Genomic DNA, 55,251 nt, shown 5'->3' with positions numbered 1-55,251 from the left:
GCTACCTCGACCGGCCCCGCCACGTCGAGACGCAGTGCCTGGCCGACCGCGACGGCAACGTGGTCGTGGTGAGCACCCGCGACTGCTCGCTCCAGCGCCGCCACCAGAAGCTGGTGGAGGAGGCGCCGGCGCCGTTCCTGACCGGCGAGCAGGTCGAGATCCTCTACGCCAGTTCCAAGGCCATCCTCAAGGAGGCCGGCTACGTCGGGGCCGGGACGTGCGAGTTCCTCGTCGGGCAGGACGGGACGGTGTCCTTCCTGGAGGTCAACACCCGACTGCAGGTCGAGCACCCGGTCAGCGAGGAGGTCTCGGGGATCGACCTCGTACGCGAGATGTTCCGGATCGCCGACGGCGAGCCGCTCGGCTACGGCGACCCGGTGCTGCGCGGGCACTCGATCGAGTTCCGGATCAACGCCGAGGACGCCGGGCGCGACTTCCTGCCCGCCCCCGGCACGCTGACCACGATGCGCCCGCCCTCGGGGCCGGGGGTGCGGCTCGACGCCGGCTACGAGGCCGGGATGACGGTGCCGGGGACGTTCGACTCGCTGGTGGCCAAGCTGATCGTGACCGGGCGCACGCGCCGGGAGGCGCTGGAGCGGTCGCGGCGGGCGCTGGCGGAGTTCGAGATCGGCGGGATGCCCACCGTGCTGCCGTTCCACCGGGCGGTGGTCGCGGATCCGGCGTTCACGTCGGAGCCGTTCTCCGTGCACACGCGGTGGATCGAGACGGAGTGGGACAACCCGGTGCCGCCGTACGAGGGGGAGGTGGCCGCCGACGAGCCCGCCGCCGCCCGGGAGACGGTCACGGTGGAGGTCGGGGGCAAGCGGCTGGAGGTCGTCCTGCCCGCGGGGCTGGGCACGTCCGCCGCTACGCCCGTCGCGAACAAGGCTCCCCGGCGCGGGGCCGGCGGGGCCAGGAAGTCCGCGGCCGGCGGGGACGCGCTCGTCAGCCCGATGCAGGGCACGATCGTCAAGGTCGTGGCCGCCGACGGGGACGCGGTGAGCGAGGGCGACACGGTGGTGGTGCTGGAGGCCATGAAGATGGAGCAGCCGCTGGCCGCCCACAAGTCCGGCACGATCACCGGGCTGGCGGCGGCGATCGGGCAGACGGTGACATCCGGCGCAACGATCTGCGAGATCAAGGACGCCTGAGCGGTTCTCGTAAAGAACTCTTGACCGCCGATCGACCGGACCCGCGTAGAACCAGTGCCCGCTCTTCGTCCACGATGTGCACCTGCGAGTCCCCGGACGGGTAGCGTGCGGAGTGAGGAACTTTGCCGACCGCCCGTTCGTCCTGAAGGGCGAAGGAGGCTTGCTGCCAATGACCCATTCGCTGCGCCGAGCAGGGGCCGCGATCGCGGCTCTGATCGCCGGTCTGATCGTCGTTCTTGCGCTGTCCCCTGCCGCCAACGCGGCGGCTCCCCCTGACGCGAAGTCAGTGGTGTCCAACTGGAAGAGCGCTCCGCTCTACGCGGTGTCCGGCTCCGCTCTGTCGTCGGATCAGCAGAGTGAGATCAATGACGCGCTGAAGGGCGCGGACACCAAGATCTACGCCGTGGCGCTCCCGGATGGCACGGTGGACAACTCCAGCATTGAGCCCTACATGTCCCAGCTCAGCACGGAGCTGACGGCCGCGGGCCGCAACCGGGCGACGATCGCCGTCATCGACGGCACGACGCTCTTCGCGGGCTCGAGCGCCCTTCGCACGGCGGGCCTGGCGGGCGAGCTGGCCAACCGCGCGGTGACCGCCAACTCCGGCGACCTCGTCGCCGGCATGAAGGACTTCGCCAACCGTGTGGACATGGCCGCGCGGGGTGACCGTTCGGCTCTCGACTCCGGCAGCCAGGCCAACCCGGGTGCCGGCGGCACGGCCGCGCTGATCGCCCTGGGCGCCCTGGTCGTGGTCGGCGGTGGCGGCTACTTCCTCTACTCCAGCAACAAGAAGAAGAAGCGGGCCATCCAGGAGGCCAAGGACCTGGCCGCGGTCAAGCAGACCGTGGACGAGGACGTCACCAAGCTGGGCGAGGAGATCACCGCCCTCGACACCGACGTGTCGCTGTCCGGCGAGAGCGGCAAGCACATCGACGAGTGGCAGACGGCACTCGACTCCTACGAGAAGGCCAAGACGCAGCTCGCCACCGTGCAGCGGCCCGACCAGGTCCGCGAGGTCACCCAGACCCTCGAGGACGGCCGCTACGCGCTAGCCGTGGTGAAGGCCAAGGTCAACGACGACCCGGTGCCCGAGCGGCGCGCGCCCTGCTTCTTCAACCCGCAGCACGGCCCGTCCCTCCGCGACGTCCGCTGGGCCCCGCCCGGTGGCGCGGTGCGCGACGTGCCCGCCTGCAAGATGGACGCCGAGGCCGTGGAGCGCGGCTTCGACCCGCAGATGCGCGAGGTCATGGTCGACGGCCAGCGCCGGCCCTACTACGACGCCGGCCCGGCGTACCAGCCGTACGCGTACGGCTACTACGGCGGCTTCGGTGACGTCATGACCGGCATGTTCATCGGCACCATGATGGGCAGCATGCTCAGCGGCGGCTTCGGTTACGGCGGCTACGGCTACGCGGACGGCGGCGGCGGTGACGTCGGAGGCGGTGACTTCGGCGGCGGCGACGGCGGCGGCGGCGGCTGGGGCGACTTCGGCGGCGGCGGCGACTTCGGCGGCGGAGACTTCGGCGGCGGCGACTGGTAACAGGCCCTTGGAAGCCCCGGATCGTGAGGTGATCACGGTCCGGGGCTTCTTGCTGTTCGTCCCCGGCCACCTGGCCCAACCGGGTGCGGCTCGTTACCATCGCGCAATGGACAGCGACGAATGGACTGTGGAGCGCCATCTGAGCGGCAGGCCCGCCGGGGTCGTCTCCCTCTATCAGCGCTTCATCGAGCTGGCCGAGGGCTGCGGGCCGTTCACCTACTCGGTGACCAAGTCGGCGATCGTCCTGAAGGGCGAGCGTCGCGGGTTCGCCGGCGCGGTCCCGAAGGACGGGGAGCTCAGGGGATACATGGACCTGCGGCGTACGTTCACGGATCGGCGGATCGTCAGTTCTTCCCCGTACACGAAGCGCCTCTACGTGCTCCACTGGCGGGTGAGCTCGCTCGATGACCTGGACGACGAGTTCGCCGGGTGGCTGGCGGAGGCTTACCAGGTGGGCCAGGGGGCGCATCTGTCCGGGCCGCCGCTCCGGTGACCCGTGTGGGCGGCACGACAAGAGGCATGCTCATCGTCATCGGCGGCCTGCCTGCCACGGGGAAGACGACGCTGGCCCGGCTCCTGGCCGGGCGGCTGGGGGCGGTTCACGTCCGGGTCGACACCATCGAGCAGGCGATCGTCCGCTCCGGCCTGGCCCGTCAGCCGCTCGGGCCCGTCGGCTACGTCGTCGGCCATGCGCTGGCCGAGGATCATCTGCGCCAAGGGTTCACCGTGATCGCGGAATCGGTGAACCCCCTGCGGATCACGCGTGATGCGTGGCGGGACGTGGGGGCGCGGGCCGGGGTGGCGGTCGCGGAGGTGGAGGTGGTCTGCTCCGATCCGGAGGAGCATCGGGAGCGGGTGGCGTCGCGTTCGGTGGACATTCCCGATCTGCGGTTGCCTGACTGGCAGGAGGTCGTCGAGCGCGAGTACGAGCCGTGGGACCGGGAGCACGTCACCGTCGACACGGCCGGGCGGTCACCGGAGGAGTGCCTCGATGGCCTTCTCGTGGAGATCGATCGGCTCGGGCGGCGGCGACCGGCCGAGGGCTGAGGCCGTCTCCAGGTTCTCCGTTGATTTCGTCGGGTCCGGCTGTAAACCGGACGGGCTTGCCAGGCGGTAGTCATCGCTGGAAGCGACGAGACGGAGATGCTGGATGAACGACGGGTTCGCGGAGTACGTGGCGCATCGGCACTTACGGCTGTGCCGGATGGCCTACCTCCTTACCCGGGACTGGGGCGCGGCCGAGGATCTGGTGCAGACCGCGCTGGCCAAGGCCTGGGTGGCGTGGCAGCGGATCGAGGGTGATCCCGATCGCTACGTCTATCGCATCATCGTGAACACCCACGCGTCGTGGTGGCGCAGGCGGTGGCGCGGGGAGGTGCCGACCGAGAGCCTGCCCGAGACGGCCGATCCGCGCGATCCCGCCACCGTGGTGGACGACCAGGCCGCGCTCTGGGGCGCGATCGGGGCGCTGTCACCGCGCCAGCGGGCGGTGATCGTCCTGCACTACTTCGAGGGGCGGACGCTCGCCCAGATCGCCGACATCGTCGGTTGCTCGATCGGGGCGGTGAAGAGCCAGCTCAGCCGGGCGCTCACCCGTCTGCGGGTCGATCCGGACATTCAGACCATGAACTTGGAGGGGGTCCAGCGATGAGGCACACCGAGAGCGGGCTGGGACGACTTCTGGACGAGCGGAGCCGGGAACGTGCCGGCGGCGAACCGGCCGCCGACCTCGACGCGATCGTACGGCGGGGGCGCCGCATACGTCGTACGCGGCGGGCGGTGACGGCCGGGGCGGCGCTGGCCCTCGCCGTCTCCGCCGCCGGGCTGGCGAACACCCTGCTGGTCGGACCGCGGGCGGCGGACCAGGCGATGGTCGCCCAGCGTTCTGCGGACTCCGCCCAGGTCGAGCCCGAGCTGAGGATCCCCGAGGAGTTCAAGGTGGTGCTGGGGGCCACGAAGTTCGACCTCTCCCTCATCCACTCCGAGCGGTTCGGCACCATGGGCGCCGCCCGGACGGTGACCTACACTCCGACCAGCCACTTCACTGGATACAAGGTGGTCTGCGACGACCCTCGGGCGTGGGTGGTCACGAAGCAGCGGCTCAAGGGCGGCGAAATGGGGGGTGGGGCCGCACGCTGCGGGAGTTCGCCGGCCGGGCATCACGACGAGCGCTCGACGCCCGACGGCTGGCTGGAGCGGCCGCAGTCCCTGCAGGTGTGGGTGTTTCCGGCGGATGCCCGTGTTCTGGAGATGGCGCAGGCGGCCGACATCACGTGCCCGTCGTTCGTGAAGTCGCGGGAAGAGTGCGATGAGCGGGCCGCTCTTGTCGCGCTGAGGCGTGCCGGAGTGCTCGAACGGCTGTCGGCCCAGGTGGGTGAACGGCCGGGCAGGTGGGCCGTCGGGATCTACGACCGCGCAGCCGCAGCTCCCGACGATGGTCCCGCCGGAGCCGACCCCACACCGAGCGGTGGAAGCTCGGAGGGCTCGGATCCCGTGCCGGATGGCACCCGGTAGGCCCCTGCGGATCCTGCGGGGCGGTGACGTTTCGGCGGGGGCGCCTGTCTCGTAGGGTTCCGGGCATGGGTGATCACGCTCGTCCCGCGGAGATCATCGCGGGCGCGTTGCAGGGGCGTGGTGCTGGTTCCGGAGCTGGTGGAGATCGGGCTCGGGCGGTTCGAGGGCGCGATGGACGCGGCGGTGCGCAAGCGTACGGCCGAGGTCCTGCGCTCGTGGGTCGTGGACGGGGAGCTGGGCGAGGCGGTGGGCGACGGCGAGGACGGGCATGCCGTCACCGCCCGCGTCGTCGCCGCCCTGACCTCGATCGTCGCGGCCCATCCGGGTGGGACGGTGGCCGTCGTGGGGCATGTCGGGAGCCTGACCATCGGGCTCACCGAGCTGTGCGGGCGCGACGGGCCGGCTGGGCGGGTGTGGGGGGCGCCGTTGCCGCATGCCGTGCCGTTTCCTGTCGCGTGGGACGGGCGAGCGTGGCACTGCGACGCCTGGCCGCAGAATGTCTGATGTGCTCTATCTTGCCCAAGGGCCACGAGTGGCCATCCGTTACGTCTGCCTGCAGGACTTCGAGGAGCTGTCGGCCCTGCACACGGAGAGCGCGAAGATGCTCGCCCGATGGATGCCCGGCCCGCCCATCGTCACGTTCGAGGACTTCGAGAGCTACCTGACCAGGTTCGACGGCCCCCTCCACGAGGGGTTCCTCATCTGCCGGAGCGACACCGGCGAGATCGTCGGGCGGGTCAACGTCAACAACATCATCCGGGGAACCCACCAGAGCGCGACCATCGGCTACTCCGCCTACGCCTCCACGACCGGCCGCGGGTACATGACCGAGGGCCTCGGGCTACTCGTCCGGCACGCGTTCGGCGAGATGGAGCTGCACCGCCTGGAGGCCAACATCCAGCCGTCGAACACCGCCTCCCTGAGCCTGATCAAGCGCGTCGGTTTCCACCGCGAGGGCTACTCGCCCAACTTCCAGTACATCGACGGCGCCTGGCGGGACCACGAGCGCTGGGCCATCACCGTGGAGATGACCGAATGAGCGAAGTGATCGCGCGGGCGACGGCACGCGTGCTGCTGCTCGACCCCGCCGACCGGATCCTGCTCTACCGGGGCCGGCTGCTGCAGGTGGAGGATCCGCCGTACGCGTGGTTCACGCCGGGAGGGGGTCTCGATCCCGGGGAGAGCGCGCGGCAGGCCGCGGCGAGGGAGCTGCGGGAGGAGCTCGGGCACGTGGTGGACCCCGAGGCGCTCGGGCCGGTGGTGGCGACCAGCGAGGGCGGCTGGTCGGTGGCCGGGCAGCGGTTCCACTCCCGCGACTCCTACTTCCTGCTGCGGGTGAACGGGCTGGAGGTGGACACCTCCGGCATGGACGAGGAGGAGCGGGCGGCGACCGACCGTTTCCACTGGTGGACCCCCGCCGAGCTGGACCGGCTGGCCGACGGCGACGAGCCCGTGGTGCCGAACGGGCTCGGGCCGCTGGTGGCGCGGCTCGCCGCCGGGGAGCTTCCGGCCGCGCCGGTCGTCCTGCCGTGGCACCTCCCGGGCAGCCGGGCTCGCCGTGCGGGGCGTGGCAGGATCGGTACGTGACGTTCGCACCCCTGCCCGAGACCGCGGCCTGGCGGCATCTCGACGCGCGCACCGGCTTCGAGGTCGTGCGCTTCCACGGGCGGCGGATCGAGGGCTGCACGACGGCGGTCGAGGACGGGCTGGCCTGGATCGTGGACTACGTCATCGACGTGGACGCCACCTGGGCCACCCGCCGCGCCCGGATCACCGGCCGCACGGCCTCCCGGACCCGCCGCACGCTCGTGGAGGCCGACGGCGCGGGCCGCTGGCGGGTGGACGGCGCGCCGGCGCCGCACCTGGACGGCTGCCTGGACATCGACCTGGAGTCGTCGGCGATGACGAACACGTTCCCCGTGCACCGGCTCGGCCTGGCGGAAGGGGCCGGATCGGCCGCGCCGGCGGCCTTCGTCCGGGCGCTCGACCTCGGGATCGAGCGGCTCGACCAGCACTACGCACGCGTGCCCGATGAGGGCGGGCGCCGGTGCTACGACTACGCGGCGCCGGTCTTCGGCGTCACGTGCCGGCTGGTCTTCGACGCGTCGGGGCTGGTCCTCGACTATCCCGGCCTGGCGGTACGCGAGAGGTGAGAAGCCCTTGACCTCGACCTTGGTTGAGGTAGCAACCTGGGTCCCAGGACACAGGTAATCAAGGAGTGAGGTCATGGCACACGACAGAGTGATCATTTACGAGGAGGCCGGGGCGGATCCGCAGGCCGACGTGATGGTGGTCGAGAACGGCCGGGGACGCACCCGGGTACGCGCCGTCGCCGAGCCCGCCCAGATGGTGGACCTGGTGGCGGGGCTGGTGGGCGAGGGGGCCGACCAGGTCGAGCTGTGCGGCGGGTTCGGCGCGGTCTGGCACGCCGAGGCCCGCCGGGTCGCGGCCGGGAAGGCGACGGTCGGCGCGATCTACTACGGGTTCGAGTCGCTGACGAACGTGGCCGCGTACAAGGCGCGGTTCGAGGCCGGGGAGGCGCTGTCCGAGGCGTTCGTCATCGTGCACGAGGACGCCGATCCCGAGGTGGACCGGGTCGTGCACGAGAGGGAGGCGGGCGGCAGGACCACCTTCGTGGCGGTGCCCGACGAGGCGGCCGCGGCCGCCGTGGCCGCGAAGATGGCCGGCGAGCTGCAGCTCATCGAGCTGTACGGCGCGGCAGGGCCCGGGTCGGCCGCGCCCGTCATCGTGGCCGTGGACGCGAGCGTGCCCGTGGGCGTGAGCGGCTACGGGCGCTGACGGTCAGTTCGTCGGCAGGAGAGTGCCCAGCGGGCCGAGGTCGAGGTTGAGGTCCTCCGGGGTGAGGTCGAAGCGCGCGCAGAGGTCGCCCATCGCCTCCTCCAGGCGCATCAGGGTGACGCCGAGCACCTCGATCTGCTCGTCGGTCAGGTTGCCCTGGTCCATGCGGCGTACGCACTGGCGCTCCACGAGCTGGCGTACCAGCTCGACGAGGGTGAGGACGAGGCGGGTCAGGTCGCGCTCGACCGTGTCCGAGTCCGCGGCGATGCGCCAGCGGGGCGTCTCCATGGCGGCTCACGAGCTCCCTTCGAGTTCGTCCACCGACACGATCAGGGTGCGCAGCGAGATGTGCACCAGGTCGATGTCGGCGATGGACAGCACCAGGTCGCCGGTCAGCACGACGCCCCCGGCCAGCAGCCGGTCCAGCAGGTCCACGAGGGCCACGCGCTCGGGCGGCAGCCGGTCGTCGACCAGCACGTCCCGCCTCACGTCGCCTCCAGGACCGTGAACGAGTAGGGCGCCCAGGGGCCGGTCATGCGGATCTCCACGCCGTCGCCGCCCAGGGTGCCCGCCAGTTCGGCGAACTCGGCGTCGCGGGCCTCGTCCACCAGGTAGGCGCCGTTCAGCAACATCACGTCGTCGCGGCCGGACAGGCGCGGGTCCTGGGTGCGGTGGCGGCAACCGGCGGCGGCGAGGGCGCACAGGGCCTGGTGGATGTGGTCGGCGCGGCGCAGCGCCTGCCGGCGCGCCTGCTCCCGGCCGCGCAGGCTGGCGCGCCGCCGCTGCAGGTACGCCGTCCCCGGCCGCCCCGCCTGCCCGTCGCCCGGTCCCGGACGTCCGGCATGTCCCTCACCCGTCCCCAGACGTCCGGCATGTCCCTCGCCCGGCCCCGGACGTCCGGCATGCCCGTCGCCCGTCCCCTCACGACCGGCGTGCCCGTCGCCCGTCGCCTGGCGGCCGGCGTGGCCGGCGTCGGCGGTGGGGTCCGGGGTGCGGGAGTCGGCGGCCGGGACGGCGTAGGCCTTGACGCCCCATTCCCTGCGGCCGGTGACCTGGTCGAGCAGCTCCAGGAAGTCGTCCCCGCGCCGGTCCAGCAGGTCGCCCACCTGGCCGTCGTCCTCGTACACCGTGACGAGCCGCACCGGCGCCGTCGTCGTGGCCGCCGCGACGGCGTCGACGACCCGGTGGTGGGCGCGCGCCGTCTCCGCCAGCCAGTCCAGGTCCTCCAGGGACCGCCGCAGCGGCTCCTCCCCGAACTGGTCGAGCGGCACCGTGCTCACGTAGGCGACGAGCCCGTTGCGGCTGAGCGCGCGTACGGAGGCGCCCGCCACACCGGGCGGGCACTCGGAGTACGAGTCGCGGGCCACCGCGTAGAGGTACGTGCCCTGGCCCTCCTCAGCCACCGGCCCTCCCCTCGACCGCGTGCCCGGCGACCCCGTGCCCCTGCACCCCGTGCCCCTCGGCGTCGTATCCCTCGACGGCCGACAGGCGGCGGCGCAGGCGGCGGTTCTCCTCCACCAGCTCGCGGTCGCGTCCCGACAGCCACGGGTCGTGCTCCCACCAGTCGATGCCGAGCTCCCTGGCGGTGTCCACGGAGGCGATCAGCAGCCGCAGCTTGATCGTCAGCAGCTCGATGTCCAGCAGGTTCACCCGGATGTCTCCGGCGATCACCACACCCCGGTCGAGCACGCGCTCCAGGATGTCGCCGAGGTTGGCCGGCTCGCGGCTCCCCGGCCCCGAGCCGTACGTCGGACGGACCACAGGACCCGACTGTGAAACTCTGTCCATCTCAGACCGCCTCACCGTAGTCGGCGTTGGACCGCCGGTATCTGCGGATCCTCCGATATGACAGCAAGCTGCCCTCCCCGTCGATCTCGGCCTGGTAGACCGCGAGCATGTCCCCCGATGACGGGATGCGGCGGTCCTCGACGACCTCGACGTTGATCAGCCAGCCGCCTTCCGTGCGTTGCACCGAGGTGATGCCCTCGGCCTGCTTCGTGGTCAGGTCCTCGATGTGGCGCATGCCGACCCCGCCGGCCGTCACCGCGGTCAGCTGCGGCTTCGGCTTCGGCTCTGCCCTCGCCTCCGGCTCCGGCTCCGGCTCCGGCTTCGGCGGAGCCGGTCGCGGCGTCTGCGTTCTCGGCTTCCCGGCGGTCGGCCGCCTGGTGGTCGTCGTCTTCTCGGCGGTCGGCCGCCTGATGGTCATCGGTTCATCTCCGCATCGCTCCCTGCAGGACCTGCTCGACGGCCCGGCGCTCCTCCTCCTCGGTGATCTCCCCGGCCTCCCTGGCCGCCTCGATCTCCTCCAGCTTCCTGCGTACGGCGGCCGGGTTGTGCAGCTCCCGGTCGGCCTGTTCCTGGATCAGCTCGGCGAGCCGGACCAACCCGCGAACCGGCGCCAGCGGCCACGTGAAGATGGTGCTCACCAGACCCACGAGTCGCGCCCCCCCTACGCCTGCGCGGTGACGAAGTCGTACGGCGCCATGGGCCCCAGCAGCCGCATGGTCACGCGGCCCTCCCAGCGCTCCCCGAAGTCCCGCACGGCCTTCTCCAGCGCCTTCTGGTCGCTGGACTTCGCGAGCAGCGCCACGTGCACGGCGTCCTGCTCGTGCGTGGGCTCCCGGATGACCCCCTGGACGTAGTGGCCGGTCAGGGCGTCGAGGAGCAGGCGGGTGTCCAGGTCGCGCTTGGCCTCGATCGAGGCCGTGATGATCTCGCCGAGCCGGATCCGCTCGTTCCTGGTCGCGTCCTCCGACCTGCCGCGGATGGCCTCGCGCAGGCCGGCCGCCTCCGGGCTCTCGGCGAGGATCTCGGTGAGCAGGGCCTGCTCGACGTAGCGGCCCTTGATGACGTACTCGGCCTGTCCCTTGAGCTCGTCCAGCGCGGCGAGGAAGTCGTCCTCGTGCGGCGCGAGCAGCTCTTCCACGACGGCGTCGGCACTGGCCAGCACCGCCCCGAACCGGAACGGGAGCACCGGGCCCTTGGCCGCCATGGCGTCCAGCAATCCTTCGTGCGCGAAGAAGTCTCCCGGCCGGCCCAGGGGCTCCTCGACGTTGACGTCGCTGACGAGGGCCGCGATGTCGCCGTGTTTGACGAGCTTGACCTTGCCCGCCGGGTCGCCCAGGCCGCGCTCGTCCGACGCCACCTTGGCGTTGGCGAGCACGATCCCGTAGACGTACGTGCCGATGTTCTGGCTGCGGCGGGTGGCCTGCTTGGGCACGGAGGCTCCGGAGACCTTCGTAGAACGTCCCATTGTGCTTACTCTTCCTCTCGCTTCGGCCGCGGTTTCCTACGGGGGGCAGCCTTGGGTTCCCGCTCCACGGTGACCTCCGCCTCTGGCTCGGCCGCCGCGGCCGCGGGGTCGCGTTTTGGCTCGGTGAGCTCTCGGAGTGTGTCGCCCGCCGCCTCCACCACGCCCTGGACCACTTCCTTGGTCTTGTCCTGGCTCGGCACGCCCTTCGCCCGCTCGATGACCTCGGGCAGTCCCTTCTCGCTCTGGGTCATGTCCAGCCTGTTCGCGGCCTCCGCGAAGCGCAGGTAGGTGTCGACACTGGCCACGACGACGCGCGCGTCGATGGTCAGGATCTCGATGCCGACGAGTGACACCCTGACGTAGGCGTCGATCACGAGACCTCGGTCGAGGATCGTGTCAATGACGTCGGCAAGACCGGTCGGGCCCCGCCCGCCGACCTGACCGGCTGCCGCCGGTTGCACAGACGTACTCATGTGTTCCCCCTTCGCCTTCGCCAGCCTGCCCAGCAAATACGACAGGGAACCACATACAGCTAAAAACCCGGCAGATTTGACACACGCGGAGTTCGCCGATGATTACCTTCCGCAAACTTGGGGTGCGGAGGTGTTTGCCTCAGCTGCTGGCGCGGATGGCCAGGAGAGGCGTGAGGAGGGTGGAGTCGGGGACCGTACGCCCCTCCAGCTTGTCCATGACGAGGCGGACCGCCTCCCGGCCCACCTCCTCGGCCGGGATCAGCACGGAGGTGAGCGGCGGGCTCGCCCGTTCGGCCACGTCGTCGGGGCAGATCGCCACCACGGCCACGTCGTGCGGCACCCGCCGGTCGAGCTGGCGCAGCGCGGCCAGCACGTGGCTCACCGCGGCCTCGTTGTGCACGACCAGCCCGGACAGGCCCGGCCGGTCGAGGAGGAGGTCGCGGACGGTCTCGTACACCTCGTCGAACGTCTCCTCGCACGGCAGCGCGACGCCCTTGAGCCCGTGGTCGTCCAGCGCCGCCACGAAGCCCTCGCGGGTGCGGGTGGCGAAGCCGGTGCCCCGGTCGTACACCACCGACGGCGCCCCGAGCAGCGCGATCTCCTCGTGCCCGCGCTCGGCCAGGTGCTCCACGCAGCGCGCCCCCGCCGCGGCGAAGTCGAGGTCCACGCACGTCAGCCCGGCCGGCTCGGCGGGAAAGCCGATGAGGACGCTCGGCTCGGGCAGCTCCCGCAGCAGCGGCACCCGGCGGTCGTCCAGCTCCACGTCCATGAGCACCAGCGCGTCCACCAGCGCGCTCGCGGCCACCCGCCGGATGCCCGCGGTGCCCTCGTCGGCGGTCAGCAGCAGCACGTCGTGGTCGAACCGGCGGGCGGCCGTGACGACGGCGCTGGCGAAGCGCATCAGCACGGGCACGTGCATGCCCGCCCGCAGCGGCAGCACCAGCGCGATCACGTTGGAGCGCTTGCTGGCCAGCGCGCGGGCGCCGGCGTTGGGGTGGTAACCGAGCGCGCTGATGCTGTCGAGCACCCGCCGCCTGGTGTCGGCCGAGATCGTCCGCTTGCCGCTGAGCACGTACGAGACCGTGCTCACGGCCACACCCGCGTGCTTGGCGACCTGGGCGATCGTGACCGTACGCCCGCTCAAGCCCCTGCTCCGAAGTCGATCCGGGCCAGCGTCACGCCCTCGTTCTCGAATACCACATAGAGATCGTGCACCCCCTCGGCGCCCGAGAGCGAGGCCGTGACGGAGTGATAGCCGTACCGGTCGGTCCTGGGCACCGGGAACGCGGCCAGCGCCTGGCCGTAGAGGGGGTCGCCGCGGCGGATGGTGATCATGCCGCCTTCCGTGCTGCCCGCCTCCGCCACGCAGGTCGCGGCGCCGGTCAGGTCCACCTGCCGGAACAGGATCCAGGCGCCCTCCACGTCGGACCGCACGGCGTCGCCGTCCACCCTGGTCTCGTCCACGAACGTGATCGCGTCGTACTCGTCGTGGTCCGCCGCGCGCAGCGTGCCCGACCGGGGCGGGACGGTCTCGCCCTCGACCTCGAAGCGGGCGCTCAACCGCAGGTCGGTGGCGCTGCGTCCGACCATGAGCTGGTGCGGCGCGCTCTCCACGACGAACCTGCTCCTGGTGACGTCCCAGAAGGCCAGCTCCAACACCGGCAGGCGCAGCTCCACGGCCCGGCTCTCACCGGGCTCCAGGCGTACCTTCTCGAACCCGCGCAGGCGGCGCAGCGGCTGCTTGACGCGCGAGCGCTGCTGGTGGGTGTAGAACTGGACGACCTCGACGCCGGGGCGGGATCCCGTGTTCGTGACCGTGGCCCGGGCCGCCAGGACGCCGTCGGCGATCCGCACGCGCAGGTCCCCGTATTCGAACGTGGTGTAGCTCAGGCCGTGGCCGAAGGGGTGCAGGGGGACGCCGCGGAAATACTGGTAGGTGGCGTCGGAGGCGATGATGTCGTAGTCGAGCAGGTCGGGCAGCTCCTGCTCGGAGCGGTACCACGTCTGGGTGAGGCGGCCCTCGGGGTCGGCGTCGCCGAACAGCACCTCGGCCAGCGCGTGGCCGTACTCCTGGCCGCCGTGCGCCGACCAGAGCACCGCGGGCAGCTCGCCCTCGGTCCAGGTGAGCGGGTAGCCGCTGCTGATGACCATGACGGTACGCGGGTTCGCCTTGCGCACGGCGCGGACCACGGCGTCCTGTCCGGGGGCGAGGGCCAGGGTCATGCGGTCCTCGGTCTCGCGGCCGTTCACCAGGGGGTGGTCGCCGACCACCACGATCGCCACGTCGGCGCCGGCGGCCACGCGGGCGGCCGCGTCGGTGCCGCTGCCGACCACCTCCATGGCCAGCCACGCGGCCTGGTCGGCGTCGTCCACCAGGCGCAGCACGCCGTCCTCGCCCGCGCCGACGTAGCAGCCGGTCGAGATGTGGCGCAGGGCGAGCGTGCCGCGCGGGCGCTCCTCCGTGCGGAACGTCTGGCGCACCTCCCACCCGTTCGGCCCCGGCTGGTCGTTGACCAGCGCCCCGCCGTCCACGGCCGGGTCCACCGAGACGAACCGGCCGGTCGTCACCGAGCGCAGCGCGTACGCGCCGCCGCCCCAGTCGAACAGGTCGAACAGGCCCGGCTCGGCGGCGCCCGCGCGCAGCGGCCCGCCCGCCGGATCGGCGGTGACCGGTCCCGCCTCCGCGGTCAGCGTGACCCGGTCCACGGCCTCGCAGAACACGGTCTCGCACCGCTCGGCCAGCCCGGCCCGGGCGGTGACGGCGTAGGGCAGGGTGCCGCTGTACCAGTCCTCCATGAGCGCGTCGCCGAGCTGCCCGATCACGGCGACCCTCCGCACGTCGCGGAGCGGCAGCAGGCCGTCGTTCTCCAGCAGCACGAACGAGCGCCGCGCCGCCTCCCTGGCCAGCGCCTGGTGCTCGGGGCAGTTGACCACGTTGTCGTTGATGTCGTCGTACGGCGTCGCCGGGTCGAACTCGCCCAGCCGGAACCGGATCGACAGCGCGTGCCGCACGGCCGAGTCGACGTCCTCCTCGCTCAGCAGCCCCTGGGCCAGGGCGTCACGCAGGTGCCCGAGGGTGGCCTCCGAGCGGTCGTCGTCCTGGGTGAAGCTGTCGAGCCCGGCCTTGACCGCGTGCGCGTACGCCTCGGGCAGCGTGTCGTGGTAGCCCTGGAGCGCGGTGAGGTTGCCCGGCGCGTACGCGTCGCTGACAACCAGCAGGTCGTCCGGCGCCCACGCCCGCAACGCCTGCCCGATCAGCGGGCTGAGGTGCGCGGGACGCCCGTTGACCAGGTTGTACGACGGCATCACGGCCACCGCCGCGCCGGCCTCGATCGGCCCCCTGAAGGCCGGCAGCTCGTACTCGTGCAGCACCCGTGGCGGCAGGTTGCTGGAGGTCGTGCACCGCTCGGTCTCGTTGTTGTAGGCCAGGAAGTGCTTCAGCGTCGGGGCGGTCTTGAGCATTCCGGGAGCGCTCCCACGAAGCCCAAGCGCATAGGCCGTGGCCATCACCGAGGTCAGCCACGGATCCTCGGAGTACCCCTCCTCGTTCCGCCCCCACCTGGGATCGCGCAGCGGGTTGACCACCGGCGCCCACACGTTGAGGCCCGCCCCGGCGGGGTCCTTGTGGTGGAAGGCCAGCACCTCGTCGCTGGTGGCCTCGCCGACCCTGCGCAGGAGGTCGCGGTCCCAGGTCGAGGCCAGGCCGATGGCCTGCGGGAAGACGGTGGCCGGACCCAGCCAGGCCAGGCCGTGCAGCGCCTCGGTGCCCGTGCGGAACGCGCCGAGCCCGAGCCGCTCGACCGGGGCCTGGTACTGGTGCAGCAGGCCCACCTTCTCGTCGAGGGTGAGCCGGTGCAGCAGGTCGTCGATCCGGTCGCGAAGCGGGACCTCCGGGTCGCGGAAGGGGGGTACGTGCATGGTCATCCCTCTGAGAGTGTCGAAGCGCTTCGACGACCGGCCTGGGGAAGTTACGCGGACGTTTCGATGGGTTGACTGAAGGGTGCACGCCCCCGTGACCAAGGTCAAGGGATTCGCGACAATCCTCCCGGCAATCTTCCCGAATCGACGGAGTCGAGCACCCTCGCCGCGCCCCCCAGCGCGGCCGCGTCGTGCCCCAGGGTCGAGGCCACGACCTGGCATCCCCCGGCTTCGGCGGCGATCACGCGGTGGCCCAGCTCCCCGTGGACGGCGGGCAGCAGCCACGGCGCCAGCGGGACGTAGTAGCCGCCGAGGATCACCACTTCGGGGTTGAGCAGGTTCGCCAGGATCGACACGCCCTGGCCCAGGCTCCTGCCCACGGATTCGAGCGTGGCCAGGGTCGCCGGGTCGGCCGCGCTGGCCAGGCGTACGACCTCCTCGATCTCGACCTGGATCTCCGCCGGGGACAGGTCTCTGCGCAGCACGGCACCGATGCCGGCCATGGCCTCCAGGCAGCCGCGCCGGCCGCAGTGGCAGGCGGGGCCTTCGGGGTCGAGCTGGACGTGGCCGATCTCGCCGCTGTAGCCGCGCCCGCCCCGGCGCAGCCGCCCGTCGAGGATGACGCCGGCGCCGACGCCGATCTCGCCGGTGAGGTAGACCAGGTCGGAGGCGCCCGCGTGCGCGCCGAAGCGCTGCTCGGCCAGGGCCGCGAGGTTGGCGTCGTTGTCGACCTGGATGGGGAAGCCGGGATCGCGCAGCGCCTTGGCCAGGTCGCCCCCGAGGTCGGCGTCGTGCCAGCCGAGGTTGGGCGCGATGCGTACGGTGCCCTGCACGTCGACCAGCCCCGGCACGGCCACGGCCAGGCCGAGCACCTGGCGCTCCTCCTTGGCCATCCGGCTGACCACGCGCCTGATGATCGCCCCGACGCCGGCCACGCCCTGGTTGACGGACTCGCCCCCCGAGAACGAGCGCCGCCACGTCAGCAGCCGCTCCCCCGCCAGGTCGGTGGCCACGGCCGAGACGGTGTCGACGTTGATCTCGACCCCGATGGCGGCATACGGCGAGCCGTCGAGGACGAGCATCGTGGCCGGCCTGCCGACGCGGTTTTCCGTCAGCCCGGTCTCGCGGACGAGCCGGCGGTCGATGAGGTCGGCGACCAGGCTGCTGACGGTCGCCTTGTTCAGCCCGGTGGAGGCGGCGATGTCAGCGCGCGAGCACGGTGCGTGCTCGCGCACGAACCGCAGGACGACCGCGAGGTTGGTGGCCCGTACGTCGGCGAAGTCGGCCGGCTGAGGGCCGGTCGTAGAAGTGATCAATATCAGCCCCGTTCCCGCCAAGAGATGACCCCAGCATGCCGCATCGCGGGCTCCCTTCACCAACCTGTGACCGTCGCGATCCCTTGTGGCTGCTGACACAGTCTACTAATTTGTTTGGTCGTAATACCAACTAATACTAAGAGGCCATCCCCACTCGGAGAAAGGGAGCGAGCCATGGCGATCTCCACGAACCGCCGCGGGTTCCTCGGCCTGGTCGGCGCGAGCGTGCTCGTAGCGGGCTGCGCCGAGAAGAAGGAAGTGTCCAGGGGCACGGCCGTGGCGGCCGACAAGCTCAAGAGCCTGGTGCCCACCAGGGTCCCGTTCGAGATTCCCGGGCTCAAGCCCGACCTGCCCGGCAGCGAGTTCGTCCAGCCCGGCTTCCTGTCGCGTCCCGCGCAGATGGTGCAGGCGGTCACCGCCAAGCCGCTCACCAGCGGCAAGGAAGTGACCGCGATGACGCCGCTGTGGGGGACGGTGCCGCCGGGCCTGGGCAGCAACTCCTACTACGACACGGTGAACAAGCGCCTCGGCGGTACGGTCCGCTTCAACATCTCGGACGGCAACACCTACGGGCAGAAGCTGAGCACCGTCCTGGCCAGCGGCGACGTGCCGGAGATAGTCATGGTCCCGGAGTGGGAGCTCATCAAGATCGGCCACTTCACCGAGGCGGCCAACAAGCTCTTCGCCGACCTGTCCCCCTACCTGGCCGGGGACAAGGCCAAGGAGTTCCCGCTGCTGGCCAACTACGACACCGCCGCCTGGCAGTACGGCGTCTTCGGCGGCGTCCTGCAGGGCATCCCCTGGCAGAACGACCCGTTCCCGTTCGCCACGTTCGTCCGCCAGGACATCATGGAGGAGCTCGGCCTGGAGCACCCCAAGACCGCCCAGGACCTGCTCACGCTCGGCAAGGAGATCACCGACGCCAAGAAGAAGCGCTGGGCGTTCGGCGGCGGCATGGAGCAGGAGCTCCAGCGGGCCTTCGGCGCGCCGCGCGAGTGGCGCAAGAAGAGCGACGGCACCCTCGAGTACAAGTACGAGACCGCCGAGTGGGCCGCGAGCATCGAGTTCCTGGCCAAGATCTTCGAGGCCGGCTACGTGCACCCGGACATCGTGGCCAACAAGGACGCCGACAACAAGGGCATCTTCGGCAGCGGCCAGATGATCATCTACCGGGACGGCCTCGGCTCCTGGCACGAGAACATGGGCCGGTTCGGGGCGGACAACCCGAAGTTCCGCCAGATGATCGTCGACCCGTACCCGGCGCAGGCGGGCGGGAAGCTCCTCATGTGGCGCAACGAGCCCGCCAGCATGTTCGTCTTCATCAAGAAGGGCCTCGGCGACGCCCGCACCCGCGAGCTGCTCGCGCTGTCCAACTGGGCCTCCGGGCCGTTCGGCACCCAGGAGTACGAGCTCGTCACCAACGGCGTCGAGGGCAAGCACTACACCGTCGAGGGCGGCAAGGTGAAGCAGACCGCGCTCGGGCGCAAGGAGGTCGCGCCCACGTACCTGTTCCTGTCGGGCCGGCCGAACGCCAACTCGATGAGCCAGTACGAGGGCCTCGTCCAGGGCCTGTGGGACTGGTCGACCAAGGCGGCGGCGATCCTGGACAACGACCCGTTCGTGGGGATCCGCGTGGAGCGGCCGTCCAAGATGGCCGGGCTGACCGTGCCCACCGAGGACAAGGTGCAGGAGATCGTCCGGGGCAAGCGGCCCGTCTCCGAGTGGCCCAAGATCGTCAAGGAGTGGCAGGACCAGGGCGGGAACGAGGCGCGCGAGTTCTACATGAAGGTCGCGCGTGAGAACGGCCGGCTCTGAGGCCGTGAGGAGCACTCCATGGACACGATGACGTCGGGGGACGTCTCCATGCCCGGGAACGGCCGATCATGGGTGCGGTGACCGCCAAGCGGCCCGTCCGGAGCGGCGCGCCCTCCGGCGGCCCGGTCGCCTCGCCGCCCGGCCTGACCTGGCGGGCCAAGCTGCGCAGGGACTGGCCGCTGGTGGTGATGAACCTGCCGATGCTGCTGGTGGTGCTCGCCTTCTGGTGGGTCCCGGCGCTCGGCAACGTGATCGCCTTCCAGGACTACAACCCGTACACCGGCGGCATCGCCGGCAGCCCGATCATCGGCTTCACGAACTTCGCGCTGCTCTTCGAGGATCCGCAGTTCCTGCGCGCGATCGGCAACACCCTGTCGATCACCGCCTTCCAGCTCATCTTCTACTTCCCCGTGCCGATCATGCTGGCGCTGCTGCTCAACAGCATCGCCTCGGCCAAGCTGAGGGCGTTCGTGCAGGGCGTGGTCTACATGCCGTTCTTCTTCTCCTGGGTGCTGGTCGTGGCCATCTTCCAGCAGATGTTCGGCGGGGCGGGCCTGCTGGCGCAGATCCTGCGGGAGAACGGCCGCGAGGCCGTGGACTGGATGACGAACTCCGACACGTTCATCCTGCTCATCACGTCCCAGACCATCTGGAAGGACGCCGGCTGGGGCGCGATCATCTTCCTGGCCGCGCTCAGCACCATCGACCCGAACCTCTACGAGGCCGCGGCCGTGGACGGGGCCCGCCGGTGGCGGCGCATGTGGCACATCACGCTGCCCGGCCTGCGCCCGGTGATCATCCTGCTGCTGATCCTGCGGCTCGGCGACGCGCTGAACGTCGGGTTCGAGCAGTTCATGCTGCAGCGCAGCGCCGTGGGCAGCGAGGCGTCCGAGGTGTTCGACACGTTCGTGTACTGGTCGGGCATGCGTACCGGCGATCTCGGCTACGGAGCGGCGGCCGGGCTGTTCAAGGGCCTGGTGGGGCTGCTGCTCATCGTGGCGGCCAACCGGGTGGCGCACGCGTTCGGCGAGCGAGGGGTGTATTCCAAGTCATGACCGCACTGACGACCAGGCCCCGCCCCCGCAAGCCCGCCAGGCTGGCGCCCTGGGAGGAGCGGCCCTCGCCGGTCGGCCGGCTCGGCAAGGGCACGCTGGTGACCCTGATCGTGCTGATCGTGCTCGGCCCGCTCTACACGATCGTCCTGACCAGCCTGAGCTCCACGGCCACCGTGAACCGGGCGGGCGGGCTCGTGCTGGTGCCCGACGAGATCACGTTCGAGGCGTACCGGCAGATCTTCTCCGACACCGTCGTCAGCCGGGCGGTGCTGGTCAGCACCGGTGTGACCGTCGTGGGCACGCTGCTCAGCGTCGGGGTGAGCGTGCTGGGGGCCTATTCGCTGTCGCGGCCCGGCTCGTTCCTGCACCGGCCGCTGCTGTTCAGCGTGCTGCTGATGTTCGTGTTCTTCCCCGGCATCATCCCCGTCTACCTGATGGTGAGCGGGCTGGGGCTGAAGGACAGCTACTGGTCGCTGATCCTGCCGACGGCCGTGTCGGCGTTCAACGTGGTGGTGCTGCGCTCGTTCTTCATGAGCATCCCGGGCGAGGTCCTGGACAGCGCGCGCATCGACGGGGCCGGGGAGTTCCGGATCCTGTTCCGGATCGTGCTGCCCATGTCGAAGGCGGTCACGGCGGTCGTGGCGATGTTCTACGCGGTCGGCTACTGGAACGCGTGGTTCAACGCGATGCTCTACATCGACGACACCCGCAAGTGGCCGCTGGCGCTGATCCTGCGGCAGTACGTGGTGGACTCCAACCCGCTGCCCGCCGCCACCGCCGGGGTGACGGGCGACGCCCCGCCCACCCTGGCGATCAAGATGGCCATCGTGGTGATCGCGGTGATCCCCGCCCTGATCATCTACCCGCTCGTGCAGCGCCACTTCACCAAGGGCGTGATCGTCGGCGCGATCAAGGGCTGATCGGCGGGGGCGCCCCGCCGGGAAGCCCCCGTCACGCGACTCCCGGCCGCCCGCCTGGCGCGCCGTCAGGAGTAGAAGTGCATGACGATGCCCAGGCCCACGAAGTGCACGAGCACGAGGATCACGATCAGCGAGACGAACACGAACTTGGCCGGACCGTGCTCGAAGTGCTTGCCCTCCTTGAGGGGAGGCAGCTTGGCCTGGCGCTCGGCGATGCGTTCCTCCAGCGGCTTGCGGTGAAACACGGGGCGACCTCCAGGTCGGGGGGCGTAAGATTTGCGTGGCATCTTTTTGTACACTATTAGTTTGTACACAAAGTAATTTACCAGAAGCATCCGGAGGTTCGCACAGATGGAGCCTGTGACAGAGGCAACAGATCTCCTGGCCCTGGACCGGCAGGTGTGCTTCGCCCTCAGCATCGCCTCGCGCAGCGTGATCGGCCTCTACCGGCCGCTGCTGCAGCCCATGGGGCTCACCCACCCGCAATACCTGGCCATGCTCGCGCTCTGGGAGCACGAGCCCCTGTCGGTCAAGGAGCTGGGCGAGCTCCTCCGGCTCGACCCGGGCACCCTGTCCCCGCTCCTCAAGCGGCTCCAGGCCCTGGGCTACATCCATCGCGAGCGCAACAGCAAGGACGAGCGCGCCCTCGCCGTGACGCTCACGCCGGAGGGCCGGCAGCTGAGGGCGGAGGCGGAGAAGATCCCGCCCGCCATCGTGGCCCGCCTCGGCATGAGCCTCGAAGAGCTCCAGGACCTGCACACGTCCCTGATGCGGGTGATCGCGGCCACCCACGCGGACGAGGACTGACGGTCAGCCGGTGAAGATGTCCTCCGGCAGGAACGCCGAGACCAGGAAGCTGGGCACGTCCACGAGCTGGCTGACCTTGAGGTCCACCGCGACGCTGCAGATCGCGTACGCCTGCTGGGCGCTCCACCCCCGATCCCCGAGGTGGTCGATCATCTCCAGCAGCGCGTTGCGGGCGGCCAGCGTCGCGTCCTCCGCCACCACCTGCCCGTCCCGGCTGACCGACATCCCGGTCGTGGCGTAGAACCTCCGGGGCGCCGCGAACGGCGCCGCCACCCAATAGTCCGACCGCGAGAACCGCGGCCCCCTGATCCCCTTCTCCGCGGCCTCCCCCGGGTGCACGGCGAAGCGCACCCGCAGCGTGGCCCGCATCTCGATCGCCGTCCCGCACGCCTCGCAGTCGCCCTGCGCGAAGTGCGCGTCCCCGGCCGAGAACAGCGCCCCCGGCGTGTCCACCGGCACGAACAGCCGCGTCCCGGCCCCGAGCTGCTTGATGTCCACGTTCCCCGCCTGCTCCCTGGGCGGGATCGTCCTCAGCCCGGCCGCCCCGGCCGTGGCGGGCACCGCGCCGTCGGGCGACGGCGGCAGCACGAACCCGCCGCGCTCCAGCGCCGCCTGCTCGCGCGCCGTGATCCTGGCCAGCGAGCCGTGCCCGGGCGACAGCCCGATCGTCCCCATGAACGGCGCCGCCGGGATCCGCACGCCCGGAAGGTCGTCCGACACCGCCCAGCCGTCGGCGAGCTGCCAGCGCACGATGAACGGCTCGGGGAACACGTCACGCAGGAACCCGAAACCGGGCACCTGCACGGTGTAGCCGTAGCCGTCCGGCACGACCTCCAGGATCTCGATCTCCAGCAGGTCCCCCGGCTGGGCGCCCTCGACGTGGACGGGGCCGGTGAGCGGGTGCACGACGTCGAGATCCGGCGCCTCGACGGTCTTCAGCGTGGCGTTCGGGCCCATCTGGCCGTCGAAGGCGTCCCTGGTCTCCATGACCACCTCGTCGCCGGGCGCGCAGCGCACGACGGGCGGGATGTCCGGGTGCCAGCGGTTGTGGCCGGTGCCGGGCTCGTCGCGAAGAGGGAGGGCGGGATTGATGCGGATCTCGTGTACGGCCATGGCGGCCCCCTCGGGTGCGGCGTGTGAGGGCCACGCTTCGCCCGCCCGTCCCACCTGTCAAGACCTCAGCAGCTCGTACGCCGCGTACGCGGTGATCCCGTACGCCAGGTGCGGCAGGACGTCCGACACCCACGCCGAGGCCGTCCACTCGCGCGGATCCGTGGCGCCCAGCGCGGTCAGCGGGGCGTTCGAGCCGAGCATGGCGAGCGCCGTCAGCCCCAGCACCCCGACCGCGCACGGCGGCCGCCGCCCCGACGCGAGCAGGCCGTAGCAGACGGCCGCACCCGCGCCCGTGCCGTAGCCCAGCAGCGAGCCGAGCGCCTCCTTGCGATGCTCGCCCCGCTCGCCGTCCCCGAGGTCCACCTCCGCCAGGCCGGCCAGCCGCTCCACGGCCTGCCCCGGGGTGCTGCTGGCCCCGCGCGCCCGGATCACCATGTCGAGATACGAAGCGACGTTGAGCGCGCTGGTGCCCGCCGCGCCCGCGATCAAGCCTTTGACGAGTGTGTGCATGTGCCACCAGCTACCCGAGACACTCCGTTCGACGCCGGCCACCCAGGGCCGCGGCGCCCCTCACGCGAACAACCGCAGCGCCAGATGCAGCAACCGCGCGTTCTCCGAGCTGAGGACGCCCTCCGCCGCGCGGGCCAGCTCCTCCACCTCGGCGCGCCACCCGGCCGGGAGCCGCGCGGGCGGGGCCGTCGAGCTCCGGCACCACCGGACCAGGTCGTCGCGGGCCCGCCCCCTCAGCTTCTCGTCCGGGTCCCGTACCAGCAGGAGGTCCGCCCTGACCCGGCTCCAGGGGTCCCGGTGGACGAGCAGGCGGTACGCGGCCCGGCGGACGTGCAGGGGGTGGCCGGTGCCGAGCAGTGCCCACAGGCGCTCGGCGGCCACGCCGGGACCCGAGGCCTGCACGGCGGCCACGACGTTCCTGACCACCACCGGGGCCGGGTCCTCCAGCAGGGCCGTCACGTCGGCACGCGACCCCAGGCGGCGCAGCGTGCGTACCGCCTCCGCGCGCACGCGCGACCGCGGATCCCGCAGGTACGGCAGGACGAGGGCGTCGTCGGCCCGCGTGCCGCAGTCGCCGAGCCCGGCCAGCAGCCCGCGCGTCGCCCCGCCCGCCTTGATGCGTTGGCGGTAGAGCTCGGCGGGTTCGCCACCGGCCCGCCGCACGGCCCACTGCGCGGTCAGCCGCATCATGCCGGCGTTGTCGCCCAGGAACCGCGGCCCGTGCTCCGGGTGGCCGAGCTGTACGAGAGCGGTCAGCGCCGCGATGCGGCCCTGCGCGGTGGCGTCGTCCAGGATCTCCACCGCGTGCTCGGGCCGTTCCTCCGCGACCGCCCGCGCGGCCAGGGCCTGGGCGCACCGCGTGCGTGAGACCTGGTCGGGCTCGTGCAGCGCCGCCGCGACCAGCCGCTCGTGATCCAGTCGGCCGGCCTGGACCAACACGTCGTACGCGAACCGCCGCGCGCGGGAGTCCGGGCTCCCGAGCACGAGGTCGAGGGTCTCCTGGCCGGCCCGCATGAGGGCGTCACGGACCTGCTCCAGGGCCGGACGGCCGCGGACACGCTCGCCCATGCGAACGGCCACCGGCACCGCGATCGGCAGCGCGACCGGTAGCGCAGCCGCGTCCGCGAGCACCTCGCCCAGGACGCGCAGCGCCCTGTCACGTACCGGATCGACCCAGTCGGTGGTCCTGACCAGCAGCAGGGGCAGCAGCCCGGCCTCGGAGCGCATGGCGGGATGCGCCATCGCCCGTGCCCGCTCGCGCCCGTTCCAGCCGCAGGCCGCCAGCGCGACGGCAAGCGGGGTGGCCGGTTCCGGCGCGACGGCGGCCGGTGCCGCGTGGGACCGGCAGTCGAGCGGGGGCGGCGGGGACTGCCGGCGCACCGCCAGGTCCAGATCGATCCAGGCCAGTGGATCGACCGCCGCCAGCACGTCCATGGCCCGCGCGGCCGGCTCCGCGTCCGCGGCGAGGGCGTACAGGCCGATGGCCAGCTGGTCCAGGCCACTGTGCCGCCCACGACCGGTCGCGGTGACCAGCCGATGGATGGAGTCCACGATCTGCTCCACGGGCGGATCCACGGGCTGATCCACGGGCGGCTCGCCGTGCCGCAGGAAGTGCTCCTTGATCCATGTCACGCCGACATCGTCGCACCCGAAAGGGTGATGTTTCCTGCCAATATCCGCGGCGGGGACCCCCGATGCCGAGGGTCCCCGCCGTCTCGTCCTACGCCGGAGTGCAGGTAAGAGTGGTGGGTGAGGTGTGGGTGCCGGTGTAGCTGCCGTTGAAGCCGAACGACGCCGTGGCGCCGACCGCCAGGTTGCCGTTGTAGCCGGCGTTCGCGGCCGTCACGTCGGCCCCCGTCTGGGTCTGGGTGGCGCTCCAGATCTGGCTGATCTTCTGGTCACCCGCCCAGCTCCACGTCACCTTCCAGCCGGTGATCGCGGACGTGCCGGTGTTCCTGACCGACACCTCCGCCTGGAAGCCGCCCGGCCAGGTGTTGCCCGCCTTGTACGTCGCCGTGCAACCGGTGCCCGTGGTGGGCGTGACCGTGGGCGTGACCGTGGGGGTCACGGTGGGGGTGACCGTGGGGGTCACGGTCGGGGTCACGGTCGGGGTCACGGTGACGGGCGGGCCGGTGCGGTCGCCGTAGATGATGCCGCGGCCGTTGGTGCCCAGGTAGACGCGGCCGTACACGCGCGGGTCGCCCGTCAGGGCCTCGCCCATGTTGCCCCACTGGTGCTTGTCGTCGTTGATGCGCGACCAGCTCGACCCGCCGTCGTCGGAGCGGTACAGGCCCGTGACGCCGTCGATCGTGGCGACCGCGAAGACCGCCATGTACGTCCCGCCGGGCGCCGCCTTGCCGAAGCCGACGTTGACCGCGTTCGTGACGGCCGCCAGCTTCGTGAACGAGGTGCCGCTGTTCGTCGAGTGCCACATGCCGCCCTCGCCCGCGACCCAGAGGTCACCCTCGACGCCGGGCACGGCCTTGACCTTGCCGTTCGCGGGCAGGCCGGTCGCCGCGGCGGCGGTGAACGTGGCCCCGCCGTTCGTGCTGACGTACAGGCGGCCGCCGCTGAGGCCGTAGAACTTCATCGGGTTGACCCGGTCCGACTCCACGATCGCCCCCGTCGGCAGGCCCGACGCCTGCTGCCAGGAGTTGCCGTAGCCGATCGAGTAGACCGGGGCGACGCCCTTGGGGGCCCAGACGAAGCGGGAGCCGTCGGCCGCCGCCGCTACCGTGCCGCCCTCGTTGACGCCGCCCGGCTCCGTGCCCTGGAACCAGTTGGCGCCGCCGTCCGTGGAGAAGGCCACGTGGCTGTCGTTGGGGCGGTCGGCGTCGGTGAAGTTGCCCGCCCTGACCATGATCGAGGGTGCCTTCTCCGCGTAGTCCAGGCTGGTGGTGGAGGTGAAGACAGGCGCCGTGAACATCATCGGCGGTACGGCGTCCAGGTTCGTGTGCCGGAACCCGGCGATGTCACCCAGGCCGCTGACCAGGGGCGCGCCGCTCGGCGGGCTGATCAGGTCGAGGACCGCCGTCTCCTCAAGGCCCTTGGCCATCGGCTTGATGGTGAACTGCCCGCCCGAGTCCCAGAGCGCCAGGTTCTCGGTGCCGTAGATCGTGGCTCCGGTGCCGTACATCATCCTGTTGGAGTCGAACGGGTCGATCTCCAGGGACTCGGTCATCCAGCCCAGCTTGGGCGTGACCTCGGGCGGCTGCGGGTTGGTGCCGAAGGTCAGCCAGGGGTTCTCGGCGATGTCCATCTTGTAGCGGAACGAGCGGTTGGGGTACGACGTCCAGTCCCACACGCGGGTCCACGTGGCGCCGGAGTCGGTGGAGCGGAAGAAGATGACGTCCGGCCACCACGAGATCTGCGTGGCCACCATGATCGTGCCCGGGTTCTGCCGGTCGATGGTCAGGCCGCTGTAGCCGAAGTAGTCGTCGGCGCTGGAGGACGGGACTGGGCTGATCTGGGTCCAGACGCCGGTCGCGGTGGCGTAGCGCCACACGTCGCCCTTGGCCCCGTCGTACGGCCCGCCGGTGTCGCTCGTGGCGAGGTAGAGGTAGCCGTTGACGGTGTCGAGCACGCCCTTGTGGGCGAGGTAACCGGTGGGCTGGCCGGCCAGCCGCGACCAGGTGGCGCCCCCGTCCGTGGTGCGGTAGACGGTGTTCTCCTTGTCGGCGACGCCCACGTAGATGGTCCTGGTGGCGGTGCCCGCGGTGGACGAGCGCTTGTCGTAGGTCACCCAGACCACGCCCGGCCGGTGGCTCAGGTAGCCGTTGGGGTCGCTGGGGTCCTGGGCGTAGTTCCCGGCGTTGGGGAACGCGGTCACCTTCGACCAGGTCGCGCCGTAGTCGGTGCTGCGCCACAGGCCGTTGCCGTTGGGGGCGCCGAAGTACAGGACGCGGTTGTCGTTCGGGTCCACCGAGAGGGCCTCGCCCATGCCGCGGCCGGGCATGTTGCCGCCCAGCTTGAACGGCAGCGCCGTGACCTGCCAGGTGTCGCCCTTGTCCGTCGAGCGCAGGATGGCGCCGTTGTTGGGGTCCCAGCTGTTGGTGTACATGCCGACGGCGGCGTACACGCGGTTGGTCTGCACGGGGTCGGTGGCCAGGCTGATCACGCCGTTGTAGCCCCACTTGTCCCAGCCGACCCAGTCGAGCAGCGGGGTCCAGGACCTGGTGGACTGGTTCCACCGGTACGCGCCGCCGATGTCGGTGCGGGCGTAGACGAGGTTGCGTTCCGTCGGGTTGAAGATGATGCCGGGTACGAAGCCCCCGCCGTCGATCCGGACGTTCTTGTACGCGTACGGATCCGAGGCGACCGCCGCTACCGGCGACATCCGCACGACGGCCGCCACCAGCAGGACGGCGGCGGTCGTGAGCATGACGAATAATCTTCTTCGCATGCGCGGCTCTTCCTTTCCAGGCACGCCGAGAGGCGCCCCAAAGGCGTCAGATGACCGCCATGCACGAGCAGAATGCAGGACCCTGACCGTCGCCGCGCCTTCGCGCATGAGCTTTCCACCAGAAGGCTCACACACGTGCGCGGCGGAGGTCAATAGTTTGGATAGACAACGAATTAACCAGGCCCAGGAGGCACGATGACGACATTCCCCGACTACCGCGTCGACGGGAAGATCGCGCTGGTCACAGGCGCTGCGCGGGGTCTCGGGCGGGCGATCTCGCTGGCGCTGGCCAACGCCGGAGCGGACGTCGCGCTGGGCCTTCGGGACGCCGGGGCGGACGGCGGGCCGGCGGACGAGATCCGGGCGCTGGGCCGCGTGGCGCTGCCCCTGCAGATGGACATGACCGCCCCCGGGCAGATCGCCGAGGCGGTCCGGCAGGTCGTGGACCGGTTCGGCCGGATCGACCTCCTGGTCAACAACGCGGGCATCGCCCCCGGCAACCCGGCCGAGGACGTGACCGAGGACGACTTCGACCGGACCCTGCAGGTGAACCTGAAGGGCACCTTCCTGGCCAGCCAGGCGGCGGGCCGGGTCATGATCGGCCAGGGGTACGGCCGGATCGTGAACGTCGGCTCGCAGGCCGGCGAGGTGGCCCTGCCCGGCGAGTCCATCTATTGCATGACAAAGGCCGCCATCGCGCACCTCACCCGCTGCCTCGCCGTCGAATGGGGCCCCCACGGCATCACCGTGAACAACGTGGCCCCCACCTTCATCCGCACCCCGGGCACCGCGCCGGCCCTGTCCGACCCGGCGTTCGAGGCGGACGTGATCGAGCGGATCGCGGCGCTGCACCGCATCGGCGAGCCCATGGACGTCGCGGGCGCCGTGCTCTTCCTGGCCTCGCCGGCCGCTTCGCTGGTCACGGGGCACACGCTCGTCATCGACGGCGGCTGGACGGTCCGATGACGAGGGAGCTGGTGTTCGAGGACACCTTCGACGGCGACCGGATCGACGAGTCGAAGTGGATCGCCCGCTACCTGCCGCAGTGGACCACCCGCGACCGCTCGGCCGCCCGCCACCGGCTCGGCGACGGCCTGCTCCGGCTGCGCATCGAGGAGAACCAGCCGCCGTGGTGCCCGGACCTGGAGGGCGAACTGCGGGTCTCCTCCCTGCAGACGGGCGTGTACGCCGGCCCGGTCGGCAGCCGCGTCGGCCAGCACGGTCGCGGCCCGGACGCCGTCGTCCGCGAGGCCCAGACGCCCGCCAGGCTCTACACCCCCCGGTACGGCCTGATCGAGATGCGGGCCAGGGCGACCGACGACCCGCACAGCATGGTCGCGCTCTGGATGATCGGCTACGAGGACGTGCCCGAGCGGTCGGCGGAGATCTGCATCGCGGAGATCTTCGGCCGCGACGTCCGGCCCGGCTCCGCGCGGATCGGCATGGGCGTGCACCCCTTCGCCGACCCGCGCATCACCGACGACTTCACGGTGGAGACGCTGCCCATCGACGCCCGGGAGTTCCACGTGTACGCCGCCGACTGGACCCCGGACCACGTCTCCTTCTTCGTGGACGGCGACCTCGTCAGGACGGTCCACCAGTCGCCGGACTATCCGATGCAGCTCATGCTCAACATCTACGAGTTCGAACCGCACGGCCCGTACCCCAAGGAGTTCACCGTCGACTACGTGCGCGGTTACCGATAGCCGCCCAGAGCGCGACCCCGATGTAGAGCGCCTGCTCGGGGATCCGCTGCCACAGCGGTGAGGCGAGCTCGGAACCGGCCGCGACGGCGTGGACGTTCGCCGGCAGCAGGAGCACGAACAACACCGCCAGGGCCACCCCCGCCGCCCTGCGGGTGCTTTCGAGCACGAGCCCCGCGGCCCCGGCCAGCTCCAGCACGCCGGACGCGTACACCATGAAGGCCGGGAACGGCACGAACGGCGGCACTATCGCCACCATGTCGGCGTGGTTCGGCATGAACGTCACGCCGGCCGGGACGAAGTGGGCGCTGGCGGTCACGACGAGCATGACCGCCAGCCCGTGGGCCGCGCTCACCCGCCACGTGCCGAACCGGCCGACACCGAGCACCCCCAGCAGCCGGAACGCCACCGTGGCGACCAGCAACACGATTACCACCATGAGACCCTCCATCGATAGCGTCACTATCCAACAACATTAGATACCACTGCTATCCAAAAAGGGCAAGCGAACGGCGGCCACGAGATCGTGGCCGCCGTCCGTCAGGGTGAGCTCACCGGGCGAGCGCGAAGTCCCTGATCCGCAGGTCGCCCTTGAACACCAGGTAGAGGCCGCCGGTGCCGGCCTTCACCGTCGCGCTCGCGGTGCCGTACTGGTAGATCCCGCCGGTGGCGGGCACCGGCACGGTCGCGAGCAGCGTGCCGGTCGGCGAGCCGCGGCGCACCTCGAACGAACCGCCGCTCACCGAGGACACCGCGGCCGTCAGGCGCGAGCCCCAGGAGGCGCCGGTGTACGACACCCAGTCGCCGGCCGAGCCCTCGACGACCTCGCCGCCCGCCTTGCTCTCGTCGGCGAAGGCGACGCCCGAGTAGCCGTCGAAGTCCATCGCCCGGGTCGTCCTGGCCAGGTCGCGCACGGGGATGGTCTCGCCGGGCACGCGCAGGGTCGTGGCCTGGCGGATCCGGTCGGAGGCGGAGCCGACGAGGACGTCGTGGGTGGCGTTCTCGACCGCCCACTTGTTCCGGGTGTGGTCCCAGACGGCCAGGTCCGGCTTCTTCAGGGTGAACGTCACCGTGCGCGTCTCGCCCGGGTTCAGCGTCACCCGCTGGAAGCCGCGCAACTGCTTGACCGGCTGCGTGAAACGGGACTCGCGCTGGTGGGTGTAGAGCTGGACCACCTCGTCGCCCCTGGCCCTGCCGGTGTTGGTGACCTTCACGCTCACCTTGTCGCCCTGGACCCTGAGCCCCTGGTAACCGAAGGAGGTGTAGCTCAGCCCGTGCCCGAAGGCGTAGAGCGGCTTGTCCTCGCCGTACAGGTACGTCATCCCGGTCCTGGTCAGGTCGTAGTCCAGGATGCTGGGCAGTTCGTCGGTCGCCGGCCAGGTCTGGGTGAGCCGGCCGCCCGGGTTGACGTCGCCGAAGAGCACGTCGGCGACGGCGTGCCCGGTCTCGGCGCCCGCGTGCGTGGTCCACAGCAGCGTCGGCGCGTCCACGATGACCGGGTAGCTGGTCTCCAGGACGACGACCGTCTTCGGGTTGGCCTTGCGCACGGCCTCGATCAGCCGCCGCTGGCCCTCGCCGAGCCGCAGGTTCTCGCGGTCGTGGAACTCGCGCCCGGCCACGAACGGGTGGCTGCCCACCACCACGACCGCGACCTCGGCCTTGGCGGCCTGCGCGGCGGCCTCGGCGACGCCGTCGGAGACGACCTCCTTGCCGAACTCGGCGGCCTGCGCCTTGGGCACCAGGCCGAGCGTGCCGTCGGTGACGCCCACGTACGCGTCGGGCAGGGCGAACCAGCCCTCGACCGTCTCGTAGCCGGCGTACTTGATCAGGTAGTTGCCGCCGGCCTGCTTCTCCAGCGCGAACTGCTGCGAGACGTACCAGCCGTCGGGCTCGGCGTCGTCGGTGTCGAGCGAGCGCCAGTCACCGCCGAGCAGCCTGCCGTTGCCCGCGTTGCGCAGCGTGGAGACGCCGCCGGTCCAGTCCGTCAGGTCCCACTGCGAGGCCGCGGTGGGCGCGGTGTCGGTGAGCGCCGCGTTGTCGTTCGGGCCGGTGCCGGTGGCGGTGATGTACCTGCCGGAGTCCAGGTGCTTGAGCGCGATCCGCTCCAGACCCTCCCCGGTGGTGACGGCGCCGACGCGCTCCTTGATCCCGTCGAGCGGCGTCACCTTGTACGGCATCTCGCCGGAGTACCAGTCGCGGTAGAGCTTGGCCGACAGCGGCCCGACCACGGCCGCCGACCGCGGCCCGGCCAGCGGCAGCACCTCGGAGTTCCGCAGCAGCACGGCCGCCTTCCCGGCGGTCTCCCGGTTGAGCCGCTTGTTGGCCGCGCTGTTGATCACATCCGCGCCGATCTTCTTGTACGGCCCGCCGTCCGGGTCGAAGTGCCCCAGCCGGGTGCGGATGGACAGCACGCTGCGCACCGACTTGTCCACGTCCGCCACGGTGATGCGGCCCTGGTCGAGCGCGGCCTTGAGGTTCGTGACCATCGGGCCGATGTCGCTGTTGTCGATGGTGAAGCTGTCGAGCCCGGCCTTGAGCACCGCGGCGAACGCCTCGGGCTTGTTGTCGTAGTACCGCTCCAGGTCGGTGAGCGCGTGCGGCCCCCACGCGTCGCTGGGGTTGTAGAGCGTCTTGTCCGTCCACGACCTGACCACGTCGTTCAGGTCCGGGTTGACGTGGTTGGGCCGCCCGTTGACCAGGTTGTACGACGCCATGACCCCGGTCGCGGCGTCGGCCGAGACGGCCGCCTTGAAGGCCGGCTCGTAGTACTCGTGCTTGAGCTTCGGCGTCAGGTTGGAGGAGGTCAGGCTGCGGTTGGTCTCGTTGTTGTAGGCCAGGTAGTGCTTCAGGACGGGCGCGGTCTTCAGGTAGAAGGGGTCGTCACCCTGCAGCCCCTTGCCGTACGCCGTCGAGATGGCCCCGGTCAGCAGCGGGTCCTCCGAGTAGCCCTCCTCGTTCCGGCCCGCCCGCGGGTCGCGCAGCAGGTCGACCACCGGCGCCCACACCTGCAGGCCCCACAGGACGGGATCGGCGGCGTTGTAGCCGCGCGTCTCGTCGCCCACGGCCGAGCCGACCTTCCTGATCAGCTCGGGGTCCCAGGTGCTGGCCAGGCCCACCGCCTGCGGGAACACGGTGCCGCTGGCGAACTTCTGGTTCCAGTTGTCGTTGAGGTGGTTGGACCAGGCGACACCGTGCAGGGCCTCGGTGCCGTTCTTGTGGTAGGCGATGCCCAGGCGCGGGATCGCCGGCTGCGACTGGTGCAGCAGGCTCAGCTTCTCGTCCAGCGTGAGCCGGCCGAGCAGGTCGCTGACGCGCTGCTCCAGCGGCAGGCTCGGGTCCTGGAACGGGTGGGTCTCGGCCGCCTGGGCGGGCGGCACGGCCAGCATCGAGGCCGCGAGGGCGACGGTCGCTAATAACGGGATTTTTCGCATTATTGGGGGTTCTCCATCACTTGATGGCGCCGACCGTCACACCTCGGGTCAGCGTCCGCTGGAAGATCAGGAAGAAGGCGATCGCCGGTACGACGCCGAGCAGGGCCGAGGCGCTGGACATGGTGGCGTCCATGTACTTCTCGCCCTGCAGGACACCGAGCGCGACGGGCACCGTCTGGGTGTCGTTGGAGATCAGGAAGATCAGCGGCAGGAAGAACTCGTTCCAGGTCCAGATGAAGAAGAAGATCAGCAGCACGTTGATCGTCGGCCGGCTGATCGGCACCACGATCCGCCACAACGACCGCAGCCGCCCCGCGCCGTCGATCGCCGCCGCCTCCAGGATCTCCTTCGGGAACTGGCCCAGGACCGCGCTCAGCAGGTACGTGCCGAACGCCGCCTGGATGGCGGTCATGACGATGATCACCGCGAGCTGGGTGTCGTAGAGGCCCACGGCCTTGGCCAGGTAGTACAGCGGATAGGCCAGCGCCTCCTGCGGCAGCGTGTTGGCCACCAGGAACAGCACCAGGATCCACAGCCGGCCCTTCACCCGGCCGATGCCCAGCGCGTACGCGTTGAGCACGGACAGCACGACCGCCAGCACCGCGACGGACGCGCTGATGACGAAGCTGTTCCAGAGCTTGGTGCCGAACTCCACCCGGTTCCAGAAGTCGACGATCCCCTGGAGGTGGAGCCCGTCGGGCAGGCTCAGCGGCCCCTGCGAGCTGTACTCGGCCGGCGACTTGATCGCGTTCATCCCCACGATCAGGAACGGGAAGATCATCACGACCGCGAGCACGACCAGCGCGAGCAGCACGGCCCAGCGTCCGGGCCCTCTCATGACTCACGCTCCTGGACGCGCAGGAACAGGAACGTCACCACGATGATGATCAGCGCCAGCACCGTGGCGATCGCGGAGCCGTACCCGACGTTGCTCTTCTGGAAGAAGTTCAGGTACGAGAAGTACGACGGCACCATCGTCGCGTTGCCGGGCCCTCCGCGGGTCAGCACGAAGATCGGCCCGAACACCTTCAGCGCGGCGATCGTGCACGTCAGCAGCACCACGAAGATCTCCGGCCGGATCTGCGGGATCGTGATGTGCCAGAACTTGCGCCACCACGAGGCCCCGTCGATCTCGGCGGCCTCGTAGTAGGACGGGTCCACGCGCTGCAACCCGGCCATGAAGATCACGACCGGGTAGCCGAGCTGGAACCAGACCATGATCCCCATGACCGTGGCCAGCGCCAGGTCGGGGTCGCCGAGCCAGTCGAGGTCCAGCCCGAAGATCTGGTTGACGGCGCCGTACGACGGGTGCAGCATCCACCCCCACACCACGCCCGCCACCGCCACCGGCAGGACCTGCGGAAGGTAGTACATCGCGCGCAGCGCGGAGGCCGTGCGCGTCCCGAACCGCTTGCCGATGTAGTCGAACAGCGCGGCCGCCAGCACGAGGCCGATCGCGGTCGGCACGACGGCCATGGCCACGATCAGCCCCACGTTGTGCTGGAACGACTGCCAGAACCGCTCGTCCGCCAGCAGCCGGGTGTAGTTGTCGAGCCCGATCCAGCGCGGCGTGCCCACCCCCGACCAGCGGGTGAAGCTGGCGCCGACGTTCATCAGGAACGGCACGACGATGACGGCCAGGAACAGCAGCAGGCTGGGGATCAGGTAGAGCCAGTACCCCCGCCTGCCGCTCGTGCGCACTCTCATCTAGTTGCCAATGTCGGCGAGGTTGTCCTCGTACGGCTTGGCCAGCTCGTCCAGCACCTGGGCGGAGGTCTTGCTGCCGTTGATGAGCTCCTGGACCCCGGCCACCATCACGTCGTAGTAGCCGGGCGCCGGCCAGTCGGGGTAGAAGGCCAGGCCGTCGGAGGTGGTCAGCTTGTTGAAGGTCTCGATGAGCTCCTTGCTCTTCGCGTCGGTGATCGCGGCCGGGTCGGCGGCCACGGGGACGCCCCCGGAGTTGCCGAGCAGGTTCTGGATGTCCTTGCTCATCGTGATGTCGATGAAGTCGTAGGCCAGGTCCTTGTTCTCCGACTTCTCGGGGACCACCCAGAGGTTGCCGCTCGAACCGGGCGACATCGTGGCGCCGGGGAACAGGAAGTGCCCCCATTCGAAGTCCTTGATCTCGGAGGCGAAGCGGCCGTACCACCAGCTTCCGCTGATCACGATGGGGAACTTGCCGTTCATGAACGCCACGCCCATGTCCTCGGCCTTGAGCCCGGCGGAGTTCTTGGCGATGTAGCCCTTCTTCACCCAGTCGGCCAACGTGTCGGCGCCGTAGGTGAACTCGGGGCCGTGGAAGTCGACCTTGCCCTTGTAGGACTGGAACGCCTCCAGCCACGGCTTCTGCGCCTTGGTCAGCGCGAGCTGGTAGAAGATCTGCTGCGCCGGGTACTCGGCGCCGGCGTTCGAGACGGGGGTCACCCCGGCCTTGACGAAGGTGTCCAGCGCGGCGGTGAACTCCTCGTACGTGGTCGGGACCGCGACCTTGTGCTTGTCGAACAGCTCCTTGTTGTAATAGACCATCACGAACTCGCCGTAGTTGGGCACGCCGAACCACTTGCCGGTGCCCATCACGCCCCGGTCGTCATATCTGGCGGTGGTCTGCAGGCCGCCGGGCAGCAGCTTGTCCCAGCCGCGCTTGGTGACCTGCTCGCTCAGGTCCGTCAGCAGGCCCTGCTTGGACAGCAGCCCGGACGTGGCGTTGCCCTTGTTGTACTCCATGATGTCGGGCGCCTCGTCGGAGTTGAGCACCATGCTGGCCGTCTTCTGGATCTGTTCGAAGCCCTTCTCCTCGAACTCGACGGTCACGTTCGGGTGCGACGCCTCGAACTTCTTGATCGCCTCGGCCCACGCCTTGCCCATGGCGCTGTCGGCCGACTCGTAGTGCCAGAGTTTCAGCACGCGGGGCTGGGTTCCACTCGGGCTGGGGGTGTCCGAGCCTCCGCCCGAGCCGCAGGCCGACAGGGCGAGCGCGGCGGCGGCCAGCACCGCGGCACCTCTCAGTTTGACCATGATCCCTCCAGGGGGTGTTACGAGATGACGGTCCGCACGGGAGCTCCGGTCGCCGGGACGATCTCGACCCCGGTGACCCGCTTCGGGCCGGTGACGACGACGCGCAGCTCGTCGCCGTCCCTGGTGGCGACGGCGACCGTCACGCCGTCCGCGTCGTGGATTTCGGCAGTGTGGGTGCCGGGGCCGTCGCCGCCCCCGAAGGCGACGAGGGTGATCTCGGCCGGCACGTCCACCGTGTCGCCCTGCTCTTGGACAGGGATGAGCGCGCCGTACCGGACGAACAGCGGGATCTGGTCGAGCGGCTTGCTGACCCGGACGTAGCGGGCGCCGTCCAGCACCTCGCCCGTCCAGTGGTCCACCCACCGGCCGCGCGGCAGGTACACCTGCCGGGTGCCCTCCGGCGCGGTCATGGGGGCGACGAGCAGGTCGCGGCCGAGCAGGTACTGCAGGTCGGCCTGCCAGGCCACCGGATCGTCCGGATGGTCCACGCACAGCGCGCGCATCATCGGCGCGCCGGTGCGCGCGGCCTCGACGGCCGCCGAGTAGATGTAGGGCATCAGCCGGTAACGCAACTTCAGCGCCGCCACGGCCTCCGCCTCGACCTCCGGGAACTCCCACGGCTCGCGGGTCGTGGTGCCGTGCAGCCGCAGCAGCGGCGACAGGGCGCCGAACTGGGCCCAGCGGACGTACAGGTCGTCGGTCGGGCGGCCGGTGAAGCCGCCGGCGTCGTGGCTCCAGAACGGCACGCCGGACAGGCCGTGCGCGAGCCCGCCCCGGATCGTGCTGCCCATGGCGGCGTAGCTGGTGTAGGTGTCGCCGCCCCACTGGGCGCTGTGCCGCTGGCCGCCCAGGTACGACGAGCGCGCCCACACCAGCTCGTGCCCGTTGACCTCGCGGGTGACGCCGGCGACGACGTCGTTGAACAGCAGGGTGTAGACGTTGTGCAGGTCGGTGCCGGTCATGCCGTTGAACGCCACCGCGTCGCTGGGCACGCCCTCGGCGAAGTCGGTCTTGAACGCGGCCACGCCCTGGCGCAGGAGCGGGCGCAGCAGGTCCTTGAACCACTCGACGGCCGCCGGGTTCGTGAGGTCCACGATGCCGCAGGCGGGGAAGGAGCCGTGCCAGCAGTCGGCGACGTACGGGGCTCCGTCCTGGTTCTTCAGGAAATATCCGGCTTCGGCGGCCTCGCGGAATGTCGGGCTGAGGTGGGAAATATAGGGATTCATCCAGAGGCAGACCTTGAACCCCATCCCCTCCAGCTCGGCCAGCATGCCGGCCGGGTCCGGGAAGTTCTCCGGGTCCCACCTGAGGTCCGACCAGTGGCCGTCGGTCTGCCAGTAGGTGTCCAGGTGCAGCACGTCGCACGGGATGCCGCGCTCCCTGATCGTGCGCGCCCGGGCCAGCACCCGCTCCTGGCTGTCCACGCGGAACCCCGAGGAGATCCAGGTCCCGAACGCCCACTTGGGCGGCAGCGAGGGCCGGCAGGTCAGCAGGTCGTAACGGTCCAGAACCTCGGACGGCGTCGGCCCGGCGATCACGTAGTAGTCCATCACGTCGTCGGGCACCACGATCTGCACGACGCTGTGCGTGGACTGGCACATGTCGAACTCCATGGGCGCCCCGCTGTCGACCAGCACGCCGTACCCGTGGCTGGACACGTACAGGGGCACGTTCTTGTACGCCCGCTGCGACTCGGCCCCGAAGGCGTCGAAGTTCCACATGACCGGCCGCTGGCCGCGCTTGTCCAGCCGGGTGAACGACTCGCCGAACCCGGCGAACGCCTCGTCGGGCGCGGCGGCGAAGCTCTCGTGATAGGCCACGGGCGTACCCCCGGCACTGGAGCGCCCGAACGGCAGCGTACGCAGGCGGCCGCTGATGTCGGTGTGCCCGCGGTCCTGCTCGACCAGCGTGGCCCCGGCCGCGTCGGTGAAGCGCAGGTGCCACGGCGCCAAGGTGATCTCGGCCCGCAACGACCCGGCGTCGAGCACGATCGGCTCACCCGGCTCCGCCACGGCACGTGCCCCTGAGTACGTGCCGGGCGTCACCAGCGAGATCGCGCCCTCGGAGCGCGGCCGGGCGGTGGCGTCCTCGGACAACCGCACCCGGATCACGCCCTCGCCCGCCGCACCGACCTGGACGACCAGCGTCTCCTCCGCCGAGGTCACCGCCTTCAGCATCACCTCGGCACCGTCGGCCGCGACCAGCTCGGCGGCGGTGACCGCCGACAGGCCGGTCTCGCCGCGCGTGCGGACCGGCAACTCGGGCGGGTCCGCGACGAAGTACTCGTGCGCGACCAAGGGTGGGCGATAGGGCATGGAAGCTCCTTCAAACACGGCGCAAACTCGTGAATTAGTTTGCTGTCCATACCAACAAACGTCAACGGTGCGACTGCCGGGAACGCGAAAAGGCGCGTGGTGCACCGCACCACGCGCCTGGGGACCGCTGTGACTAGATGGGCACGCCGGACTGCATGAGCCGCCGGGCGGCCTCGGTGATCGACCCCGACAACGACGGGTAGACCGCGAACGTGTGGGCCAGCTGGTCGACGGTCAGCCGCTGCTGCACCGCCACGGACACGGCCAGGATGAGCTCGGAGGCCCGGGGGGCCACGACCACGCCGCCCAGCACGATCCCGGTGTGCGGGCGGCAGAACAGCTTCACGAACCCGTCGTTGAACCCCTGCATCTTGGCCCGCGCGTTGGTGGCCAGCGGCAGCTTGACCACGTTCGCCTCGATCTCGCCGGCCTCGATGGCCCGCTGGGCGACGCCCACCGCCGCGATCTCCGGGTCGGTGAAGATGTTGGAGGCCACCGTGGCCAGCCGCAGCGGCTGCACGGCCTCCCCCAGCGCGTGCCACACCGCGATCCGGCCCTGCATGGCGGCGACGGAGGCGAGCATCAGCACGCCGGTGCAGTCGCCGGCCGCGTAGACCCCGGGCGCGGACGTGCGCGAGACCTTGTCCACCTTGATGAACCCGCCCCGGTCGAGCTGCACCCCGGCCTCCTCCAGGCCCATGCCGGAGGTGTTGGGGACCATGCCGACCGTCATCAGCGCGTGCGACCCCTCGGCCGTGCGCCCGTCCTCCAGCGTGACGACCACCCCGTGGGACGTGCGCTTGACGGAGGAGGCCCGGGAACGGCCCATGACGTTCATGCCGCGCCGCCGGTAGACCTCTTCGAGCACCTCGGCGCCGTCGGCGTCCTCGTTGGGCATCATCCGGTCCCGGCTGGAGACCAGCGTGACCTCCGACCCCAGCGAGCGGTAGGCGCCCGCGAACTCCGCCCCCGTCACCCCGGAGCCGACCACGATCAGGTGCTCGGGCAGCTCGTCCAGGTCGTAGAGCTGGCGCCAGTTGAGGATCCGCTCCCCGTCGGGCTCGGCCCCCGGCAACACGCGCGGCGTCGCCCCGGTGGCCACCAGCACGACGTCGGCCCTGATCGTGCGGTCCCCCGCCCGCACCACCTGCGGATCCACCAGCCGGCCGCGCGCGTTGACGATCTCGACGCCCTCGGCCTCGACCCGCGCCGCGATGTCGGCCGACTGGGCCTGGGCCAGCTCCTTGACCCGCTTGTTGACCAGTGGCAGGTCGACCCCGACCACCCCGGTGTCCCCGTCGGGCCCGCCGGAGAACGACACGCCCACGGAGGACGCGTCGAGCAGAGCCTGTTTGCGGACGGAGGTCGCGATCAGCGTCTTGGACGGCACGCAGTCAGTGAGCACGCACGCACCACCGGGGCCGTCCTGCTCGACCATCGTGACTTGCGCGCCTAGCTGGGCGGCCACCAGCGCCGCCTCGTAGCCGCCTGGTCCGCCGCCGATGATCACGATCCTCGTCACATGTTCCATTGTCCCGCACGACCGGCGTGAAGCTGCAACGGGGCCGTTCCCACGCCTCCGATGCCCCGGTCCGCCGGGACGATCGGGATCTGGGCGACGAAGTGTGACACGACGCCCTTACGCCCGGATCCGATGGACCGTCGCGGCCGTCCAGCGTGGCAGGATGGCGCGGTAGCTGGATGACGAAGACGCACCCGGCGAGAGGGGTGGATCGTGGCGTGGCCTTCTGATCGGTCGGGGAAGCCGAGTGACCTCAAACTCTATGGCGCGTACGGCACGAACATGGATCCGGAGCAGATGGCCATGCGTGCCCCCCATTCACCGATCTGGGGTGTGGGCTGGCTGCCGGGCTGGCGGCTGACGTTCGGCGGCATGGACCTGGCGTGGGAGGGCTCGATCGCCACGATCGTCGAGGATCCCGACGAGCACGTGTTCGTGGTCCTCTATGACGTGCCCGACTGGGAGGAGACCTCGCTCGACCAGTGGGAGGGCGCGGTGCGCGGCGCCTACCACAAGGTGCGGCTGCGGGTGCAGACCCTGGAGGGCGAGGTCGTGGCCTGGTTCTACGTGCTCGACGGCTACGAGGGCGGGCTGCCCTCGGCCCGCTACCTGGGCAGCCTGGCCGAGGCGGCCGAGCGGGCGGGCGCCCCCGACGACTACGTCAAGGAGCTGCGGGAGCGCCCCTGCACCTCGTTCGGCGGTTAACGCAGCGGCTCGTCCTTGGTCTCCTTGAGGACGAAGAGGTAGACCAGGAGGGAGACCAGCGCCAGCGCGGACATGTACCACGGGAAGAGCCCGGGGCTCTCCGCCTCCTGCAGCGCGGTGCCGATCAGCGGGGCGGTGCCGCCGAAGAGCGCCACGGTCAGCGAATACGGGAACCCGGCGCCCGCCGCCCGCACCCGGGTCGGGAAGAGCTCGGAGTTCACCGCGGCCGAGATCGAGGTGAAGCAGCCGAGGAAGACCATGCCGACGAGCTGCACGACCAGCAGGCTCCAGTAGGCGTCGGTGAGCAGGCCGAGCAGCGGCACGGGCAGGATGACGAACCCCAGCCCGAAGGTGATCAGCATCGGCCTGCGCCCGATCCGGTCCGACAACATGCCGAGCAGCGGCTGCAGGACCATGAAGAAGACCAGGCAGATGGTGCCGATCTGGAGCGAGTCCGCCTTGTCGAAGTCCACGGTGATCTGCGCGTACGTGGGCAGGAACGTGGTCCACGTGTAGTACGCGACCGTGCCGGCGATGGTGATGCCCACGATCGTCGCGGCCGACCTCGGATAGCTCCTGAGGAACTCGAACAGCTTGGGCCGCTGCGTCTCGCCCCGCTGGATCTCCTCCGCCACGGCCGAGGTCTCGTCGGCGCCCTTGCGGATCCACAGGCCCACGAGGCTGAGCAGGGCGCCCACGAAGAACGGGACGCGCCAGCCCCAGGAGTCCATGTCGGCCGTGACCAGCATCGTGGCCAGCAGGGCCGCCAGGCCGGTGGCGATGAGCTGGCCGATGGTGGTGCTGACGTACTGGAAGCTCGAGTAGAGGCCGCGGCGGCCCTTGGGCGCCGACTCCACGAGGAACGTGGTCGCGGCGGCGAACTCGCCGCCCACCGACAGGCCCTGGATGAGCCGGGCCACGGTGAGCATGACCGGGGCCAGCAGGCCGGCCGCCGTGTAGGTGGGGGTCAGGCCGACGAGCAGCGAGCCGACGCCCATGAGCACGATCGTGAACGTCATGGCGGACTTGCGCCCGTACCTGTCGGCGAAGGCGCCGACCAGCAGGCCGCCGAGCGGGCGCATGAAGAAGCCCACGGCGAAGACCGCGAAGGAGCTCAGCAACGGCACCAGGGGGTTGCCGGCGCTGGGCGGGAAGATCTGGACGGAGAAGAACGTCGCGAGGGCGCTGTAGGCGTACCAGTCGTACCATTCGACCACGTTGCCGATGCTGGCCGCCATGAGCTGGCGTACGCGGCTCTTGGGGATGCCGAGTGGGGAGTGTGCCACAGGGGTGGTGGCCACGTGGGCTCCTTTGCTGCCAGGTGCGGTGATGGCTTACTGTGCATTCGGAAGACCGAAACAGTCAAATGTCCGGACCAATATTTACAATCCCGACACAGAAACGGCCGCAGGTGGATGTTCTCGACCGGCGACTCGTCGCCGCCCTGCAAGTCAGCCCGCGCGCCTCGTGGGGCGAGATCGGCAGGGCCGTGGGCGAGCACGAGCGCACGGTCGCCCGGCGGTTGCAGCGGCTGATCTCGGAGGGGGTCGTCCGGGTCACGGCCATCTACGACGACCTGCGCACCGGGCACGGCCGCCCCGTGCACCTGCACGTCCAGGTACGCCCGGGGACGGCGGCACAGGTCGCCAAGGCGCTGGCCGACCGGCCGGACACGCGGTCGGTCTACTCCCTGACCGGCGCCGCGGACATCGGCTGCGAGCTGGTCTCCCCCTCGCGGGAGGACCTGCACCGCATCCTGTCCTCGCAGGTCTCCGACATCGACGGCGTCCTGCAGACGCAGACTCAAGTCGTGCTCCACACGTTCAGGACCGTGGCCGAGTGGCACGCTCCGTACCTCACCGAGCGGGAGGTCGCCGAGCTGCGGCCGGACCCGCTGCCGGAGTGCCTGCCCGACGAGGACGGCCTGTCACCTCTGGAGCAGGAGATCGCCGAGCTCCTCACCGCCGACGGCCGGATCGCCTTCACCGCGGTCGCCGAGCGGCTGGACATCTCCGTGCCGACCGCCCGCAGGCGGGTCACCTCGCTGATCGAGCGGCGGCTGCTGCTGCCGCGGGCGGAGGTGGAGCCCGCGCTGCTCGGCCTGGAGGTCGAGGCCATGTTGTGGCTGAAGGTCCGCCCTCACGGTCTCGACCTGGTCGGCCAGGAACTGGCAGCGCACCCGAACGTCCGTTACTGCGCCGCCACCACGGGCACGCATTCCCTCATCGTGCAGGTCGTGTCGGCGCACGAGGCGGACCTCTACCGGTTCATGACCGGCGTCGTCGGCCGGTTCGACGAGATCACCGACGTCGACCTCACCCTGATCACCCGCGCCTACAAGCGCGGCCACCTCCACAAGTCCGGACTGCTCACGTTGGACCACCGTTGGGAGAAAACGCCATGACACCCGCCGAACTGGAAGTCGCCGACCTGTGCGTCGAGCTGATCCGCGCCGACAGCAGCAACTACGGGGACGGCAGCGGCCCCGGCGAGCGGGCCGCGGCCGAGGTCGTCATGGCCAGGCTGTCCGAGGTCGGGATCGAGTCCACCTACATCGAGAGCGAGCCGGGCCGCGGCAACGTGATCACCCGCGTCGAGGGCACCGACCCGTCGCTGCCCGCCCTGCTCGTGCACGGCCACCTGGACGTCGTGCCGGCCAACGCCGCCGACTGGTCGGTGGACCCGTTCGCGGGCGAGGTGCGCGACGGCTACATCTGGGGCCGTGGCGCCGTGGACATGAAGGACATGGACGCGATGATGCTGGCGGTGCTGCGCCGCTTCAAGCGCGAGGGGCTCAGGCCGCGGCGCGACATGGTCTTCGCCTGGGTGGCCGACGAGGAGGCCGGCGGCGTGTACGGCGCGAAATACCTCACCGCCCACCACCCCGAGCTGTTCGAGGGCGTCACCGAGGCGATCAGCGAGGTCGGCGGCTACTCCCTGGAGGTGGACCCGTCCCTGCGGCTCTACCTGATCGAGACCGCCCAGAAGGGCCTGGCCTGGATGAAGCTGATCGCCGACGGCACGGCCGGGCACGGCTCGATGCTGAACGCCGACAACGCCGTCACCGAGGTCGCCAGGGCCGTGGCCAGGATCGGCGAGCACGACTGGCCGCTGACCTACACCCCCACCGTCCGCCAGTTCCTCACCGAGGTCGCCGACGCGTTCGGGATCCCGTTCGACGAGGACGACCCGCAGCCCGTCCTGGACAGGATCGGGCCGCTGGTCCGCTTCGTCGGCGCCACGCTGCGCAACACCACGAACCCGACCCAGCTCGGCGCCGGCTACAAGTCGAACGTCATCCCCGGCCAGGCCACGGCCGTGGTCGACGGGCGCTTTCTGCCGGGGTTCGAGGAGGAGTTCTTCAAGACCGTGGACGGGCTGCTCGGGCCGAAGGTGCGGCGCGAATTCATCCACCACGACATCGCGCTGGAGACCTCGTTCGACGGCGCCCTCGTGGAGTCGATGGTCGCGGCGCTCAAGGCCGAGGACCCGTCGGCGCGGGCGATCCCGTACTGCATGTCGGGCGGCACCGACAACAAGACGTTCTTCGCGGACCTGGGGGTGCGCGGGTTCGGGTTCGTGCCGCTGCGGCTCCCGGCGGACATGGACTTCGCCTCGATGTTCCACGGGGTGGACGAGCGGGTGCCGGTCGACGCGCTGCAGTTCGGGGTGCGGGTTCTGGACAGGCTCCTCCTAAACTACTGAGATGTGAGCAAAGACGCATACACCCTGGCCGACGAGTCCGCCGCGGCGCTGCGCAGCACCGCCGGGCTCGACACCTTCGAGGTGGCACTTGTCATGGGGTCGGGGTGGGTGCCCGCCGCCGACGCGATCGGCGAGACGGTGAGCGAGATCCCGTTCACCGACCTGCCGGGTTTCCGCGCCCCGGCCGTGGCGGGGCACGGCGGCAAGATCCGCGTCGTACGCACCTCGACCGGCCGGCACGCGCTGATCTTCCTCGGGCGTACCCACCTGTACGAGGGGCTCGGTGTGGACGCGGTCGTGCACGGCGTCCGCACGGCGGCCGCGGCCGGGGTCCGCACGATCGTGCTCACCAACGCGGCCGGCGGCCTGCGGCCCGAGACGCAGAACGTCGGCGACCCCGTCCTGATCAGCGACCACATCAACCTGACCGGCGCCAACCCGATCACCGGCACCACGTTCATCGACCTCACCGAGGTCTACTCGGGCCGCCTGCGCGCGCTGGTCCGCGAGATCGACCCGACCCTGGCCGAGGGCGTCTACGTGGCCTTCCGCGGCCCCACCTACGAGACGCCGGCCGAGATCCGCATGCTCCGCACGCTGGGCGGCGACATGGTCGGCATGTCCACCGTCCTGGAGGCCATCGCCGCCCGCGAGGCGGACATGGAGGTGCTCGGGATCTCCCTGGTCACCAACCCGGGCCCGGGCCTGTCCGGCGAGCCGCTCAACCACGAGGAGGTCCTGGAGGTGGGCCGGGCCACGGCCGCCCGCATGGGCGTGCTGCTGGCCAAGGTGGTGGACCGGCTGTGAGCCTGCTGCGGGAGGCGAACGAGTGGCTGGCGCAGGACCCCGACCCCGACACCCGGGCCGAGCTCTCCGAGCTGATCGAGCGCGAGGACCTGGCGGCCGTCCAGGACCGATTCGGGGCCAAGCTGGAGTTCGGCACGGCGGGGCTGCGCGGCGAGCTGGGCGCGGGCCCCAACCGGATGAACCGGGTGACCGTCATGCGGGCCGCCGCCGGCCTGGCCAAGGTGCTCGGGCCGGGCAAGCACGTGATCATCGGCTACGACGCCCGGCACAAGTCGGACGTGTTCGCCCGCGACACCGCTGCGGTGCTGACGGGAGCCGGGCTGCACGCGTCCCTGCTGCCGGGGCCGCTCCCCACGCCCGTGCTCGCCTTCGCCGTGCGGCACCTCGGCGCGGACGCCGGGGTGACGGTCACGGCCAGCCACAACCCGCCGCGCGACAACGGCTACAAGGTCTACTGGGGTGACGGCTCCCAAATCGTGCCGCCGCTGGACGCCGAGATCTCGGCCGCCATCGACGCCGTGGGCCGGGTGGACGAGCTGCCGCTGAACGGTCCCGGCACCCTGACGGAGCTGGGCGAGGGCATCGTCGACGACTACATCGACGCCGTGACGTCCCTGCCCCTGGGCGAGGACCGCGACCTGCGCGTGGCCTACACCCCGCTGCACGGGGTCGGCGCGGCCGTCCTGACCGGCGCCTTCCTGGCCGCCGGCTTCGAGAGCCCGATAGCGGTCGAGGAGCAGCGCGACCCCGACCCCGACTTCCCCACGGTCTCCTTCCCCAACCCGGAGGAGCCGGGGGCGATGGACCTGGCCACCGCCCTGGCCGCCAAGCTGGACGCGGACCTGGTCCTGGCCAACGACCCCGACGCCGACCGGTGCGCGGTGGGCGTGCCGCTGCCCGGCGGCGGCGTACGCATGCTGACCGGCGACGAGGTCGGCGGCCTGCTCGCCGAGCACGTGATCACGCACACCACCGGCGACCGCATGGTGTCCACCACCATCGTCTCCTCCACCCTGCTCGGCAAGATCGCCCGCGCGCACGGCATCCGGTACGGCGAGACGCTGACCGGCTTCAAGTGGATCATCAAGGCCGGTCCCGGGCTGGTGTTCGGCTACGAGGAGGCCATCGGCTACAGCGTCGGGTCCGACGCGGGCCTGCCGGTCAGGGACAAGGACGGGATCGGGGCGGCGCTGACGGTGGCGGGCATCGCGGCGACGGCCAAGCGCGACGGCCGTACGCTGCTGGACCTCCTGGACGACCAGGCCCGGCGCTACGGGCTGCACGCGACGTCGCAGCTGTCGTTCCGGGTGGCCGACCTGTCGCAGATCGCCGCCGCCATGTCCGGGCTGCGCGCCGACCCGCCCGCGACGCTCGGGGGCCTTGCGGTGGAGCGGGCCGACGACCTGACGAAGGGCGACGGGGGCCTGCCGCCGACCGACGGGCTGCGCTACCGCCTGTCGGGGGACGCCCGCGTGGTCGTACGTCCCTCGGGCACGGAGCCCAAGCTGAAGTGCTACCTGGAGGTCGTCGTCCCGGTGACGGGCACGCCGGCCGAGGCCAGGAGCCGCGCGGAGGAGCAGCTCGACGCCCTGAGAGCGGATCTGGCGGCGCGGCTGGCACTCTAGCGGGATGGAGACGTTCGAGGACTTCATGGCCCGGATCGGGCCGGACCCGGCGGTGACGGGGGTGGTGCTGAGCGGCTCCCAGGCCCGCGAAGGCACCGCCACCGCCCACGCGCGGGCGGCCGGGCACGGGGACGTGCTGGATTCCTGGGGGGAGGACCTGGCGTTCATGCGCGGCGCGTGAGCCCACGAGCTGTTGTTCCCTGCGTGCCGCCATCCTGGACCCGACCTCGGCACTGACCATCCGTCCGGCCGGCCACGGAGCGCCGCCACCACATTGCGGACCCGCAAGCCCTTCGGCGCGAACAAGGAGCCCGTCGCGAAGACGATCACGATGGTCGGATCCGTGAAGTGGCGCAGCGGCCGCGACGTGCCCGGGCGGCGGCAGGTGGCGGATCGGGCAGCGGGACCTGGGGCGCGGGTCCCGCTGCCCGAGGGGTCAGGCCAGGCGGAACTGCAGGTCGGTGTCCCAGTTGTTCATGTCGGGCTCGACCATCGGGTTCGTGTTGTAGAGCTCCAGACGGCAGCCCCAGTGCTCCACGCCGTCCTTGTCGGTCATGTCCCACTCCAGGCCCTGCTCGCCGGCCCACTTCAGCAGGGACTCGATGACGCCGGCGAGCTGGTCGAGGTGGCCGTGGTGGGAGACGGCGACGTAGCGGCCGGCGGGCAGTGTGCCGGGGAGGATGTCACCCTCGCCCTCCACCGGCGTGGCGACCGGCACCCCGGCCTCCACCACCAACCGGTCGTTGGCCATGTCAATGCTGTGGTACCTCAGGAACGGCGCCCCCGCGGGGGCGATGCCGCGCTCGGCCAGCCAGCCGATGATCTCACCGATGCGGTCCGCGACGAGGCCGAAGGTGGTCATGGTGATGGTACGGCGCACCCCGGCGTACGGACGTTCGGCGAATTCGACGATCTGTGGCATGTTGTGTTGCCTCCTTCATCCCTCAGTACGGAGCGCGGCCTCGAAACTCATCGGCAGCCCGAACAACGGGAACAACCCGGGATCGAGATAAGTGGTCTCCCCCACGATCAGCCCCCCGGCCACCTCCATGACGACCAGGGCGAACGGCTCCCCGTTGAGATACTGCCCGAAGGCCGGGCAGCCGTTGGCCCGCGTCGGCAGCAGACGGGACCCGGCGCAGGGCGCGCCCGAGGCGAGCAGGACCGCCCGGATGTCCGAGCGCCCCCGCAACCACCACGTGAACGGCGGCATGGACGACGTCGCGTCCTCGTGCAGCAGCGACACCAGCGTGTCCACGTCGTAGCGCTCGAACGCCGACACGTACCGGGCCAGCAGCCCCTCGTCCACCTCGGCGTCGAGCGGGGCCGTCGCCGGGAGGCGGGTCCGCGCGCGTTGCAGGGCGCTGTTGACCGAGGTGACCGTGGTGGCCAGCAGGTCGGCGGTCTCGGCGGCGCTCCACTTCAGCACGTCGCGGAGGATGAGGACGGCGCGCTGCCGGGGCGGCAGGTGCTGCAGGGCCGCCACGAACGCCAGGCGCACCGTCTCCCTGGAGACGGCCAGGTCGGCGGGGTCGAGGACGCGGGCGTCGGGCACGGGCTGGACCCAGCGGCTCTCCGGGAGCGGCACGCCCAGCTCGGCCCCGGGGACGGCGGCGGGGCCGAGGTCCATGGCGCGGGCGCGGCGCTGCGGGCCCCTGAGCATGTCGAGGCAGATGTTCGTGGCCAGGTGGAACAGCCACGGGCGCAGCGGCCCGCGGCCGGGGTCGTACGTGCGCCACGCCCTGACGAACGCCTCCTGCACCGCGTCCTCGGCCTCGAACCCGGAGCCGAGCATGCGGTAGCAGTAGCCGGTCAGCTCGGCCCGGTGCGCTTCCAGCTCCATGTCAGCTCACTTCGATCTGCAGCTCGGTCACCCACTCGTCCCGGTTGTCCGGGCAGTGCAGGGAGATCTCCCTGGCCAGGTCGCGGGAGCGGCGGCCGTTCTCCTCGATCCAGTGGGCCAGCGCCTGGAACGTCGGCCCCACGTCCTCCATCGACCCGTGGTGGATGATCGTCGCGGCCGTCTCGACGGCGGGCAGGTCGACCACCTCGAAGTCGTGGCCGCCGGGCGCCACGTTCACCGGCAGGCAGGCGTGCACCATGATCGAGCCGTCGGCCTCCTCCCGGTAGTGGGCGATGCCGGGCCCGGCGATCCGGACGCAGGCGGCCGCCACCCGCCGGCAGAGCTCCTCGAACAGGGGGCCGATGACCGGCCCGATGTCCTCGCCCTGGTAACTGGCCGCCCTGGCGGCGAGCTGGGCGACGCGGACGGGCTCGACCCGCTTCAGCACGACCTCCGCCGTACGCATGTGCCCCTCCGTCTCGATCGTACGCAGCCGCGCCTCGACGCTCCGCAGCCTGGCCAGGTCGGCGCTGATCCGGGCCTCGAGCTCGGCGCGGCGCAGGCGCACCATGCCGTGCAGCTCCTCGGTGCTCACCTTCTCGTCGAGGATCGCCCTGACCTGCTCCAGCGTGAAGCCGAGATCCTTGATCGCGACGATGCGGTTGAGCCGGGCAAGCTGTTCGGCCTGGTAGGAGCGGTATCCGGTGGCCGGGTCCACGTGCGCGGGGCGCAGCAGGCCGATGGCGTCGTAGTGGCGCAGCATGCGTACGGACACCAGCCCCAGCCTGGCGAAGTCTCCGATGCTGAACATGTCCTCCCCAGGTCTAGCGCCTGACACCGTGTCAGGGTCAACCTATGGCGGTTTCTCATATCTTGGGGTATTTTCGGGTTAAAGCGGGCGACCGAACGTTCGGTAGGAGTCCATGACCAACGACGCCGGCGAGCGGATCAGGACGGCGGCGGTGCTGCTGTTCGCCCGCCAGGGCTACGCCGCCACGAGCATCAGAGACCTCGGCAAGGCGGTCAACATGACCAACGCCGGGATCTATCACCACGTCACCAGCAAGGAAGCCCTGCTGGCCGACCTCATGCGGGTGGCCCAGCGCGGGCTGATCGAGGCCACGGAGCGCATGCTGGCCCCGTACGAACGCCCCGCCGACCGCCTCTCCCTGCTCATCAGCTCGCTCACCGCCATCCACGCCCGCAACCCCATGACCACCCGCGTCATGGACGGCGAGCTGCGCTCCCTCACCCCCGGCTCCGCCGCCCACGACGAGATCATCACCCTGCGCGACGCGTACGAGGCCCACTGGAAGGACGCGCTGGCCGACGGGGTCGCCGAGGGCACGTTCCGCCTCGCCGACCAGCGGCTGACCCGGCTCGCCCTGATGTCCATGTGCACCGGCACCAGCGAGTGGTACCGCCCCGACGGGGACTCCACGCTGGAGCAGGTGTGCGCCGAGTTCGTCACGATCGGCCTGGCCGCCGTCCGCGCCCCGGCCCAGGTCGTCGCGACCGCCGATCCCTCCCTGCTGCCCGAATTCCCCTGGGAGCCGCCGGATGCACGACACGATCCCCGACCTGATGAGGCACGCCGCTAGCACGTACGGCGACCGCGAGTTCCTTCGCTTCCCCGACACCTCCCTGACCTTCGCCGCCGCCGACGAACGCTCCGACCGGCTGGCCGGAGCCCTGATCGACAAGGGCGTACGCCCGGGCGACCGGGTGGCGATCATGATGGACAACGTGCCCGGCTGGCCGCTGAGCTGGCTGGCGATCCTCAAGGCGGGCGCGATCACCGTGCCGGTGAACGTCCGCTACCGGGCCGCCGACCTGGAGCACGTCCTGCGCGACTCGGGCGCCGTGGCCACCGTCACGACCGCCGAGCACGCCCCGCACCTTCCCGGCACGGTGCACCTCCTGGACGCCCTGAAGGACGGAACCCCCCGCCCCACCGCACCGGCCAATCCCGATGATGTGGCGAATTTTCAGTACACGTCGGGCACCACGGGCTTCCCCAAAGCCTGCATGCTCACCCACGACTACTGGCTCAGGACCGCCCGGATCGCCGCCGACCAGGTACGCCTGCGCGACGACGACGTCTTCATGATCGCGCAGGCGTACTCGTACATGGACCCCCAGTGGGTCACCCTCCTCTGCCTCCTCGGCGGCATCCCCCTCGTGGTGCTCCCCCGCTTCTCCGCCTCCGGCTTCTGGGCCTCGGCCAGGGAGCACGGGGCGACGCTGACGTACGTGCTGGGCACGATGCCCCTCCTGATGCACAAGCAGCCGCCCCACCCGCACGACCGCGACAACCGCATGCGCGTGGTGCTGTGCTCCGGCATCCAGCCGGACCTGCACCGCACGTTCGAGGAGCGCTGGGGGACCCCCTGGCGGGAGCTGTACGGCTCCACGGAGAGCGGCCCCGACCTGGTGGTGCCCCTCGACGCGGAGGAGACGGTCGGCACCGGCGCCATGGGCCTGGCGCCGCCCGGCAAGGAGGTGGAGCTCGCCGCGGAGACCGGCGAGATCCTGGTCAGGGGCGTGCCCATGATGAAGGGCTACTGGAACCACCCGGAGGCCACCGCCCACGCCTTCAGGGACGGCTGGTACCACACGGGCGACCTGGGCTTCCGCGACTCACACGGCTACATCCACCACGCCGGGCGGATCAAGGACATGGTGCGCAGGGGCGGCGAGAACATCTCCTGCGCCGAGGTGGAGAGCGTGCTCGCCCGGCACCCGGCCGTCCTGTCGGCGGCCCTGGTGCCGATCCCGGACGAGCTGTTCGGCGAGCTGCCCAAGGCGTTCCTCCAGCTCCGCCCCGGCCACGCCGCCACCCCCGAGACCGCGAAGAGCGTGATCGAGCACGCCAGGGAGCGCCTGGCCCGCTTCAAGATCCCGGCGTACGTCGAGTTCGTCGAGGAGTTCCCGCTGACCCCGTCGGCCCGCGTCGAGAAGCGCCACCTCCTCCCACCCGGGCGCGACCAGCGCGCCGCCCCAGCCATCCCGGTCGACAAGGAGCAGAAATGATCGACGTGACCGTACGCGACGAGGTGGCCCTGATCACGCTCGCCCGCCCCGACAAGCTCAACGCCCTCACCGCCGCCATGCGCGCGGACCTGGCGGCGGCCATCCGCGAGCACGGCGGCAGCGCCAGAGGCATCGTGGTCACCGGCACCGGACGGGCGTTCTCGGCCGGCGAGGACATCCACCAGGCCGTCGGCCGGTCGCTGGTCGAGGAGGTGGAGCTCTTCCACGACATGACCAGGGCCGTGCTGGAGACGCGGGTGCCGGTGGTGGCCGCGGTCAACGGCCTGGCCGTGGGCGGTGCCGCCGAGTGGACGCTCTGCTTCGACACCCGCATCGGCACACCGGCGACGGAGTATTTCCTCCCGGAGAACCACATCGGCCTGTCGATCTCGAACGCCGCCAGTTACCTGCTCCCCCGCCTGGTGGGCGCGAGATCGCTGCGGCTGGTGCTCGACTCGACCCGCATGAGCGCCGAGCAGGCCGTGGCCGTCGGCCTGCTGGACGAGATCGTGGCCCCGGAGGAGCTGGTGGAGTCGGCGATCGCCCGCGTGCGCCACTGGACCGCCCCCGGCACGGCCACGGCCGTCCACCTCGCCCTGCTGCGCCCGCCGCTGGCGGAGGTCGAGCGGGCCTTCCAGGTGGAGACGGAGGCGGCCAAGCAGGTGGAGGCGTCGGGCATCGCCCAGGCCGGGATGTCGAGGTTCGTCAACAGGGCTAGGGGATGACGACGGCCGCGAGAACCAGCGCCACCCCCACCACCAGCACCGCGATCGCGTCGTAGGACCAGCTCACCCGGGCCGGCGCCGCCTCCTCACCGCGGCGCCGGGCCGACTCGGCGCGCTCGCGGATCTGGTCGCCCACCCAGTCGGCGTGCGTCTTGCCCGCGAACGCCTCCGCCGCCGCCTGCTCGCCCTTCGACAGCGTCGGCTCGGTCTTGTAGCGCCCCCGCTGCGGGGTGGTGGTGCCGCGCCGCTGCGCCTTGGCCCGCTCGCGCGCGCTGCTCATCGGCGTCCACAACCGCAGCACCTGCCCGTCGCCGTGGTGGATGTTGACGGAGTGGGACACCGTGACGTCCTCGATCGTGGCCCACGGCAGGAACGTGGTGCGGAACGGGTTGCGCCCCACCAGCCCCGCCTCCGTGAAGACGGTGGCGGGGCGCAGCGCGACCGTGTAGACCAGCGCCGTCAGCATCCCGAGCACGGCCAGCGCCACCAGCGACGCCTTGCCGCTGTAGCGGGCGGTCAGGTCCCAGACGTTGAGCGCGACGAAACCCAGCCACACCCAGCCCAGGACGAATGCGGTCCTGGAGCGGTAGACCTGCTTCACGGCTGCCACTTGATCTGGGCGAACCCCGGCTTGATCACGCCGTTGATCAGCGCCAGCCGCTCGTCGAACGGGATGAACGCCGACTTCATCGCGTTGACCGCGAACCACTGCAGGTCGTCCCAGCCGTAGCCGAACGTCTCGACCAGCTTGTGGAACTCCAGCGACGTGCTGGTCGAGCTCATCAGCCGGTTGTCGGTGTTGACCGTGACCCGGAAGTGCAGCCGCCGCAGCAGCCCGATGGGGTGCTCGGCGATCGACGCCGCGGCCCCGGTCTGCAGGTTGGAGGTGGGGCACATCTCCAGCGGGATCCGCTTGTCGCGGACGTACGCCGCCAGCCGCCCCAGCTTCGCGGACCCGTCGTCGGCCACGGAGATGTCGTCGATGATGCGCACGCCGTGGCCCAGCCGGTCGGCGCCGCACCACTGGATGGCCTGCCAGATCGACGGCAGCCCGAACGCCTCGCCGGCGTGGATGGTGAAGTGGGCGTTCTCCCGCTGCAGGTATTCGAACGCGTCAAGATGCCTGGTGGGCGGGTAGCCGGCCTCGGCCCCCGCGATGTCGAACCCCACCACGCCGCCGTCGCGGTAGCGCACCGCGAGCTCGGCGATCTCCCTGGAGCGCGCCTGGTGCCGCATGGCCGTGAGCAGCGTGCCCACCCGGATGCCGCGGCCCGCCGAGCCCTGCCCGAACCCTTCGAGCACCGCCTCCACCACCTGGTCGAGGCTCAGCCCCAGGGTGGTGTGCTGCTCGGGCGCGAAGCGCACCTCGGCGTAGACGACGCCGTCGTCGGCCAGGTCTTCCGCGCACTCGGCGGCCACGCGCACGAGCGACTCGCGGGTCTGCATGACGGCGACCGTGTGGTCGAACGTCTCCAGGTAGCGTTCGAGCGACCCCGAGTCCGACGCCTCCTCGAACCACAGGCGCAGGTTGTCGGGATCGTGGGTGGGCAGCCGGCCGTAGTCGGTCTCCCGGGCCAGCTCGACGATCGTCTCGGCGCGGAGCCCGCCGTCGAGATGATCGTGCAGCAACACCTTGGGAGCCCGCCGGATCTGGTCAAGGGTGGGGCTCATCTGGCCATGATATGAGCCCCGTCCAGCCCTCCCGCCATGACGCGGCCCGGCTCCGCCGGCGAGGGCTCAATCCCGTCCGGCGCTCTCCGGCGAGAACGCGGGCAGGCACACGGCGATGTATTCGGCGCCCTCGGGCCCGACGCTGTAGCGGACCTTCTCGCCCGGCGACGTCACCACGGACTGCCCGGCCTCGACGCGCGTACTGCCCTCGGCGTGCTCCACGATCACCGTGCCGCGCAGGACCACGGTGTACTCGGTGAACGACGGCGTCTGCGCCGGCTCCTCCCAGCCCGGCGGAGCGGTCATGTGGGCGATGGAGATCTCCTCGTCGCCACTGCTGACGCGGCCCACGTGCTCGTCGATGAGCTTGCCGCCGGGTACGGGGATGCGGGCCGGGCCCTCGATCTTTCTCACCACGACGTCAGTGTGCCACGTCGAGGACCAGGCGGTTCGGCGAGCCCTGCTCCGTGACCCGGAACGCGGACCGCCGGGCCAGCACCAGACCGATGCCGACGCGGCCCTCGAAGTCGCCGGTCCTGACGACGTCGGTCAGGTTGTCCAGGCTCGCCGGGTAGATGGGGCCGCCGTGCCAGGTGGGCACGCCCTCATCGTCGTGGGCGTTGGCGGGGAAGAGCGTGAGCTGCAGGTAGGCGCCGCCGCGCACGTCGATGGGCTTGCCCGAGCCGTCCTGTACGAGCTCGTCCATCCATTTCACGGTGTATCCGGGGATGCCGCCCTTGAGGTCCACGACCAGCCGGTCGTACGTGCCGTGGGCGGCGTATCGCACGGCCGTCACGACCGCGGGCTCGATGCCGTCGCGGTTGACCTCCACCTCGGCGGTGCTGGTCGGGGTGCCGGGCTCGGTGGCCGTTGCCGTCCCCGGACCTGTTTCCGGGCCTGTTTCGGTCGCCGGAGGCGAGTCCGGCAGGGTGGCCTGCTGGGCGGTGCCGCAGGCGGTCAGCACGGCGAGGCAGGCGAGCGGGACGGCCGCGCGGGCGCGCGACGGCCGGCCGCGGCGGTGCGGGGATGACGGGCGCATGCCCGGTAGATGCCCAGCCCACGGGCCTGCAAGCGGTGTGGCGGCGGATCGGTACGGGGTTTCGTGGGCCTTCCATCGGACCGCGGGCGACCTCTACCCTGATCAGTCCACAAGGAGTCATATACGTGATCAAATCGAACGATTTATCGATTTTTCTGGCTAATTACGGGCCTTCGTTCGCCCGCACCGCGTACCTGCTGACCGGCGACCCGGACCGCGCCCGCGACCTGGCGATCGAGTCGCTGGTCACGGTCTGCCGCCGCTGGTCCTCGGTCCGCTGGAACCACCCGGCGCACGCGGTGCTGCGCGAGCTGTACGGCCGCTACCAGTCCGTACGGGTGCCGGCGCCGCGGGAGCCCGGGGCGTACCTGCTCGGCGACCTGCCGCCGAAGGCCAGGGCCGCCGTCGTCGCGCGCTTCCACGACGGGCTGCCCCCGCACCAGGCGGCGGCGGTCACGGGCCTGTGGATCGCGGTCCTGGACAAGGAGCTCCACCAGGCCCGCGCCCACCTCCAGGCCACCCACCC

General features: G+C 71.0%; 57 protein-coding genes and 1 pseudogene (1 of these 58 only partly in view). 27 read left to right on the top strand and 31 right to left on the bottom strand.

What is annotated here, in order from left to right; all coding sequences use genetic code 11:
* The 11 genes from ACTWPW_RS40305 to ACTWPW_RS40255 form a co-directional block, all read left to right on the top strand.
* Window positions 1-1,151, top strand: the 3' portion of a protein-coding gene (locus ACTWPW_RS40305; protein WP_443171764.1) for an ATP-binding protein. 598 nt of this gene lie to the left of the window's left edge; only the last 1,151 of its 1,749 coding nucleotides appear in the window; its start codon lies beyond the left edge, outside the window; its stop codon occupies window positions 1,149-1,151.
* 169 nt (window positions 1,152-1,320) lie between these two features.
* Window positions 1,321-2,691, top strand: a complete 1,371-nt coding sequence (locus ACTWPW_RS40300) for a hypothetical protein (protein WP_443171763.1) — start codon at window positions 1,321-1,323, stop codon at window positions 2,689-2,691.
* Between the two features lie 106 nt (window positions 2,692-2,797).
* Complete coding sequence (locus ACTWPW_RS40295; RefSeq protein WP_443171762.1) at window positions 2,798-3,184, top strand: DUF5655 domain-containing protein; 387 nt, start codon at window positions 2,798-2,800, stop codon at window positions 3,182-3,184.
* A 26-nt stretch (window positions 3,185-3,210) separates the two neighbouring features.
* Window positions 3,211-3,738 (top strand): AAA family ATPase, encoded by a 528-nt coding sequence (locus ACTWPW_RS40290; protein WP_375116262.1) that lies wholly within the window; start codon window positions 3,211-3,213, stop codon window positions 3,736-3,738.
* A 103-nt stretch (window positions 3,739-3,841) separates the two neighbouring features.
* Complete coding sequence (locus ACTWPW_RS40285; RefSeq protein WP_375116261.1) at window positions 3,842-4,342, top strand: SigE family RNA polymerase sigma factor; 501 nt, start codon at window positions 3,842-3,844, stop codon at window positions 4,340-4,342.
* A complete protein-coding gene (locus ACTWPW_RS40280) occupies window positions 4,339-5,205 on the top strand; it encodes a hypothetical protein (RefSeq protein ID WP_443171761.1) in 867 nt (288 codons plus the stop codon). Before ACTWPW_RS40285 ends, ACTWPW_RS40280 begins: the two co-directional genes overlap by 4 nt.
* Before the next feature lie 117 nt (window positions 5,206-5,322).
* A complete protein-coding gene (locus tag ACTWPW_RS40275; protein WP_375116259.1) occupies window positions 5,323-5,709 on the top strand; it encodes a histidine phosphatase family protein in 387 nt (128 codons plus the stop codon).
* A gap of 28 nt (window positions 5,710-5,737) precedes the next feature.
* Entirely contained in the window at window positions 5,738-6,244 is a 507-nt protein-coding gene (locus ACTWPW_RS40270; RefSeq protein ID WP_443171760.1) for a GNAT family N-acetyltransferase, read from the top strand.
* A complete protein-coding gene (locus ACTWPW_RS40265; RefSeq protein ID WP_375116257.1) occupies window positions 6,241-6,792 on the top strand; it encodes an NUDIX hydrolase in 552 nt (183 codons plus the stop codon). Before ACTWPW_RS40270 ends, ACTWPW_RS40265 begins: the two co-directional genes overlap by 4 nt.
* Complete coding sequence (locus tag ACTWPW_RS40260) at window positions 6,789-7,358, top strand: putative glycolipid-binding domain-containing protein (protein ID WP_375116256.1); 570 nt, start codon at window positions 6,789-6,791, stop codon at window positions 7,356-7,358. Before ACTWPW_RS40265 ends, ACTWPW_RS40260 begins: the two co-directional genes overlap by 4 nt.
* A 73-nt stretch (window positions 7,359-7,431) precedes the next feature.
* Complete coding sequence (locus tag ACTWPW_RS40255) at window positions 7,432-8,004, top strand: DUF6506 family protein (protein WP_443171759.1); 573 nt, start codon at window positions 7,432-7,434, stop codon at window positions 8,002-8,004.
* Between the two features lie 3 nt (window positions 8,005-8,007).
* Here ACTWPW_RS40255 and ACTWPW_RS40250 read toward each other — a convergent pair whose 3' ends face one another.
* From ACTWPW_RS40250 to ACTWPW_RS40200, 11 genes are all read right to left on the bottom strand, one after another.
* A complete protein-coding gene (locus tag ACTWPW_RS40250; protein WP_375116254.1) occupies window positions 8,008-8,292 on the bottom strand; it encodes a gas vesicle protein K in 285 nt (94 codons plus the stop codon).
* Window positions 8,293-8,298: 6 nt separating this feature from the next.
* On the bottom strand, window positions 8,299-8,493 hold the full coding sequence (locus tag ACTWPW_RS40245) for a gas vesicle protein (protein ID WP_375116253.1): 195 nt from the start codon (window positions 8,491-8,493) through the stop codon (window positions 8,299-8,301).
* Window positions 8,490-9,407 (bottom strand): GvpL/GvpF family gas vesicle protein, encoded by a 918-nt coding sequence (locus tag ACTWPW_RS40240; RefSeq protein ID WP_443171758.1) that lies wholly within the window; start codon window positions 9,405-9,407, stop codon window positions 8,490-8,492. Before ACTWPW_RS40240 ends, ACTWPW_RS40245 begins: the two co-directional genes overlap by 4 nt.
* Window positions 9,400-9,792: a gas vesicle protein gene (locus ACTWPW_RS40235; RefSeq protein WP_375116251.1), complete on the bottom strand. Its 393-nt coding sequence runs from the start codon at window positions 9,790-9,792 to the stop codon at window positions 9,400-9,402. Before ACTWPW_RS40235 ends, ACTWPW_RS40240 begins: the two co-directional genes overlap by 8 nt.
* A 1-nt stretch (window position 9,793) precedes the next feature.
* Window positions 9,794-10,210 carry a gas vesicle protein GvpO gene (gene gvpO, locus ACTWPW_RS40230; RefSeq protein ID WP_443171757.1) on the bottom strand — a complete coding sequence of 139 codons (417 nt, stop codon included), beginning with the start codon at window positions 10,208-10,210 and terminating at the stop codon, window positions 9,794-9,796.
* 4 nt (window positions 10,211-10,214) lie between these two features.
* Complete coding sequence (locus ACTWPW_RS40225) at window positions 10,215-10,430, bottom strand: gas vesicle protein GvpG (RefSeq protein ID WP_375116249.1); 216 nt, start codon at window positions 10,428-10,430, stop codon at window positions 10,215-10,217.
* A gap of 23 nt (window positions 10,431-10,453) precedes the next feature.
* A complete protein-coding gene (locus tag ACTWPW_RS40220; protein WP_375116248.1) occupies window positions 10,454-11,257 on the bottom strand; it encodes a GvpL/GvpF family gas vesicle protein in 804 nt (267 codons plus the stop codon).
* A gap of 5 nt (window positions 11,258-11,262) precedes the next feature.
* The gene (gvpJ, locus tag ACTWPW_RS40215) at window positions 11,263-11,766 is read right to left on the bottom strand and encodes a gas vesicle protein GvpJ (RefSeq protein ID WP_443171756.1); all 504 of its coding nucleotides are present in this window, start codon (window positions 11,764-11,766) and stop codon (window positions 11,263-11,265) included.
* 103 nt (window positions 11,767-11,869) lie between these two features.
* Complete coding sequence (locus ACTWPW_RS40210) at window positions 11,870-12,874, bottom strand: LacI family DNA-binding transcriptional regulator (RefSeq protein WP_375116247.1); 1,005 nt, start codon at window positions 12,872-12,874, stop codon at window positions 11,870-11,872.
* Window positions 12,871-15,654: a glycoside hydrolase family 3 C-terminal domain-containing protein gene (locus tag ACTWPW_RS40205; RefSeq protein WP_443171755.1), complete on the bottom strand. Its 2,784-nt coding sequence runs from the start codon at window positions 15,652-15,654 to the stop codon at window positions 12,871-12,873. Before ACTWPW_RS40205 ends, ACTWPW_RS40210 begins: the two co-directional genes overlap by 4 nt.
* Window positions 15,655-15,752: 98 nt before the next feature.
* Window positions 15,753-16,964 carry an ROK family protein gene (locus ACTWPW_RS40200; RefSeq protein ID WP_375116245.1) on the bottom strand — a complete coding sequence of 404 codons (1,212 nt, stop codon included), beginning with the start codon at window positions 16,962-16,964 and terminating at the stop codon, window positions 15,753-15,755.
* 174 nt (window positions 16,965-17,138) lie between these two features.
* On the opposite strand from ACTWPW_RS40200, the gene ACTWPW_RS40195 reads away from it, so the two are divergent.
* From ACTWPW_RS40195 to ACTWPW_RS40185, 3 genes are all read left to right on the top strand, one after another.
* Entirely contained in the window at window positions 17,139-18,779 is a 1,641-nt protein-coding gene (locus ACTWPW_RS40195; protein WP_443171754.1) for an extracellular solute-binding protein, read from the top strand.
* Window positions 18,780-18,847: 68 nt separating this feature from the next.
* Complete coding sequence (locus ACTWPW_RS40190) at window positions 18,848-19,834, top strand: ABC transporter permease (RefSeq protein ID WP_443171753.1); 987 nt, start codon at window positions 18,848-18,850, stop codon at window positions 19,832-19,834.
* A complete protein-coding gene (locus ACTWPW_RS40185) occupies window positions 19,831-20,754 on the top strand; it encodes a carbohydrate ABC transporter permease (protein ID WP_375116242.1) in 924 nt (307 codons plus the stop codon). The genes ACTWPW_RS40190 and ACTWPW_RS40185 overlap by 4 nt, the downstream gene beginning before the upstream one ends.
* A 65-nt stretch (window positions 20,755-20,819) precedes the next feature.
* Here the strand turns inward: ACTWPW_RS40185 and ACTWPW_RS40180 are convergent, their stop codons facing one another.
* Window positions 20,820-20,999 (bottom strand): hypothetical protein, encoded by a 180-nt coding sequence (locus ACTWPW_RS40180; RefSeq protein WP_375116241.1) that lies wholly within the window; start codon window positions 20,997-20,999, stop codon window positions 20,820-20,822.
* A gap of 115 nt (window positions 21,000-21,114) precedes the next feature.
* Between ACTWPW_RS40180 and ACTWPW_RS40175 the strand changes: the two genes are divergently transcribed.
* Window positions 21,115-21,561: a MarR family winged helix-turn-helix transcriptional regulator gene (locus ACTWPW_RS40175; protein WP_364112546.1), complete on the top strand. Its 447-nt coding sequence runs from the start codon at window positions 21,115-21,117 to the stop codon at window positions 21,559-21,561.
* A 3-nt stretch (window positions 21,562-21,564) separates the two neighbouring features.
* Here the strand turns inward: ACTWPW_RS40175 and ACTWPW_RS40170 are convergent, their stop codons facing one another.
* From ACTWPW_RS40170 to ACTWPW_RS40155, 4 genes are all read right to left on the bottom strand, one after another.
* A complete protein-coding gene (locus ACTWPW_RS40170; RefSeq protein ID WP_375116239.1) occupies window positions 21,565-22,674 on the bottom strand; it encodes an acetamidase/formamidase family protein in 1,110 nt (369 codons plus the stop codon).
* A 57-nt stretch (window positions 22,675-22,731) separates the two neighbouring features.
* Window positions 22,732-23,184: a hypothetical protein gene (locus ACTWPW_RS40165; RefSeq protein WP_443171752.1), complete on the bottom strand. Its 453-nt coding sequence runs from the start codon at window positions 23,182-23,184 to the stop codon at window positions 22,732-22,734.
* A 60-nt stretch (window positions 23,185-23,244) separates the two neighbouring features.
* Window positions 23,245-24,816, bottom strand: a complete 1,572-nt coding sequence (locus tag ACTWPW_RS40160; RefSeq protein ID WP_443171751.1) for a HEAT repeat domain-containing protein — start codon at window positions 24,814-24,816, stop codon at window positions 23,245-23,247.
* Window positions 24,817-24,904: 88 nt separating this feature from the next.
* Window positions 24,905-27,586, bottom strand: a complete 2,682-nt coding sequence (locus tag ACTWPW_RS40155) for a cellulose binding domain-containing protein (RefSeq protein ID WP_443171750.1) — start codon at window positions 27,584-27,586, stop codon at window positions 24,905-24,907.
* A gap of 195 nt (window positions 27,587-27,781) precedes the next feature.
* On the opposite strand from ACTWPW_RS40155, the gene ACTWPW_RS40150 reads away from it, so the two are divergent.
* A complete protein-coding gene (locus ACTWPW_RS40150) occupies window positions 27,782-28,552 on the top strand; it encodes an SDR family NAD(P)-dependent oxidoreductase (protein WP_375116235.1) in 771 nt (256 codons plus the stop codon).
* On the top strand, window positions 28,549-29,292 hold the full coding sequence (locus ACTWPW_RS40145) for a glycoside hydrolase family 16 protein (RefSeq protein WP_443171749.1): 744 nt from the start codon (window positions 28,549-28,551) through the stop codon (window positions 29,290-29,292). Before ACTWPW_RS40150 ends, ACTWPW_RS40145 begins: the two co-directional genes overlap by 4 nt.
* Here the strand turns inward: ACTWPW_RS40145 and ACTWPW_RS40140 are convergent.
* The 7 genes from ACTWPW_RS40140 to ACTWPW_RS40110 all read right to left on the bottom strand — a co-directional run bounded on the left by ACTWPW_RS40140 (window position 29,261) and on the right by ACTWPW_RS40110 (window position 39,572).
* Window positions 29,261-29,728 (bottom strand): DoxX family protein, encoded by a 468-nt coding sequence (locus ACTWPW_RS40140; protein ID WP_375116233.1) that lies wholly within the window; start codon window positions 29,726-29,728, stop codon window positions 29,261-29,263. The genes ACTWPW_RS40145 and ACTWPW_RS40140 overlap by 32 nt on opposite strands.
* Window positions 29,729-29,840: 112 nt before the next feature.
* The gene (locus ACTWPW_RS40135; RefSeq protein ID WP_443171748.1) at window positions 29,841-32,720 is read right to left on the bottom strand and encodes a glycoside hydrolase family 3 C-terminal domain-containing protein; all 2,880 of its coding nucleotides are present in this window, start codon (window positions 32,718-32,720) and stop codon (window positions 29,841-29,843) included.
* A 16-nt stretch (window positions 32,721-32,736) separates the two neighbouring features.
* Window positions 32,737-33,558 carry a carbohydrate ABC transporter permease gene (locus ACTWPW_RS40130; protein WP_375116231.1) on the bottom strand — a complete coding sequence of 274 codons (822 nt, stop codon included), beginning with the start codon at window positions 33,556-33,558 and terminating at the stop codon, window positions 32,737-32,739.
* Entirely contained in the window at window positions 33,555-34,427 is an 873-nt protein-coding gene (locus ACTWPW_RS40125; RefSeq protein ID WP_364112566.1) for a carbohydrate ABC transporter permease, read from the bottom strand. The genes ACTWPW_RS40130 and ACTWPW_RS40125 overlap by 4 nt, the downstream gene beginning before the upstream one ends.
* Window positions 34,428-35,735, bottom strand: a complete 1,308-nt coding sequence (locus tag ACTWPW_RS40120; RefSeq protein WP_375116230.1) for an ABC transporter substrate-binding protein — start codon at window positions 35,733-35,735, stop codon at window positions 34,428-34,430.
* Window positions 35,736-35,752: 17 nt separating this feature from the next.
* Window positions 35,753-38,050: a TIM-barrel domain-containing protein gene (locus ACTWPW_RS40115; RefSeq protein ID WP_443171747.1), complete on the bottom strand. Its 2,298-nt coding sequence runs from the start codon at window positions 38,048-38,050 to the stop codon at window positions 35,753-35,755.
* Between the two features lie 133 nt (window positions 38,051-38,183).
* The gene (locus tag ACTWPW_RS40110; protein ID WP_375116228.1) at window positions 38,184-39,572 is read right to left on the bottom strand and encodes an NAD(P)H-quinone dehydrogenase; all 1,389 of its coding nucleotides are present in this window, start codon (window positions 39,570-39,572) and stop codon (window positions 38,184-38,186) included.
* Window positions 39,573-39,785: 213 nt separating this feature from the next.
* Between ACTWPW_RS40110 and ACTWPW_RS40105 the strand changes: the two genes are divergently transcribed.
* Window positions 39,786-40,277: a gamma-glutamylcyclotransferase gene (locus tag ACTWPW_RS40105; RefSeq protein WP_364112574.1), complete on the top strand. Its 492-nt coding sequence runs from the start codon at window positions 39,786-39,788 to the stop codon at window positions 40,275-40,277.
* Here ACTWPW_RS40105 and ACTWPW_RS40100 read toward each other — a convergent pair.
* Entirely contained in the window at window positions 40,274-41,578 is a 1,305-nt protein-coding gene (locus ACTWPW_RS40100) for an MFS transporter (protein WP_375116227.1), read from the bottom strand. The genes ACTWPW_RS40105 and ACTWPW_RS40100 overlap by 4 nt on opposite strands.
* A 110-nt stretch (window positions 41,579-41,688) precedes the next feature.
* Here ACTWPW_RS40100 and ACTWPW_RS40095 point away from each other — a divergent pair, with 110 nt between their 5' ends.
* The 5 genes from ACTWPW_RS40095 to ACTWPW_RS40075 are packed head-to-tail and all read left to right on the top strand — an operon-like array spanning window position 41,689 to window position 46,595.
* The gene (locus ACTWPW_RS40095; protein WP_375116226.1) at window positions 41,689-42,681 is read left to right on the top strand and encodes an Lrp/AsnC family transcriptional regulator; all 993 of its coding nucleotides are present in this window, start codon (window positions 41,689-41,691) and stop codon (window positions 42,679-42,681) included.
* Window positions 42,678-43,982 carry a M20/M25/M40 family metallo-hydrolase gene (locus ACTWPW_RS40090; RefSeq protein WP_375116225.1) on the top strand — a complete coding sequence of 435 codons (1,305 nt, stop codon included), beginning with the start codon at window positions 42,678-42,680 and terminating at the stop codon, window positions 43,980-43,982. Before ACTWPW_RS40095 ends, ACTWPW_RS40090 begins: the two co-directional genes overlap by 4 nt.
* A 3-nt stretch (window positions 43,983-43,985) precedes the next feature.
* A complete protein-coding gene (locus tag ACTWPW_RS40085) occupies window positions 43,986-44,789 on the top strand; it encodes a purine-nucleoside phosphorylase (protein ID WP_443171746.1) in 804 nt (267 codons plus the stop codon).
* A complete protein-coding gene (locus tag ACTWPW_RS40080) occupies window positions 44,786-46,414 on the top strand; it encodes a phospho-sugar mutase (protein ID WP_443171745.1) in 1,629 nt (542 codons plus the stop codon). Before ACTWPW_RS40085 ends, ACTWPW_RS40080 begins: the two co-directional genes overlap by 4 nt.
* Window positions 46,415-46,418: 4 nt before the next feature.
* Window positions 46,419-46,595: a hypothetical protein gene (locus tag ACTWPW_RS40075; protein WP_443171744.1), complete on the top strand. Its 177-nt coding sequence runs from the start codon at window positions 46,419-46,421 to the stop codon at window positions 46,593-46,595.
* 255 nt (window positions 46,596-46,850) lie between these two features.
* Here the strand turns inward: ACTWPW_RS40075 and ACTWPW_RS40070 are convergent, their stop codons facing one another.
* Genes ACTWPW_RS40070 through ACTWPW_RS40060 form a run of 3 tightly spaced genes read right to left on the bottom strand, consistent with a single transcriptional unit; the run spans window position 46,851 to window position 49,068 of the window.
* Complete coding sequence (locus ACTWPW_RS40070; RefSeq protein ID WP_443171743.1) at window positions 46,851-47,336, bottom strand: GyrI-like domain-containing protein; 486 nt, start codon at window positions 47,334-47,336, stop codon at window positions 46,851-46,853.
* A gap of 15 nt (window positions 47,337-47,351) precedes the next feature.
* Window positions 47,352-48,257, bottom strand: coding sequence for a sigma-70 family RNA polymerase sigma factor (locus ACTWPW_RS40065; protein WP_443171742.1), 906 nt, complete (start codon window positions 48,255-48,257; stop codon window positions 47,352-47,354).
* Between the two features lies 1 nt (window position 48,258).
* Window positions 48,259-49,068, bottom strand: a complete 810-nt coding sequence (locus ACTWPW_RS40060) for a MerR family transcriptional regulator (protein WP_443171741.1) — start codon at window positions 49,066-49,068, stop codon at window positions 48,259-48,261.
* A gap of 112 nt (window positions 49,069-49,180) precedes the next feature.
* Between ACTWPW_RS40060 and ACTWPW_RS40055 the strand changes: the two genes are divergently transcribed.
* Genes ACTWPW_RS40055 through ACTWPW_RS40045 form a run of 3 tightly spaced genes read left to right on the top strand, consistent with a single transcriptional unit; the run spans window position 49,181 to window position 52,015 of the window.
* Window positions 49,181-49,858 carry a TetR/AcrR family transcriptional regulator gene (locus tag ACTWPW_RS40055; protein WP_375116218.1) on the top strand — a complete coding sequence of 226 codons (678 nt, stop codon included), beginning with the start codon at window positions 49,181-49,183 and terminating at the stop codon, window positions 49,856-49,858.
* Window positions 49,818-51,290, top strand: coding sequence for an AMP-binding protein (locus ACTWPW_RS40050; protein ID WP_375116217.1), 1,473 nt, complete (start codon window positions 49,818-49,820; stop codon window positions 51,288-51,290). Before ACTWPW_RS40055 ends, ACTWPW_RS40050 begins: the two co-directional genes overlap by 41 nt.
* Window positions 51,287-52,015 carry an enoyl-CoA hydratase/isomerase family protein gene (locus tag ACTWPW_RS40045; protein WP_375116216.1) on the top strand — a complete coding sequence of 243 codons (729 nt, stop codon included), beginning with the start codon at window positions 51,287-51,289 and terminating at the stop codon, window positions 52,013-52,015. Before ACTWPW_RS40050 ends, ACTWPW_RS40045 begins: the two co-directional genes overlap by 4 nt.
* Here the strand turns inward: ACTWPW_RS40045 and ACTWPW_RS40040 are convergent.
* The 4 genes from ACTWPW_RS40040 to ACTWPW_RS40025 form a co-directional block, all read right to left on the bottom strand.
* Complete coding sequence (locus tag ACTWPW_RS40040) at window positions 52,005-52,616, bottom strand: PH domain-containing protein (RefSeq protein ID WP_375116215.1); 612 nt, start codon at window positions 52,614-52,616, stop codon at window positions 52,005-52,007. The two genes, ACTWPW_RS40045 and ACTWPW_RS40040, sit on opposite strands and share 11 nt — an antisense overlap.
* Window positions 52,613-53,686, bottom strand: a complete 1,074-nt coding sequence (locus ACTWPW_RS40035; protein ID WP_375116214.1) for an adenosine deaminase — start codon at window positions 53,684-53,686, stop codon at window positions 52,613-52,615. The genes ACTWPW_RS40040 and ACTWPW_RS40035 overlap by 4 nt, the downstream gene beginning before the upstream one ends.
* 66 nt (window positions 53,687-53,752) lie before the next feature.
* Window positions 53,753-54,103 (bottom strand): cupin domain-containing protein, encoded by a 351-nt coding sequence (locus tag ACTWPW_RS40030; protein ID WP_375116213.1) that lies wholly within the window; start codon window positions 54,101-54,103, stop codon window positions 53,753-53,755.
* A 4-nt stretch (window positions 54,104-54,107) separates the two neighbouring features.
* Entirely contained in the window at window positions 54,108-54,725 is a 618-nt protein-coding gene (locus tag ACTWPW_RS40025) for an AMIN-like domain-containing (lipo)protein (protein ID WP_375116212.1), read from the bottom strand.
* A 125-nt stretch (window positions 54,726-54,850) separates the two neighbouring features.
* Between ACTWPW_RS40025 and ACTWPW_RS40020 the strand changes: the two are divergent.
* A pseudogene (locus ACTWPW_RS40020) lies at window positions 54,851-55,251 on the top strand (hypothetical protein); the annotation flags it as partial.

Source organism: Nonomuraea sp. KM90 (assembly GCF_052246675.1).
Classification (GTDB): domain Bacteria; phylum Actinomycetota; class Actinomycetes; order Streptosporangiales; family Streptosporangiaceae; genus Nonomuraea.
This window is presented reverse-complemented; position numbering and strand designations above follow the sequence as displayed.

What these genes read in the sequence shown, in the direction of transcription:
- ACTWPW_RS40140 (WP_375116233.1), bottom strand. Translation starts at nt 29,728, where the DNA reads ATGGTGGTAATCGTGTTGCTGGTCGCCACGGTGGCGTTCCGGCTGCTG.
- ACTWPW_RS40070 (WP_443171743.1), bottom strand. Translation starts at nt 47,336, where the DNA reads ATGCCACAGATCGTCGAATTCGCCGAACGTCCGTACGCCGGGGTGCGC.
- ACTWPW_RS40185 (WP_375116242.1), top strand. Translation starts at nt 19,831, where the DNA reads ATGACCGCACTGACGACCAGGCCCCGCCCCCGCAAGCCCGCCAGGCTG.
- ACTWPW_RS40295 (WP_443171762.1), top strand. Translation starts at nt 2,798, where the DNA reads ATGGACAGCGACGAATGGACTGTGGAGCGCCATCTGAGCGGCAGGCCC.
- ACTWPW_RS40235 (WP_375116251.1), bottom strand. Translation starts at nt 9,792, where the DNA reads ATGGACAGAGTTTCACAGTCGGGTCCTGTGGTCCGTCCGACGTACGGC.
- ACTWPW_RS40220 (WP_375116248.1), bottom strand. Translation starts at nt 11,257, where the DNA reads ATGGGACGTTCTACGAAGGTCTCCGGAGCCTCCGTGCCCAAGCAGGCC.
- ACTWPW_RS40045 (WP_375116216.1), top strand. Translation starts at nt 51,287, where the DNA reads ATGATCGACGTGACCGTACGCGACGAGGTGGCCCTGATCACGCTCGCC.
- ACTWPW_RS40060 (WP_443171741.1), bottom strand. Translation starts at nt 49,068, where the DNA reads ATGTTCAGCATCGGAGACTTCGCCAGGCTGGGGCTGGTGTCCGTACGC.
- gvpO (WP_443171757.1), bottom strand. Translation starts at nt 10,210, where the DNA reads ATGACCATCAGGCGGCCGACCGCCGAGAAGACGACGACCACCAGGCGG.
- ACTWPW_RS40035 (WP_375116214.1), bottom strand. Translation starts at nt 53,686, where the DNA reads ATGAGCCCCACCCTTGACCAGATCCGGCGGGCTCCCAAGGTGTTGCTG.
- ACTWPW_RS40135 (WP_443171748.1), bottom strand. Translation starts at nt 32,720, where the DNA reads ATGCGAAAAATCCCGTTATTAGCGACCGTCGCCCTCGCGGCCTCGATG.
- ACTWPW_RS40075 (WP_443171744.1), top strand. Translation starts at nt 46,419, where the DNA reads ATGGAGACGTTCGAGGACTTCATGGCCCGGATCGGGCCGGACCCGGCG.
- ACTWPW_RS40130 (WP_375116231.1), bottom strand. Translation starts at nt 33,558, where the DNA reads ATGAGAGGGCCCGGACGCTGGGCCGTGCTGCTCGCGCTGGTCGTGCTC.
- ACTWPW_RS40265 (WP_375116257.1), top strand. Translation starts at nt 6,241, where the DNA reads ATGAGCGAAGTGATCGCGCGGGCGACGGCACGCGTGCTGCTGCTCGAC.
- ACTWPW_RS40125 (WP_364112566.1), bottom strand. Translation starts at nt 34,427, where the DNA reads ATGAGAGTGCGCACGAGCGGCAGGCGGGGGTACTGGCTCTACCTGATC.
- ACTWPW_RS40195 (WP_443171754.1), top strand. Translation starts at nt 17,139, where the DNA reads ATGGCGATCTCCACGAACCGCCGCGGGTTCCTCGGCCTGGTCGGCGCG.
- ACTWPW_RS40285 (WP_375116261.1), top strand. Translation starts at nt 3,842, where the DNA reads ATGAACGACGGGTTCGCGGAGTACGTGGCGCATCGGCACTTACGGCTG.
- ACTWPW_RS40255 (WP_443171759.1), top strand. Translation starts at nt 7,432, where the DNA reads ATGGCACACGACAGAGTGATCATTTACGAGGAGGCCGGGGCGGATCCG.
- ACTWPW_RS40205 (WP_443171755.1), bottom strand. Translation starts at nt 15,654, where the DNA reads ATGACCATGCACGTACCCCCCTTCCGCGACCCGGAGGTCCCGCTTCGC.
- ACTWPW_RS40115 (WP_443171747.1), bottom strand. Translation starts at nt 38,050, where the DNA reads ATGCCCTATCGCCCACCCTTGGTCGCGCACGAGTACTTCGTCGCGGAC.
- ACTWPW_RS40090 (WP_375116225.1), top strand. Translation starts at nt 42,678, where the DNA reads ATGACACCCGCCGAACTGGAAGTCGCCGACCTGTGCGTCGAGCTGATC.
- ACTWPW_RS40155 (WP_443171750.1), bottom strand. Translation starts at nt 27,586, where the DNA reads ATGCGAAGAAGATTATTCGTCATGCTCACGACCGCCGCCGTCCTGCTG.
- ACTWPW_RS40050 (WP_375116217.1), top strand. Translation starts at nt 49,818, where the DNA reads ATGCACGACACGATCCCCGACCTGATGAGGCACGCCGCTAGCACGTAC.
- ACTWPW_RS40150 (WP_375116235.1), top strand. Translation starts at nt 27,782, where the DNA reads ATGACGACATTCCCCGACTACCGCGTCGACGGGAAGATCGCGCTGGTC.
- ACTWPW_RS40170 (WP_375116239.1), bottom strand. Translation starts at nt 22,674, where the DNA reads ATGGCCGTACACGAGATCCGCATCAATCCCGCCCTCCCTCTTCGCGAC.
- ACTWPW_RS40055 (WP_375116218.1), top strand. Translation starts at nt 49,181, where the DNA reads ATGACCAACGACGCCGGCGAGCGGATCAGGACGGCGGCGGTGCTGCTG.
- ACTWPW_RS40190 (WP_443171753.1), top strand. Translation starts at nt 18,848, where the DNA reads ATGGGTGCGGTGACCGCCAAGCGGCCCGTCCGGAGCGGCGCGCCCTCC.
- ACTWPW_RS40025 (WP_375116212.1), bottom strand. Translation starts at nt 54,725, where the DNA reads ATGCGCCCGTCATCCCCGCACCGCCGCGGCCGGCCGTCGCGCGCCCGC.
- ACTWPW_RS40280 (WP_443171761.1), top strand. Translation starts at nt 4,339, where the DNA reads ATGAGGCACACCGAGAGCGGGCTGGGACGACTTCTGGACGAGCGGAGC.
- ACTWPW_RS40165 (WP_443171752.1), bottom strand. Translation starts at nt 23,184, where the DNA reads ATGCACACACTCGTCAAAGGCTTGATCGCGGGCGCGGCGGGCACCAGC.
- ACTWPW_RS40145 (WP_443171749.1), top strand. Translation starts at nt 28,549, where the DNA reads ATGACGAGGGAGCTGGTGTTCGAGGACACCTTCGACGGCGACCGGATC.
- ACTWPW_RS40290 (WP_375116262.1), top strand. Translation starts at nt 3,211, where the DNA reads ATGCTCATCGTCATCGGCGGCCTGCCTGCCACGGGGAAGACGACGCTG.
- ACTWPW_RS40250 (WP_375116254.1), bottom strand. Translation starts at nt 8,292, where the DNA reads ATGGAGACGCCCCGCTGGCGCATCGCCGCGGACTCGGACACGGTCGAG.
- ACTWPW_RS40300 (WP_443171763.1), top strand. Translation starts at nt 1,321, where the DNA reads ATGACCCATTCGCTGCGCCGAGCAGGGGCCGCGATCGCGGCTCTGATC.
- ACTWPW_RS40120 (WP_375116230.1), bottom strand. Translation starts at nt 35,735, where the DNA reads ATGGTCAAACTGAGAGGTGCCGCGGTGCTGGCCGCCGCCGCGCTCGCC.
- ACTWPW_RS40065 (WP_443171742.1), bottom strand. Translation starts at nt 48,257, where the DNA reads ATGGAGCTGGAAGCGCACCGGGCCGAGCTGACCGGCTACTGCTACCGC.